Genomic DNA, 57,671 nt, shown 5'->3' with positions numbered 1-57,671 from the left:
CTGAACACACACTGGTGAATCTTAACCAAGTGGTTTCTAAAGGGGAGATAGGGGTTTATCTTCCCTTTTTTCATCTGTTTATAACTGTTTATTTTTTGCAACAGATGGAACTCGCATGGTTATAATCATTCGCTTATATGTGAAGACTTTTTTATGCTCGTTTCATTGGTTATAGCCCATGAAAAAGTTAACCGGAGAAAAGGTTGATGAAAGAAATTAAACACTCAAATGTTGTTGCAGCCGATTCGTTGATAGAATCACCCGGTTTGTTGATTCGGATTGCGCAGCTCTTCAGTTATTGCTTGGTTTGTAGTACACATTCAAATCGTATAAAAACAAAAGGTAAAAATGAGGGATGACCGTACCCTTTTCTAGTTACAACCCAAAAGAGTTCAAAGGAGGACACCCCGTCCTCCTTGCTCTTTTACGATTGATTACTATATTTATTGAATTTGTTAATAGTGGTGTTAAAAATTACAAAATTAAGAAGTGTTGAATTATTGGTTAACATCATCGTTTGGGTGGTTGTTTTTTTGATGCCAATAGTGTTTTCCGGGGGCCAATCAATCCTTTGGCAAAGGGTATGGCTCGAATGGTTTCGTGTAATCCCTTTTCTACTCATTTTTCTGATCCATAATTATCTTCTCTTTCCATATTTTTTCAGAAGAAAAAAACATTGGTACTACTTCGCAATAACGATCGGAACCATTGTATTAGTTGCATACCTGAACTCAACTTTCGGACATATACTTCACGATCTTGTGGTTTCTCCCGAAACAATGAGACCTCGCAGCAATCCGGAAATGCTTCCGGGAATGCCGCCACCTTCCGGAGGACTGTACTCAGCAAGAATGATGCCTCCCAAGGACTTAAGGATTCTTGATGATCTGCTAATTTGCACCTTGGTGGTTGGATTTAATCTGGCAATAAAACTGGCTATTACCAAACAATTTGAGGAACAGAAGTTAAAAGATCTTCAAAAGGAAAAACTGGAAACTGAATTGGCATTCTTAAGAAACCAATTGAGCCCGCATTTTTTTATGAATACGCTGAATAATATTCATGCTTTAATTGATGTCAATTCCGGCGATGCAAAAGACTCTGTAATCCGGCTTTCGAAACTAATGCGCTATTTGCTTTACGAATCCGATGAAGAAAAAACATCGTTAAAAAAGGAAATCGAGTTCATCAAAAGTTATGTCGATTTGATGAAACTACGTTATACCGAAGAGGTAAAAATTGAGTTGTCTTTTCCTGAGAATATCCCCAGCGTAAAAATTCCTCCAATGCTTTTTACCTCGCTTTTGGAGAATGCGTTTAAACATGGAGTGAGTTATCAGAAAGATTCGTTTGTAAAAATTGCAGTTGAAACCGAAGACTTGTTTTTAATATTCAGAATTAGCAACACTAAAAACGGCAATACAAACCTTAAAAAGGAGTATAGCGGAATTGGTCTTGAAAATCTGAAAAAACGATTAGACCTTATTTACGGAACCAACTACAGTTTGATAAAAAACGAAACCGATACATTATTTGAGATCAGCATAAAACTACCCGTAAATGAATAAATTAAAGTGTATAGCAATCGACGATGAACCCCTCGCTTTAAAACAATTAGCGGCCTACATCAATGATGTCCCGTTTCTTGAATTGGCAGGGCAGTTTACAAGTGCTGTTAAAGCTTATGATTTGCTTGATGAGGAAACGATTGACCTGATGTTTGTTGATGTAAATATGCCCGATCTTAACGGTTTGGATTTTGTAAAAACCTTAAGCCAAAAACCACTTTTAATATTCACCACCGCCTACAGCGAATATGCCGTTGAAGGATTTAAGGTTAATGCCATTGATTATTTGTTAAAGCCGTTTTCCTTTGCCGAATTTTCCGGAGCAGCCCAAAAAGCACTAACCCAGTTTGAATTGTTAAATGGCGTAAAAAAGAACGATGAGCAGTTCGACAGTAACGACGATTATTTGTTTATCAAATCGGAATATAAACTGATACGCATCAACCTGGATGATATACAATTTATTGAAGGTATGAGGGAATATGTCCGGATTCATCAGGTTGATCAAAAACCTGTTATGACGCTTATGAGTATGAAAGCGCTCGAAGAAAAGTTGTCGCCAGCAAAATTTATGCGGATTCATCGCTCTTACATTGTAAACCTTGAGCGGGTACGTATCGTTGAGCGTTACCGGATTATTTTTGACGATAAAACAATTATTCCTGTTTCGGATAACTACAAGGAAAAATTCCAGGAGTTTTTAGATCAGAGTTTTATGGGATAATTACCTATTTGTTTAATGGCTTTTGAGTAGCGCAAACCAAACAGTTGAACACTAAAATTACTTCGCTTATATTTGTGCCTCAAAATAGACAAAGCTATGCATGAAATACTTTTCTGGATTATTATCGGAATTCTTGTTGTTGATTTTATTTTCGAAAAATACCTGTCGTACCTGAATACCACGACCATGAGCGACACCATTCCCGAAGAAGTGAAGGGAATTTACGACGAAGAGAAATACAAAAAACAACAGGCTTACCAGCGCGAAAATCATCGCTTCGGAATATTAACCAGCAGTTTTAGCATGGTCATAACTTTAGCCATGTTTCTGTTTTACGGCTTTGCACTAGTCGATGGCTGGGCATGGAGTATTTCCGGAAATGCGATTCTTGCAGCGCTTATATTTTTCGGAATCATCATGTTTGCGTCCGATATCATAAATACACCTTTTGAAATTTACGACACCTTTAAAATAGAGGAGAAATACGGTTTTAATAAAACCACTCCAAAAACATTTGTTTTCGACAAAGTGAAAGGATGGCTGGTAAGTGCACTAATCGGTGGCGGTTTGCTGGCATTGGTTATTTTTATTTACCAACTCACCGGAAGTATGTTTTGGATTTATGCCTGGATCGTTGTTTCAGCTTTTTCCATTTTTATGGCTATGTTTTACTCCAATCTGATTGTGCCGTTGTTTAATAAACAAACGCCGCTGGAAGAGGGCGAATTACGCGATGCCATCAGCGCTTTTGCACAGAAAGTGGGTTTTAAGCTGGATAACATTTTTGTGATCGACGGATCGAAACGCTCGACAAAAGCCAATGCATATTTTACCGGTTTGGGAGCTAAAAAACGAATAGTACTTTACGATACCTTGATAAACGACCTGAATACCGAAGAGCTGGTAGCTGTTTTAGCTCACGAAATTGGCCACAACAAAAAGAAACACGTGGTGCAGGGACTATTGATCGGTTTGGTCCAAACGGCTATCGTTTTGTTTGTTTTTGGATTGCTGATCAACAGTCCGGTTTTAAGTGCGGCATTGGGAGTTGCTGAACCCAACTTTCATATCGGGATGGTTGCTTTTGGTGTGTTATATTCGCCTATTTCATTTTTTACCGGCATTTTTATGAATGTTCTTTCGCGGAAAAACGAATACCAGGCCGACCGTTTTGCTGCCGAAAACTATAAACCGGAAGCGCTTGGATCGGCTTTAAAAAAGCTGTCGATCAATAACCTGAGTAATTTAACTCCCCATAAAACCTTTGTGTTCTTTCATTACTCGCACCCAACCTTATTGCAGCGTTTAGCGTTTTTAAAAACGTTTGAGAAATAGAAAGGGCAGTCGTGACTTTACAGTTTAAAGTTGTTGAACTGTTGAATTGCGAAGTCGTCAACTCCATGCTTTTCCTTTGTGAAAATCATGCTTAGGAAGTGAAGGAATACGATTGCGCTATTGCGGGAAATATCAAGTCTTATTATTGTTAACTTTGCGTACCAGAAAACAGCACGCAATTTTTCGACGGTGCACCTATAAATTGAAAAATGAAAGCAGAAATAATTACCATCGGCGATGAAATACTGATCGGACAAATTGTTGATACTAACTCGGCCTGGATGGGCGAGCAATTCAACCTCAATGGTATTGAAATTTACCAGATTACTTCGGTTCACGATGATCACGATCATATTATGCGTGCCATAAAGAACGCAGAGGAACATACCGATTTGGTGGTAATTACCGGTGGATTAGGACCAACAAAAGACGACATTACCAAACACACACTTTGCGAGTATTTTAACACAAAACTTGTTTTTCACGCGCCCACATTAAAAACTATTTACGAGCGTTTTAAGCACCGTGGAATTGACATGAACAAGATGAATCGCGATCAGGCGATGTTGCCTGAGTCGTGCACCATTTTGTACAATAAAATGGGAACCGCTCCGGGAATGTGGTTCGAAAAAAACGACACTATTTTCGTGTCGATGCCGGGTGTGCCTTTTGAAATGAAATACCTGGTCGAGTTCGAACTTTTACCACGATTACGCGAAACCGGACGAACAAAAGCGATCTTCCATAAAACGGTATTAACACAGGGAGTTCCGGAGTCGATGCTGGCCGAACGAATTGCCGATTGGGAGGAGGCGCTGCCAAAGCATATAAAGCTGGCTTATTTACCCAATCCAATGTCGGTGAGGCTGCGACTTTCTGCAATGGGAAGCGATGTTGAAGTCTTAAAGGTGGACGTTGAAAAGGAAATTGAAAAGCTTCAAAAAATAATACCAGAGGCAATTTTCGGATATGATAATGAAACCCTCGCGGAGGTAATTGGCCGCGAGTTGGTGGATCAAAACAAAAAACTGGCTGTCGCCGAAAGTTGTACCGGCGGTTATATTTCACACCTTATTACTTCTGTTTCCGGAAGTTCGGCCTACTACAATGGCTCGGTTACGTCGTATTCCAACGAAATGAAACAAAAGTTGCTCGGGGTTAGTCGTGAGAACCTGGAAAAATACGGTGCAGTCAGCGAGCAGGTGGCGCGTGAAATGGTTGAGGGAGTAAAACGGGTGATGAATGCCGATTATGCTGTGGTAACAACAGGAATTGCAGGGCCAACAGGCGGAACCGAGGAAAAACCGGTTGGTACGGTGTGGATTGCCGTTTCGGGGCCTGAGAAAACCTTAGTTGAGAAGTACACCTTTGTTGGCGATCAGCGCGATCGAAACATTGTTCGCTCCGGACAGACAGCTTTACAATTGCTAAGAAGAATGGTGCTTGGCGAGCTATGATTTTCAGTTTCATGCTTCCGTCTTCAATCTTCCAACTTTTTAACAACTTCTAACGTTCTTAAACGTTCTAAAGATGTATTTTTGAATAAGTAAACAGAAATCTATGAAGCGAATTATTATAATCATACTCATCGTAATTGTAGTGCTTTTTGGAGCGGTTTTGGCAATTCCGGTGTTCTTCAAACAAAATATTTTAAGCACTGCAAAAACTACCCTCAATAAAAAATTGAATGCCGAGGTAGAGTTTGCCGATCTGAAACTGTCGTTGTTCAAAAATTTTCCAAACGTAACGATTGATCTGCAGGACGTGATGATTAAAGGAAAAGGGGAGTTTGCGCAGGATACGTTGCTGAATGTGCCTCGTATTGCAGCTACAATGAATTTGTCATCACTTTTTAGTTCCGATCGCAGTATCGAAGAGATTCTTCTCGAAAAACCGTCGCTGAATCTGGTTGTTGCAGAGTCAGGGAATGTGAACTGGGATGTGGCGCCGGCTTCCGATTCGGCCAAAAAGGAAAATACAAGTTCTTCTGAAAAAGAGGAGTTTCAACTGGCTCTTGAAAAAATTGAGGTGAACAACGCGCGTCTGATCTACAACGATAAATTGGCTAAAATGCGTGCAGATCTCGAAGACATTAACCTTGTTATTTCGGGCGAAATGTTTGGAAATACTACCCAGCTGAACATTGGAGGAGTGGTTCGCGATCTTTCTTATTCAATGGAAGGAATTACTTATGTTTCGAATACTTCACTGGATTTGAAGACTTTGCTTGACGTTGATTTTGAGTCGATGATTTTTACGATCGTCGAAAGTGAGTTGATGGTAAACCGTTTGCCGCTTGAATTGAGCGGCGATTTCAGCGTACCCAACGATACTACTTTTCTGAATCTGCAACTACAAACAAAAGCATCGGATTTTGAGAACTTTTTGGCGCTGGTGCCCAAAGATTACGAGGAATATTTAAAAGAAATTACAACAACCGGTTCGGCGACTATTTCGGGAGGAGTTTCGGGTTATTATATTGATGAGGATTATCCGAAAATTGATCTGCAGGTTAAAGTTGATAACGGCCATTTTAAATATGCCGAAATGCCCGAGGAAATCAAAAATATCAGTGCCGAAATGCTGATCGGCAAACCACAAGGCGATCTCGATCTGCTAAAAATAAACATCAATAAAGCACATGCTGAAATTCGTAATAATCCGGTTGATTTGACTTTGAAAATATCGAATCCGGTTAGCGATCCCTTATTTGACGGCGCATTCGTTGGCAAAATAAATCTCGATCATTTAAAAGACGCACTGCCAATGGATAGCGTAAATATGTCGGGAATTATCGATGCGAATTTGTTTGCCAAAGGTCGTTATTCGGATGTTGAGGCAGAGGCTTACGATAAAATAAAATCGGATGGTGTTGTGCTGTTGAACAACTTTGTTTACGACACGCCCGATCTTACTCAGCAGATCGTAATTCCATCTGGGCAACTGGACTTTTCGCCGCAAAATATCAACCTTGGAAACTTTACACTGAAGGTAGGTGAAAGCGATTTCCGTTTATCGGGAAAAGTGAGTAACTACCTGAATTATGTGATGAAAGACGGCGTGTTAAAAGGGAATCTGCAGCTGAATTCAAACTACGTAAACCTAAACCAGTTGCTTCTTTTGCAGGTGATGGAAGAAGAGGCTGCACAAAGTTCAGAAACAACGGCGGAGGAGCAGGAACTGGAAACGCTGGCTTTTGATGTGCCGGAAAATATCGATATCACATTTCGTTCAACAATAAACAGGGCCGTTTTTAACCGGATTCCGATTACCGCGGTTAAAGGCGAAGTTAGGGCTGTTAACAAAAAGTTGGTTCTCGACGGACTCGACATGAATATGCTGGGCGGAAAAATGACTTTGAACGGAGCTTACGAAAATACAGAGCAAAACCAGCCGCTGTTCGATCTGGGTTTTGATATTGCGGGTTTCGATATTCCAACCATGTACCACACGGTTGCGGGTTTCAGAAAACTTATTCCTGGCGCGGGCAACAGTACCGGAAAATTAAGCACAAGTCTGGGAATGAAAGGGCAACTAAGTCCGCAAATGGGCCTAATTGCTGCATCAACAAACGGAAAAGGATCATTTACTACCAGTAATGTTGAGATTAAAGATTCGCCACTATTTAACCAGCTGAGTGGAATTCTGAAAAAGGAAAAACTTAAGAATGTAACCATCGGTGATTTTACGGCAAACCTAACGGTTGAAGACGGTAACCTTTTGTTACGTCCGTTTACTACAAAAGTGATCGGGCAGGAAACTACCATTAGCGGAAGTTTAAATGCTGAAAGTTTGCTCGATATGCGATTGGATTTTAATGTTCAGCGCGAAATGTTTGGTCCCGATATTCAGAAAATTCTTGCGGTGTTGCCCGGAAATGAAAAGATTACCATGCTACCGGCCGGAGTTGTTCTGAAAGGTCCGGTTGGAGATGCTAAAGTAAATCTTGATCTTAGCGCTACACAAAAAGCTGTTACCGATGCCACAAAAGATGATTTGAAAAATTCATTGAATAAATTGGGCGAGGGGCTTAAAAAACTATTCAAGTAGATATTTCTGTTGATGGGTTAATGACAGCTTGTGTGACTAATTTCTCAAAATTCATTTTTATTTATTCTGCGGTAATTTGTTGTATAATATTTGGCAATCCACTATTAACAACAGAAAAATGCGTATTTTGCAGCGCAATTAACTGGAATACCGAACAGACTTATCAATTGGTATATTAAATGGCAGACAAAGTAGTTGTAATAACCGGAGCTTCGTCAGGAATAGGAAAAGCATTGGCCGTAAAGTATGCAGCAGAGGGCTATAACCTTGTGTTGGCTGCACGTAGAATTGAGCGTTTGGAAGCGCTAAAAGAACGACTTTCGAATGTTGAAGTACTGCCGGTACAAACGGATGTATCCATTGAAGAGGATTGCAAACATTTGATCGAAAAGGCAGTCGAGAAATTCGGAAAAATCAATATTCTTATTAATAATGCGGGAATTTCGATGCGCGCCGCACTCGAAAATGTGGAAACCGAAGTTTTAAGAAGAGTGATGGACGTGAATTATTGGGGTACAGTTTATTGCACTAAATATGCACTTCCGCATCTGCTTGAACAAAAAGGTTCGGTGGTTGGCGTGATTTCAACCGGTGGTTATATAGGGCTTCCGGGACGTACAGGTTATTCGTCTTCGAAATTTGCAGTACGTGGATTCCTTGATACTTTGCGGGTAGAATACCTGCGTGCCGGCTTACATGTATTGGTTGTGGCACCTGGTTTTACGGCTTCCGAAATCCGGGAAACGGCGCTGGTTGCCGACGGAAGTCAGCAAGGAAAAACACCACGTAACGAAAATAAAATGATGTCGGCCGAGCGTTGCGCGTCAATAATGTATCGAGCCATTAAAAACCGCCGGCGTAAAATGATCGTCTCTTTCTGGGATGGAAAAGTAATTGTTTTGGTGGCAAAACTCTGGGCCTGGGTAGTCGATCAGATTCTTTACACTGTTTTCAAAAACGAACCCGATTCGCCGCTGAAATAGTTTCTAGCTTCGAGTTACGAGCTTCGAGTATTGAGCATCCTTTTTCAATTTAACAGTTTAGCAGTTTCACAATTATCTACAGCAAAAAAAATCCCGACAAAATGCCGGGATAAATCAAAAACGAAAATGTATGTATCACTGTTAATTCTGAACCAGCTTATTTTTAATCTTGTCTTCAAAGGCTGATAGGGCAGCTTTCGATCCTTCGCCCATTGCAATTACAATTTGTTTGTATGGAACCACCGAAACATCACCGGCAGCATAAACTCCTGCTTGTTTTGTCCGGCAATGTGCGTCAATTTCAATTTCACCCATGCGGTTGGTATCAACCACTTCAGCGAAAACTTTACTGTTGGCTTGTAGTCCGATCTGAACAAATACACCATCAGTGGTAATTGTTTCTGTTTCCTCAGTTTCTCTGTTTTTAAATTCCAATGCGGTAACTTTGTTGCCATCGCCATTGATGGCCATAGTTTGCGCACTGGTCAGAATTTTTACATTCGGTAATATTTTTAGTTTGTCTTGCAGTACCTGGTCGCCTTTCAGCTCGTCCATAAACTCAATCACAGTAACTTCCGATGCGATTGACGAAAGGTCGATGGCCGCTTCCAAACCTGAGTTTCCTCCGCCAACTACAACAACTTTTTTGCCTTTGTAGAACGGCCCGTCGCAGTGTGTACAGAATGCGACTCCGGAACCGATGTATTCGTTTTCGCCGGGAACGCCCAAACGTCTCCAGCTGGCACCGGTTGCAATAATCAGGGCAGGGGTTTTAAACGTTTCTTTTAACGAAGTTTGAACTTCTTTAATGCCGTCCTTGACGCTTACATTTTCAACGCGACGGTTTTCAAGCACATCAATCGGGTAGTCTTTTAAGTGGCTCATTAAATCAGCCGAAAGTGCTGCTCCCGTAGTTTTTGGTACCGAAATCATATTCTCAATAGAAACAGTTTCGTTTACCTGACCGCCAACTTTTTCGGCAACCAATGCAACAGAAAATCCTTTTCGTGCCGAGTAAACTGCAGCAGAAACTCCGGCAGGTCCACCACCAACAACTACTACGTCGTACTCTTTTTCAACTGGGGCAGTTTCAATTGGCTCTGAGCCAACTTTTTCTTCCAGTTTTGCCAGCAATTCACCTATTGAAGAGCGACCAACATGCAATTGTTCTCCATTGGCATAAACCGTTGGAACGGCTTGAATTCCGAGCGTTTCAACTTCTTCTTTATTAATTTGACCGTCGATAATTTCGTGACGAATGTTTGGATTAATCAGCGTTAAAACATTCAATGCCTGAACTACTTCAGGGCAATTGGTACAGCTTAATGAAATGTAGCTTTTTACCACAATCTCACCTTTTAATCCTTTAATTTGGTTGGCAACCGCTTCGTCGGGCAGGTTTTTACCAATACCATCGAGGTTTAAAATTGCGGTTAACAACGATGGAAATTCGTGTCCGTTTGGTATTGCACGAAACACAATGTTTGTGGGTGTGTTGTTTTTTAGAATAGTAAATTCCAGCTCTTTTCCAGCTTCAACAGTAACATTAATTTTTTCTGAGGTTGATGCTACATCATCCAACAAGCCAATTAACTGGTCTTTGTCGGGATGAGAATCTGCAACTGCAACCTGAAAGGTATAATCGTTTTTTAACGGGCTGAAAACTTCTTGTAATTTATCTTTTATGGCTTGTTGTAACATGACTTTGGTTTTTTGGAGGAGCAGCTAAAATGCTGCTCCTGATTTTTAAGTTTTTTTGAGCTTTTTTTAGATCACACCCACAAGGTCGATGCTTGGCTCTAATGTTTTTTGTCCTTCTTCCCATTTTGCAGGGCAAACTTCCGATGGATTTTCAGCAACAAACTGAAGTGCTTTCAAACGACGAAGTAATTCGTCTGCGTTTCTTCCAACGTTTCCGGCAACAACTTCGTAAGCTACAATCTCGCCTTGTGGGTTTACAATAAAAGTTCCACGCTCAGCTAAACCTGCTTCTTCAATCATTACCTCAAAACCGCGTGATAATACGCCTGTTGGGTCAGCCAACATTGGGTAGTTGATTTTTTTGATTGTTTCTGAAGTGTCGTGCCATGCTTTGTGAACAAAGTGGGTATCAGTAGAAACTGAGTATATTTCGCAACCGGTAGCTTTAAATTCTTCATACTTGTTTGCCAGGTCTTCCAATTCGGTTGGACACACGAATGTGAAATCGGCAGGGTAGAAGAAAAAGATCGACCATTTACCCAAAACATCTTCTTTTTTTACTGTTTTGAAATCGTTGTTTGCGAAAGCTTGTACTTCAAAATCTACTACTTGTTTTCCAATTTGTGACATAATTTTTTCTTTTAATATTTAACTTAATTGAGTTTCTCTCTTATTTCTGTGGCAAACATAATGCTAGCTTTTATATCAATCAAACAGATAAAATGTATATTTGTATTGATAAAATCAATATCATGACATTGCAACAATTGGAATATATTCTGGCGGTGAATAAATACAGGCATTTTGTTACTGCATCGAAACAATGTGGGGTTACACAGCCTACGTTAAGCACCATGATACAAAAGTTAGAAGCCGAGCTGGAAGTTGATATTTTCGACAGGTCGAAACATCCGATACAGCCTACTGCGCTTGGCGAAAAAATTATTGAACAGGCCGAGCGTTCGTTAAAAGAGATTTGGAAAATTGGAGAACTGGTATGGAATGAAACGGATTCGTTAACCGGTAAATTACACATGGGAGTAATTCCAACACTTGCCAACTACCTGGTACCTCGTTTTATAAAAACGTTTGGAGAAAATTGTGCTTCGGTACAACTTTCTATTTCGGAAATGAATACTGCAACATTAATTCGAATGTTAAAAAAGGATAAGGTAGATATGTTTATTGCCGCAACGCCGCTTGGAGAACCCGATTTTCTGGAAATTCCTTTATTCTACGAACGGTTTTATGCCTATTTCGCTGCAGATCATCCGCTAAAAGATGTTCCGCTTAACCCGTCGAATATGCCACAAGAAAAATTGTGGGTATTGGAAGAAGGACATTGTTTGCGCGACCAGGTTTTTAATTTCTGTACCACTAAAATGCCATACAACCAGGTTTTTGAGGCAGGCAGTATCGATACGTTGGTTAGAATTGTTGATCTGAACGGCGGATATACTTTAATCCCGGAATTACATTTACCCATGTTGAGTGAAGAGCAGCGGAAAAATGTTCGGGAAATTAATGATCCGCCTGCCATCCGCGAAGTGTCGATCGTTATCCACAAAAACTTTGTGAAAGAGCGGATATTAAATGAAGTGGGGGAGGCATTTAAAACCATCATTCCGGACGAAATGATTGATGAGCGCTTGAAGAAGTTTGCAATTCGATTGTAAATATATTCAGAGTCCGGGGCTGTATAAATAACGTAAAAACAGCCCCGGACTTTTTATTTACAATAAGCTAATTAAACTTCAAATTCTTTCAGTGTGGCTTTGATGATATCAATTGCTTCCATCAATTGTTCTTCGGTAATTACCAACGGTGGTGTAAACCGAATAATATGCTCATGCGTTGGTTTGGCAATCAATCCGTTTTCTTTTAAAGCCAGGCAAACGTCCCAGGCAGTATTGCCGTTGGTTGGTTTTATGGCAACGGCATTCAGTAGTCCTTTTCCTCGCACAATTTCAATTAACGGCGAATCTATGGCACGCATTTCTTTGCGGAAAACTTTTCCTAGGCGTTCTGCATTTTCAATCAGTCCTTCTTCCTGAATGACATCGAGGGCCGCCATAGCCACTTTCCCGGCAATTGGATTTCCTCCGTAGGTACTTCCGTGTTCTCCGGGTTTTATGGTCAGCATAATTTCGTCGTCGGCAAGTACACACGAAACCGGGTAAAATCCACCGGAAACGGCTTTCCCAAGCACCAAAATATCAGGGCGAACATCTTCATGATCGCAAGCCAGCATTTTTCCTGTACGCGCTATCCCGGTTTGTATTTCGTCGGCCACAAACAACACATTGTATTTTTTACACAGCTCACTGGCTTTTTTCAGATAGCCATCTTCAGGAACATAAACTCCTGCTTCGGCCTGAATCGGCTCAACAAGAAATCCTGCCACATTCGGATCCAGCAACTCTTGTCCCAATCGATCAACATCGTTGTAAGGAATATTTACAAATCCCGGCGTGTACGGACCATAATGGCTGTATGCATCCGGATCGCTCGACATAGAAATGATGGTAATTGTTCGTCCGTGGAAATTGCCGTCGCAAACCACAATTTTGGCTTCGTTGGTCGGTATTCCTTTTACTTTGTAGGCCCATTTACGAATCAGTTTTAAAGCTGTTTCGTCAGCCTCGGCACCCGAGTTCATCGGCAACATTTTATCGTATCCAAACAGTTTGGTCATGTATTCTTCCCATTCGCCCAAAACGTCGTTGTAAAACGCCCGCGAAGTCAATGCCAGTGTTTGTGCCTGATCTGTCAAGGCTTTTAGAATTTTCGGATGAGAATGTCCCTGGTTTACCGCCGAATAGGCTGCCAGAAAATCGAAATATCTTTTCCCCTCAACATCCCACACAAAAACACCTTCTCCTTTTGAGAGTACAACCGGTAGCGGATGGTAATTGTGAGCGCCAAATTTATCTTCTTTGGCCATGTAGTCTGCAGAACTCAGTTTAGTCATAATCTGTTGTTTAATTTTAATGCAGAAATACGATTTTTGGATTGAAAAAGCAACCGACCGAGTGGTGTTAAAAAGCAGTGAGAATTATCAGCAAATCAGTTTTGTTGCCTTTTATTTGTACTGAACTTGTTATTTCCAGAAGCGTGCGATTAAAACTTCCGCAAGGATAAAAAAGAGCGCCAGTAACAAGCACCATTTCCATAATTGTCGACCGTTTTGAATATCGTTAAAAATTTCGGCGAAATTGCTTTCAACATCTTCAATAACAGTGGCATTTGTTAGTTGGGCATCTTGCAGGCGGCTTTCAATTTCGTTGTTGTTTAAATATCGAAGGTCGGATTCCAAACGATCGAAATTAAAGGCCATCGACGCCACAATTTGATCATCGTTTTTAATGAGGTAATGACCGTCGGAAGTAATCTGCTCGCCAAATTCAAGACGGACACTTCGTCCTGAAATTGTTTTTGCCGGAATAAAACGTTCTCCTGTTTTTGGCTGCTCGATTTCGATTGGCGAGTTAAGATCTAATTTCAGGTTTCGCGGAAGATTTATAAAGTTGTTTTTACCAACTATAAACGAAATTTCCTGTTTAGGTAAACTGTTTAAAACGATGTTGTACAATGTTGGAACAAAAAGCACATCGCGTGCAAACGATTCGTTTTGCTCCGAAAGCGGAAAGGCAAATACCCAAACTTTACCATCCTGGTAATTTAATTGCGAAAGGGCTTTATCTCCGTTTTGGAATGCCAGCAAGGTGTTCTCGTCGGTTTGCGATGAGCCGGCAAAACGATAGTGTCCGTTAATTTGTGGCAACACCGGATTTTTCTCACGTTTTGTAAAAACGTCAGCGTAAAACTTATTCTCGTAATCAATGCTTGAAATCTCTTGTTCTGTTGAGTCAATACGAACAATCCGGTTGGCATTAAAAGTAGCCAGCAGGTTATTATTCGCCGTTAAATCGGTCTTGAATTTAGGGAACAAAACCACTGAGGTTCCGCTGCGAATGATGCTTTCCAACTCGTTTAACAATCCGCTTGAAAAGTTGTCGATGTTCAGCAGAAAGATGGTGTTGTAATCAACCAGACGATTAACCTGCAGATTCTGGCTGTTCATTTCATCCAACTGCACATAGTCGTCGTTGTTAAACAATGCACTTAAATAATTAAGCCCTTCCTTCGAGTCGTTTTCATTGCTGTATAGTGCAAGCGCCTTAAGTTGCGGCTCAACAAAATAGCTGATGTACCAGTTGTTATCGTGCGTAAAAGGGTAGTCAGTAATTTCAATTTTTCCCAGCTGTGGTCCGCTTCCGGTGTTGTTATATTTCAGGTTGGCCACAATTTCGTTTTGGGCTTCAACCGAAAAATTGGTAATCGATTTAATCGAGTCGTTCAGGAACAGTTTCAGCGGCAGGTTTTGGTAATTCTGATTTGAGCTGTTTTTAATGCGAACAAACATATTTTCTTCCTGCCCCAAACGGTGTGCTGGGTACTCAACCCAACACGAATCGATGTAAAGGTTAGCCACTTCGTTGGGAACCAGAGGAATGTAATAACTGAAAATTTCCGGAGTCGCGAAATTGTTAATGTCGCTTATACTCCGCTGAAAATCAGAAATAAAATAGAGATTTTTATCTGCTTCTGCATCGTTGTTTTCGCTCGCATAACGATTATAAATCAACGACATCGGCACAACATTCGGACTTGCCTGAATACCCGAAACCTGCTGAATAAATTGTTCTCTATTAAAAATGTGCTGATGTTTTGGCAGCAGGTCGTTGGTAAACAGTCTGAATTTTGTGCCCGGAGGGTAGGCCATACAAATTTCAAGTGCTTTGTTTCGTGCAACCTCGAGCAACTGGCCTTGTTCCGACAGCGCATTCATCGAAAACGAGTTGTCGACATAAACAGCAACCAATTGCGTGCTTTGTTTTTGCGCATTGTTATTCGTCGGAATAAATGGACGTGCAAAAGCAAACACCAGAAAAATAATGGTGAGAATTCGTGCTGCCAGAATAAGCAATTGTTTTAACCTCGATTTCTTTTTCGACTCCGTTTTAATATCTTTCAAGAAACTGACATTGCTGAAATAAACGGTTTTGTATCGTTTAAAACTAAACAAATGAATAATTACCGGTATGGCAATTACCAGAAGTGCGAATAAGAATGTTGGATAAAGAAATTTCATGCCGGTTGTTGCTGTGCCTGCCTGAGCTTAAACAGCGGATTCAATTACTCGTTTTCAAAAATAGCTATTTCCTTTTCGCCATTTGATTTTATGTATCCACGGAACATTCCGCTGGTATTAAATTCCATGGCAATATTACCTTTGGCGTCAACAGCAATAACACCTCCGGTGCCGTTCAGTTCGCTCAGCTTATCAATTTCTTTTCTACAGGCGTCAGTAACGCTAAGGTTTTGGTATTCCATCATCGCCGAAATGTCGCGTGCAAATCCCAAACGGATGTAATATTCGCCATGACCTGTACACGAAATGGCGCATGTTTTATTGTTTGCATAGGTTCCGGCACCAATAATAGGTGAATCGCCAATACGACCGTATTTTTTGTTGGTCATACCACCTGTTGATGTTCCTGCACACAAATTACCATGTGTGTCGAGTACAGCACAACCAACCGTCCCTGTGTTATCTTTGTTTGTTCGCTCGCGTTCGTGTTTTAACAAGCTTTGCAACGACTGGTAACGGCGTTCAGTGTAAAAATATTTATTAGGTACGATTTCAAGCCCTTGTTGTTTGGCAAATTCCGAAGCTCCTTTTCCGCTCAACATCACGTGTTCCGAGTTGTCCATCACTTCGCGTGCCGCATTAATCGGGTTTTTAATATCCTGAACTCCGGCAACAGCTCCGGCATTCATTGTTTTACCTTCCATAATTGAGGCATCCAGTTCGTTAACGCCATCGTGTGTAAAAACAGCACCTTTTCCGGCATTAAAAAGCGGAGAGTTTTCCATTACGTTAATGACTTTAACAACCACGTCGGTGGCGGTGGCACCGTCTTTTAGTAGTTGTTCGCCGAGTTGAAGCGCTTCATTTAACTTGGCTTTGTATTCAGCTCGCGCTTCTTCATTCATTTTTTCTTTCGACATAACTCCGGCACCGCCATGGATAACAATAGCATAGTTTTGAGCGATTGCCGATAAAATTGTTGAAAGAAAAATTAGTGTAATAAACAGAGTTCTTTTGATCATCGTGTGCAATTTTTATTTACAAAAATGGAATAAAATTTAGAATCCATCGCATTCACAGAACATTCTTTTAAAAGAAATGTCAACAGGCGTAAAATTTGTTTTGTTTATTATTTATATATTTAAGATTAAACAAAAATACACCGGACAACGTTTTAGGATTAGTTTTAATACGCACGACAATATAATTCGCTTTAAAATGAAAACAGAAGGCTATTCAATCAAGGATTTAGAGACCTTATCAGGAATAAAGGCACACACGATACGGATATGGGAGAAAAGGTATGATTTACTAAACCCCGAACGGACCGAAACGAACATCAGGTATTATACCGACGATGATTTGAAACGCATGTTAAACGTATCGCTACTGGTGCGTAATGGGTATAAAATATCGAAAGTTGCTACCTGGAATGAAGAAGCTATTAAACAAACAGTGCTTGATGTAGCCCATTCAAAAAATTCGGAAGAAGGTTATATCGATCAGCTTTTACTTTTTATGGTAAATTTTGATAATGTTGGTTTTACTGCGTTGGTAAACGAAATTATTGAAAAACATGGTATTGAAGTGGCGGTTCAGCGAATATTTTTTGCATTGTTCGAACGTATAGGAACCTTCTGGCAGGTAGGATCTATTTTCCCGGCTCAAGAACATTACATCACTAATTTTATACGCCAGAAATTAATAGCGGCAATTGATGCGCTTGGTATAACAGGCCAAAAAGGAAAGACAATTTTGTTTTATCTGCCAGAAGAAGAATTACACGAATTAAGTTTGTTGTTTTATTCGTATCTGGCGGCGAATTCAGGATACAATGTTATTTATCTGGGGCAGTTGGTACCATTTGCCGATTTGGAAAAACTACGATCGCATGTGGAATTGGATTATATATTTACCGCTTTTATCAGCCCGATTTTGAAAGAGGACCTGGAAGATTATCTTGAAAGATTAAAGGCCTTGTACCGCCAACAGATGGTATTTATTACCGGCCGACAGGTGCATGAGCACTCACCTAAATTGCCGCGAAACTTTAAACTGGTTAAAGATTATCGGGAATTTAAGAAATACCTTGGATAAACAATCTGATTCAATCGGGATAATGATTTTTATGCTTTCCGGTAGCAAAAAAATGTAGATAGACCAGAAAAAACAATAACATAATCAGAATGGCTATTGATGTGTAAATGATAATGCTGTAAATCTTTTGATTATCGAAAGCCACCGGAAATACCAGAACCACTGTTGTCAGAATTATTACTACCCCTACAACTGTCCCCACATTATTTTTAAAACTTTTCATTTTTCCTCCCTAAACACTTATACAATTTACGAAAAAGATCAACTTGAGTCAATCAATTATCGGTTTATAAATCAGTATTTTATCACCAACATATTAACAATGCTGTTTTAATCGTTAGCAGCTATAAAACCTCCGCAAAAATCCTTTTCAGGATGATTTCATAGAATTTAATAATTTATTCTTATGATAAACTTTAATTGATGTGAATCAAAATCGCAAGCAAACCGTAAAAGACTGAACAGGTAATAATACTTAAACTAACTGTATGAATCGGGTTAGTACCATTCAAAAGGAGTTTTTTCAACTCATCAAAGAAAAATTACCCCCGACTATCTCACTTGTTTATGAAGTTTCTAATTCATTGGGTATTAGCCAGGACAGTGCTTACCGAAGAATAAGAGGGGAGAAAGAACTTACTCTTGAAGAGTTATTTGTTTTGAAAGACTTTTTCGATATTTCGTTAGACCAGTTAAATGGAGAAGATTTATCGAGTGTTAATTTTAGTTGTTCGGTTATTCATCCTGATAATTATAGGGTTAGTGACTGGTTGGAAAAATTATATGAGGATACAAAACGTATTCACGATTCAAAACAGAGTGAGATTATTTATGCGGCAAAAGATCCTCCTGTTTTCCATTATTTCCAGATCCCTGAAATAGCTGCTTTTAAAGTCTTTTTCTGGGAAAAAACACTTTTCCAGTTTCCTGAGTACAAAGAGAAAATGTTTAGTTTTGATGACCTTGACAATTCGGCTTATGTGAATGGAAGAAAGGCACTGACACTTGCCACTCAAATCCCAACTATCGAGATTTGGAACAATCACACCTTCACAATCATGCTCAGCCAGATTGAGTTTTACTATGTTTCCGGCTTTTTTAAAAACAGGGATGACCTGCTTAACTTGTTGGACAAAATGGAGAAGTGGATCCATCATATTCAGAAGGAGGCGGAGTTAGGTTTTAAATTTCTTTATGGTAGCGAACCCGACGGGGTGGAGGATAATTTCAGGTTGTATTACAACGAGGTTGTTTTGAATGATAATACCATTTTAGTTCGCACGGATAAAGGATACAGTTCTTATCTTACTTTCAACGTGATTAGTTTACTGAATACAACCAATCAGAGCTTTTGTATTGAGTTAGATAAATATTTTCGCGGACTGCTTACAAAATCAAACTTAATAAGTCATACCGGAGCTAAAGAACGCAATCGCTTTTTTAATAGCCAGTTACATGCATTGGAAGTAATGCGTTCGTCGCTTTCCTAGTTTGTTTCAGATTGAAATGATTGAGTGGATTGATAAGATTGAATCAATCTGTTTTCAATCTTTTCTGCTTAAGAACTTTGCATTTCATAAACTTTCATTCGTGCATGGTGCCGTTGAAAAACCGAAATTTTCATCATCATCGCCGACAGAAATACACCTCTGAACAACTGCTTAAAGATATTGCCTTTAAAATGAGCAGTGGTAATAAATCGCCACCAACGTCGGATAATATTTCTCCACGAATAGAACTTTTTGTTGATGTTCTTGTAGGCGCTGAAAACCTGTTCTTTTGTAACATTTTTTGGTTGAAATACCAGATGGTCGCCTTCGTAATGGGCCACATTTTCATCGATAATCCGGCCTTCTTCTTTCACCAGTTTGTGGAATGGTGTTCCCGGTATTGGTATTGATATAGATAACAAAATAGTGCTCGGATCAATTTCCTCCAATTTGTCCGGAAGATTATCGTAATATTCTTCAGTGTCTTCATCCAGCGCGATCATCATTCCTGTAAATGTTAAAATGCCTCGTTTCTTTAGTTTCAAAAAAAGCTCTTTGTATTCTGCTGTTTTGTTCTGCTTTTTGTGTACGAATGCCAGACTGGGTTCATTTAGCGATTCCAATCCAATAAATGCCAAGCCACAATGGGCCTGTTCAAGCAAGTCGATAAATTCATCGTCGTGCAGGCAATCAAAACTAAATTGCACACCCAGCGACCATAATTTCAGCTTCGCAATTTCGCGCAAAAGATCCTTGGCATAAGTTAAATCACCACCCAAATTATTGTCTTGCAACATGGCGATCTTTCTTTTCATAAGTGGGAGTTTTTGGGTGGAGCGTAAGTCGTTCACCACGTCGGCTATTGGACGTTTGCGGTGAGGCGCCGGATTAATATTTAACTGGCAATAGCTGCATTTGTAAATACATCCGCGTGTTGCTTCTGTTACTACCGGCACCGTAAAATCCTTTTCAACCAAATCGTAGCGTGGAGGAGGGATATTTTCAAGAGGAGGTGCAAACGGAGCAAAGTAGGTTTTTTTCAATCGATTATTTACCAAATCGTGAACAACTGACGGCCATATCATTTCGGCTTCTCCAACTACGGTGGCATCCATGTAATCTTCAATTTCTTCGTGAAACGTGGAAGCATAACGTCCGCCGGCAATTACTTTTTTCCCTTTTTCTCTGAATTTTTTGGCAACATCGATGGCGTGAGGAGCACAAAAGTCCATAAAGCTTAGTGCTATGTAATTGGCATCAGTTTCGTAGTTGATGGGGCGGATCATTTCGTGCAACAATTCTATCTCTACTATCGATGGTGTTAAAGCTGCAAGCAAAGCCCCCGACACGGGCGGCGCTGGCGATTTTGCATAATATGTTCGCTCATCTCCAAGGTTCTGAAACAAGACGATTATGAGCAGTTTTGGCTTTTTCATGACTTCAGATTTTTAATAATTTACCGGCTCTTCTTCGAAAATATGCTCTGACAACCCCCGGTGAAAGTGCGGCCACTTTCCCAATTAACTTACCACGCAGCGAGAGTGCAACTTCAGTTTTATTTCTTCTCATTTGTTGAACGATCTGGCGGGCAACATCTTCAGCTTTTGCCATTTTGTCGTGCCGCAAGTGGGCTCCCGGCAAGAACTTTTCGTTTCTGAAAAACCGGGTTTGAGTATAATCGGGAGCAACATGTAAGACCGAAATTTTGGACTGGCCCAACTCTGCTCTTAAGGTTTGGCTAAATGACCTTAATGCAGCTTTACTGGCAGAGTAGGCCGAGTAACAGGGCATGCCGTAAAGTGCCGCAATTGATGACACAAATACTATCATTCCCGGACGATTTTCAGGAAAATGGGGTAGTGTATGATAGGTTAAATTCACTGCACCCAAAAAATTGATATCCAAAATTTGTTTGAAGTCCTGCGGTACTGTGTTTTTTATAGGACCGTATATTCCGATTCCTGCATTATTAATTAGAATATCGATAGTAGCTTTTTCGGGTGATAGTTGTTTAATTGCATTTTTGACTGCCGCTTCGCTGGAAATATCACAACTGATGATAATTGGTTCGGAGAGCTGAGGATTTGCTGAAATCAAATCATTTCTGACTTGTTCTAAGGCTTCAATATTGCGGGCCATAAGAATCAGGTTGGGATCGTACTTTGCCAGTTCAAAACAAAGTTGTTCCCCGATTCCGGATGAGGCGCCGGTAATGATTATTCGTTTATTTTTCAGCTCAAACATGATCGGTCAGATTTGTCCTTTTTCAGGTCGGAACAACAAAACCAGTTCAAAAACAATGTAGTAACACAAGGCAAATAGGTACCAGTTGGGTTGAAAAGTGATCATCATTGCCAGATGCCACAGGATGAATGCCCTTACCGTAGAAACGATGGGGTAGGTGGCATTTTCTTCGATTTTAATGGAAGTAAAATGTGCTTTGAGTTGACCAGAGACAGCAACAAAGGTTGCAATAATGAACAGTGCAAAAGCGATTATATTTTCAGGATTGATAAGGAACAGCGAAGCAAGAGCAATTATAATGACAAAAATATCGCCGAGAACAACCGAGTGATCCCAGCCAAATTTTACGGCAAATGTATTGTAGCCGGTTTCACGGTCGGCAGTGATGTCTTTCAAATAGCCAATCAATACAAAATTCGCGTACGAAAAAAGTGTTATTACACACAACCAAATAAGTGTGCTGTTATTGAGTATTGAAAGGTCTTTTCCTGTAACTGCTAAAAATGCGGTAATCGGTAGGATCATAACAATCCAGCCGTTGTAGAATGGTCCGGCAATCCAGAAATTCTTTTTAAAATAGGTGTAAGTGGCCAACCCGATTATTGCCAGCGAACAAAAAATAAGGTTGTTGAGGTTGTATAAAATCAGTGGGATTCCAATAATTACGAGTCCGGCCAGACTAACTCCTCCTAGTGCTTTGGGCGAAACTTCTTTCTTTACCAGTGGCCTGTACGACGCAGAAATGGCATCGGTGTCCGTTTGAAAACAATCGGTTAAAGCCTGTCCAAAACCATAGCCCAAAAAGAAAGGCAAAAACAAAATTACAAACTTGGTAATTGAACTGTTTTCCTGCCAGCCCAACGCCAATCCTGCCAATCCTGCTGCACCGGAAACAAATAGCAAGTAGGGGCGCATATGGACAATAAGTGCTTGCAGAAATCGGAGGGAGAAAACCGGTGCAAAATTATTTTCATTTTTCATCGTAGTAGTTTTAATCGGCAACAAATAAAGCTGTGGGCAATACAGAAAAACGAAATCGACAGGCTTCAATGATTTCGCCATCGGTTTCGAGAAGGACAGGCTTTGCAGATGTGATTTCAACAGACTGCACAAGCGCTGTTTTACAGTTCTTAGCTTTGGAGAATTGTTTTCGATACAACGAGTAAAGTAGTCCGGGAATTTGTTGTCTATTGAAGTTCTCGGCCAGGTAAAATCCTAAGCAGCCACTGTCAGAACCGGGATCAATATCGTAACAGAAACTTCCTGAAACATTGGGATTTTTAGAAATAGATAAATTGGTAACGCAGGTTGAAATTTGCTTTTCATCATAAGTAATTTCCAAATCAATGTTTTTATAGCTTAAAAGGGTTTGTGCGATGGTCCATAAAATACAAAGGTTGGTTGATCGTGGTTTCAGAAAGTGAATGATTTTGTTGCTGTCATCGTTAAAAAGCCGGTTCCCCTGAGCTGTAAAACCAAGACTTGCGTTAACGATAAAAAGCTGCTTTTGGGTAGTGTCTCGATCATGAAATTCAACTATTCCGAGGTCTGATTCTGTATTGTTTTCGAAATCGATTCTCACTGGAATTCCTCTTATTTTTCTTCTCACAGGTTTAAGAAAATCGTTGCTCGATCCCAAACCAATCGCCCCAATACTAAAGGGTTTTAATTGATAGTTGGTAACCTGTGCCAGCGTATTAATTAGATTATTGAGACTGCCATCTCCTCCGGCAGAAACAAAGTTTTTTACCCGGTATTCATTTACCAAAGTTTCCATCAGACTGATATGATTGTCGGTTTCCGAAAAATGAATATACAAAGTGCCAATGGGCAAATTTTTTCTTACCTCATCCTCAATGTGATCCCATTTTTTCTCCGCCGATCCATTGTTGGCAAACCCATTTATCAATACCGCAGTTCTCATTATTTAATCGTTGCAAACTATGTTGTGTTTATACCAAACCAATTCAACCGTGTCAACCAGTTTTTTTAGATCATCGTTAGTGTGATTAGCACTTATTGATATGCGAAATCGTTGTTTGTCAGCAGGCACCGCTGGAAACTCAATCGCATTCAAGAAAATTCCTTCATGATTAAAATCGTTGGCCATTTTTCTGATGTTAGCGCCCTGTGGAACATTTAATGCGATAATTCCTGCCTGTGGGGGTGTTGTTATTCCAAAGCGTTTCAGCTTGCGTGTTAAGAACGATACATTTTTTTTGAGTTGTACTCGTCTCCATGGTTCATTTTCAATAACATCGATACCTGCCAGTACCGCTGCAATAGTTACAGGGGGTAATGAGGCAGAAAACATGTAAGTGCGCGCCATAAAACGGAGGTATTCGATCACTTCCCGCGAGCCGGAGATAAATCCACCGTTTACTGCAAAGGCTTTGCTAAAAGTCCCCATGATTATTTCGTTGGTCCATTTTAACCGGAGCTCTTCCATTACGCCCTCGCCGTTAAAACCTAAAACGCCTGTTCCGTGCGCATCGTCTATAATGGTGTGTGCATTATATTCTTGTGAGAGTGGGATTATTTTATCCAACGGAGCAATGTCGCCATCCATTGAGTATACTCCTTCAACCGCTACAAAAAGGTCACCATCGGTTTTATGTGTTTTTAGTAAATGTTCTAGTTCATCGATGTTGTTGTGCTCGAAAGTGATGCATCTTCCTCGTAGCAGTTTTACGCCGTCGAAAAAGGAAGCGTGGTTGTATTCATCTGCAATTATCAGATCGTGCGGTGTGCACAAGCCGTAAAGCAAACCCAGATTTGCGTTGTAACCGCTTGTAAATATCATAGTGTCTTCGGTTCCTTTTAATTTGCTGAGTCGGTTTTCGAGATCTTTCATCAGCGATGAATAACCGTTAAGCAGCGGCGGTCCGGCAATTCCAACTCCATACTTTTTTATAGCTTTTTTTACTGCTTCTTTAACGTGTGTATGGTTGGCCAGACCCAGGTAATTATTCGAACCGAACATTAACATTTCTCTTTCATTCCCTTCAGCATCAAAGGCTAAAACTGTGCGGTCTGTTGCCGAGTCGATTACCCGCATATACAAATGTTTGTCTTCTTTTTCCTGGTTTTGCAATGAAACATGGAACAGGTTAATCCGTTCATTCAACGGTAATTTTCGGCCATTTTTCCAGGCGCTCGAGAAATCGATACTGTACCCGTTGCCATTCTTTTCTTCCTCGTTATGAGATTTTGTTTTCATGACTTTGTAGGTATTTGGTTAATGCAAAAATGTATTCCTTAGGATCGGCAAAATCCCGGCCTCCAATATTAAAATCACTCAAATCATAGTGCGCCGAGCCTGATAAAAGCACTTTCTTTTCTTCTTGAATCGTTCCGATTTTTGCGAAGTTCAATTCTCTGCTTTCCGCTTCGGACAAAAAGGTTTTCTCATCTTCGGGTTTAATCGTAAATACGAGCTCATATTCTCCACATTCGCCCAAAAACAATAGTTCTTCCGGAAGCTTAAGTTTGGCCATAAAAGCGCTTGCGATCGGATCGGGATTTAAGCGGTCGATCAAAAAACCGATGTTGTTCAGCGAGGAAATTGTGCGCAGTGCATTTACAATTCCATCGCTGGAGTCGATGCAGGTTGTGGCAAATTCCTGTATTAACCGGGCTTCTTTATGCCTGAGTTCAAATTGGGTGGTAATGTCACTGTCGAGATCGAACAGTTGCAAGGCAGCTTCCAGGTTACCTGTTCCACAATTTCCGGTCATATAAATAAGCTCGCCCGGTGCTGTCTTTTTTCGCATAAGCGGTTTATCCGAATGTCCGATTGCAATTCCTGTGTAATGCCATTCGTCCGAAGTCCCAAGGTCTCCTCCAATAAATGCCGCTCCTGTTTCCATGAGAATTTCAGCAACTCCACGCGACAACTCAATCAAATATGAATTGTCCCATTTTGCAGGATTTAATGCAACAGAATGACTGAAATATTGAGGAACACCTCCCGAAGCGAAAATGTCGCTCAAAGTTGCCACCGCCAGATTTTTCCCCAATTGAAAGGGATCGGTGGCGCGAAAGTGATCTTCTTTTGAAAAATCGTCGACCGAAAAAAGCATAAAGCCGTTCTTCTTTTTTAAGATTTCGGCATCGGATTGAAAAAGTTCATTAAGCTGTTTTTTGCTGCGAGGCAGTTGCTCCGAAATGAGTGAAATGATATTTTCTTCCACGTTCATAATGTTGCGTTTTTGGTTTTCGTAAATAAAGTTACGACAACGAAAGCGCTGAAATCAACCGTTAAATGCAAGGGTGAACAAGTGCATTATTAGTTTCTATACAGCGATTCAAAAACGAAGCATTCGATTACTAATTTTTACTGAAAAATGGAGTGAGAATGGAAGGATTTGCGCAAATTGCGAAAATAGCTGTTTCAATTCGGTTAAAAGTCAAGCAATAAGTCAAAAAAAGAATTGGGATATTGGTAGCTTATTTTTCTTGCGTAGAGGTATCAGCTTCAAGTGTCATTCCAGGGGTAAGGGTGAATCGTTTAACATCAGTGGTGTAAATCTGAATCATCTCGTCATCTTCGCTTTCGGGCGTATTACTGAAATATAAATGGTAGGCTGCATGCATGGGTACCATTACTTTGCAATTCAACTTCGGAGGAATACGAATGTCCATAAAATCGCAATAATTTTCGTTGTCCCAAACAAGGTCGGTTAACATGTTTATGTAAAGTGTATCGTTGGTGGGATTGACGAGTTTTAATTTTTTAAATTCCTGATCCGATGGAACATAGTCGACCTCGCAATCGAGCATGGCGGCAACAAATACCGATCCCACTCCACTCATTATATCAACAAAAACATTTCCGCTACGGTTTGCACGTAGCTCTTTCTGCCGTTCGTAACTCGAGGTGTCGTGAATGTATTGCGGAGCGGCACAGCTTGTAAATAACAGTACTGTGCAAAATATAAGTAGGTGAGTTTGATTCTTTTTCATGGTTGAATTGTTTTCAGGGGATCATAAACAATTTTCATGCCTGAATTTTCGACAGAAAGATACCGGTTCATTCATAAAATCTCCGTATACTTGAATTAGAATTTTAACGTTATAACAAAACACAACACAAAAACACAATAGTTATGAAACGACTACTTTTTGCTTCACTGTTTGTTTTATTTACTGCAATTGGATTTGCACAACCCATTATTGATATTGGTCTGAAAGGAGGTGTACATTATTCAAATCTGAACCTGGGAGGGGATTTCGACCTAAGTTCAGATGGTATAACAAAAGTACATTGGGGTGCATTTGGGCGTGTAGGTTTCGATCGCTTTTATGTTCAGCCTGAAGTTTATTTTAGTAAAAAGGGTGGCGATCTGTCGTACGATCTTCTCGATCTGACCGGTGGTTTTGATTATAAAAACGTTGATGTACCTGTTCTTTTGGGATACAAACTGATAAAAAGTTCGATGGTAGATTTTCGGGTTATGGCTGGTCCTGTATTCACTTTTGTTACTGATGCCGATTATCCGAAAGAGTTGGATCCATACCTGAAAGATGAGTTTTTTAATGAAAACTTATTCGGAGTACAATATGGGGTTGGAATTGATGTATTGTTTTTAACACTTGATGCTCGGATGGAACATTCGAGTAAAATATACGACGACCCTGATCTGATAAATGGTAAATCTACTTCGTTTATTATCTCAGTTGGATTTAAAATCTTGTAAGAACAATTATAATTATAGTATAAAAGGCTTCAGGATTATCTGAGGCCTTTTTATTTAAGCCGGAAAGCGGTAGGATGAGAATCAGTTTTCAACCAATTGTGTTTTGCCATGAGTATGTTTTACATGTACAAAGGGTATCTTCTTCTTTTTTGAGATCCGTATGTTGTAATTCATAAACGGATCCATTGTTTTCCAGTCGAGCGAGGAACGAATGGCATCTTTGGGGCAATTCATTTCGCATGTTGCGCATAACTGGCAGTTTGAATCCCATTTTAATGTGCCGTCCTCTTGTTGCGTAATATTATTAACCGGACATTTTTCTACACAAATTCCACAGTTGTTGCAGTCACTGTTTACCGTGAAGGTTTTGTAATAAAAGGATTTAACAGAAGATCGTGCCACCAAAAGTCGCTCGATTCTGTAAACAAACGGGGTAGGTGGATCAAAGGGCGCAATCTTATTCTGTTGTTGCTCTGAAAAAGAATTAATTACAGATTTACCAAATTCTTCGGCAGAATGTAGTTCTTTTTTGGTTGGCGAGTCAGGCGAAAACATCGTCCCGCGTTTAATATATCCCATCCAATAGTCGACTCCATAACTGGTAAAATATCCGTAATCTTTAGCTTCTTTCATTTTTAAAGTTCTTCGAATCCAGTTTCCACAATCACCTACGTAGGTGCCGTGTAATACAAAAACGAAGGTTGGCTTGTTTTTTAATCCCTTTAATTCATTTACAAAATCCTGAACTATAAAGGGAGGATTAAAAAAATAGGTTGGTGATCCGATTCCAACCAGGTCGTACCCGGAAACATCAGTATTGCTGTTTTGACCAATATTTATACGGTCTATGTCCCATTCACCGGATGTGATTCCTTTTTCAATCTGATCGGCAATTTTATTTGTAGAACCCGATTGAGAGAATGTTGCGATCATTGCTTTTTTCATGAATCTTAGCTTAAATTGAAACACTCATGTTCCAGGTTCTCCTCATTCAGAACATCGCTCAAAGTCCAGAAATGCACATTGCCGGCGGTAACTTTAAATATTTCGCTAATAGGCTCCAGATCATAGCCTGAAATATCGTCCAGGTAGAGGCGTTCTTCGTGTAATTTATGTATCATTTTCGGATCATATACAAATTCAACCGTGCCTGTTAAACGCATTTGTTTGGCTTGCGCCAGATCTTTCGGATTGTTGTAAAAACAAACTTCAACTTTTGGATTGAGGTGAAGTTGTTTCGACATGTCTTTTGGAGAGAGTGTTCCGAAATAGAAGCCTGTTTTGTCGGCAAAAAATAAGAGTACGGTTCTTACCCGGGGCTGGTCTCGGTCGCAGGTTGCCAAATAGCAAACCGGGTTTGCTGAGGCAAACGAAATGTAATCATTTATATTCATGGCTATACGATTTTTGGTGTAACAGATAAGTTACAAAAAATCAGCGTGAAAAGCAAGATGGAAACGGGCTCCGGGGGGATGAGAGTTGGGGCTCTTTCTTGAAAAATTAACTTTTATTGATTAGCCATTTTGTTCTTTCTTTTTAAACCAGTTTACAGGATTAAGTTGCTTTTTGTATTTGGTAAACAGTTCCTTTCCAACCAGTAATCCTCCTGCCCAAAAAACGACTTCCATGAGAATAAAACTTGTTGTTGATGCGGCCACTTTTGTTTTGGTTGGCAGATCAAAAAACGGGATAATCAATGTTGCAGCAAAAAATACCCCGGAAAATACCATTAAAAAAATACCGATTTTTATCTGACTGTTTTTTCGACTCATAAAATTCAAAACAGCAAACATCTGGGATTGTTTCGTCTGCTATTTCTTCTGCAAACTTTGTAACAGAATAGTATAAGCATTTGGCCCTTCGTTAAAAAGCAAGTCTAGTATGCTTAAATCGGGTGTAAAACCATATTTTTCGGAAAAAACCTGTGTATAAGCTTGTGGTTGAAATTCGTTATCGGGATTGTGTTTTTGTTTTGGCGAAATGCCGTCGCGCAGATTAAAAGTGTTTTCAGGTACTTGCTCAAAGTCTTCGGTTAAACGGATTTTATTTTCAATCTCGAAGAAGTCGCAAAGTTGCTCGTGTATTTGTTGGTTATAGTCGAGCAGGTATTTTGTTTTACACTCGAAGAATGGGTAAAGTTCATCCTGATAGTATTCGAAATACGGCGATGAGTTGTAAGCCGAAACAATGGTTTGCCAGTGGTTGCGCTGCCAGTTTTCGTCGTACGAAATTTGCAGGTCTTTGATCAAAACTTTTGGACCGCGGCCTTTTACAACGGGAATAACCAAAGCAATCGGGCCATTTCCTCCAAGAATCTGGCAGCGGTTACGATAGGTTTGTTTGGTAAAATTCTCGAATTGCTCGAGGTAAACCTCTTTGTGATGGATATAACGTGTATAAAAATGTACCGGAGCAAAGTAAGCAGTGCTCAGCAAAAGTGCATTATCTTTCATTTTCAGTCCCTAAAAAAAGTATCGTCATCGTCGTCATCATCGTCCAGTTCAATTCCTTCAGGATCGGTAACTTCTTCCGACTTTTTCATTTTGTTTAATTCCTGTAACTCCTTCAACTCGCTGTTGAATTTCATCATTTGTTTGTTCTCGTGTTTTACTTTCCACAAGCGGGGGTAAAAATAGAACGCAGAAATTAAATACCCTAAAAAAATGCAACTGATTAAAACCAAGACCAGCGGCGCATCTTTTATTTCCCAGAAAAAAATATTGAGGGTGATGTCCATGGCATTTTGCAGGGTGAAAATCACTAGCAGAACAGCCAGGATTAGCAGAATTACGACGATTATTTGCATAATTGATGGTTTTCAAGTATCAATTCGAAATTATAAAAAAAGGACAACAGTTGCCTGTTATCCTTTAAACGAATATTATCTGTTTTAATTGTTAATGCACCCTGGTAAATAAACGCTTAAACCTGATGTTTGCAGGGAAGCTTCTGTCTTTGTCAAGCGAAAGCCAGATGAATTTGGCTTTTCCAACCACGTGATCTTCGGGAACAAAACCCCAGTAGCGCGAGTCGGCCGAATTGTGACGGTTGTCGCCCATCATCCAGTAATAGTCCATTTTAAACGTATAGGATGTGGCTACCTCGCCGTTAATTTTAATCTGGTTGCCGTTTACTTCCAAATCGTTTTCCTCATAAATGTCGATTATACGACGGTAAAGCGGCAGGTTATCTGTTGTTAAATTAATTGTCTCTCCTTTCGCCGGAATGGTGAGCGGACCAAAATTATCCACATTCCAGGGGTAACGGCTGTCGTTCGGGAAAATACCTTGTCCTCTTTCGCCGGGTTCTTCCAGCATTTTTACAACCGATTCTACATTCGCGAAACCTTTAATTTGATCAGCCGAGTTTTGGGTTAGAGGCAATAAATATTGCTGACTTGAATAAGTATTTCTGTCGGCTTCAGCAATGTGTAATCTGTCCAGCGCTTTTGGATTTATAGCAGTTCCATTTGTTTTTACGAGGTAATCGTATTGCATTCCGTCAAATTTTTCCTGCGGCTCACCGTTCACGTACAGCTGACTTTTTATAATCTCAATTTTATCGCCGGGAATTCCAACACAGCGTTTAATGTAGTTTTCGCGTTTGTCAACCGGGCGCGAAATAATGTCTCCAAAATTTCTTTTGTCGCTCCAAACCCGGCTTCTGCCATAGGTTCTAACCATATCGTAATAACTTTGGGTTGGCATTCCCAAAGCCACTGTGTCGCCTTCCGGAAAATGGAAAACAACAACATCGTTATTTTTTATAGTAGTGAAACCGGCCAGTCGTTTGTATGGACGCTCGATTGCCTCTGAGTAGGATTTACCACCAATAATTGGCATGGTGTTATGAACAAACGGAAACGACAACGGAGTGTTTGGCGTTTTTGGTCCGTAAGCTGTTTTACTCACAAAAAGATAATCGCCAACCAACATCGATTTTTCCATTGATGAAGTTGGAATTGTGTATGCCTCAATAAAAAACATACGGATAAAAGTGGCCGCAATTACAGCAAAAATTATAGCGTCGACCCATTCAACAACCTTAGTTTGTTTGCCGTTGGGCGGGTTTTTCTTTTTCCAGAATGCCCAGTGTACTTTTTCGGTAATGTAAATGTCGAAAATTATGGCCAGCCCAAGGAACCATAAATAGCTTCCCAGCCAGATGACCCAGAGGGCATAAAGTGTTCCTACAGTGATAAACTTAAACCACTTATTTGTCAGGATCGAACGTATCATTAATTTTTATTTTATAATTTAAGTAAGTCTTTCATTGTTAAAATGCCTTTGTTTTCAAGGCAATATTCAGCAGCCAAAACCGCTCCGAAAGCAAAACCTGTACGACTTTTTGCACTGTGTGTAATTTCAATAAAGTCGATTTCCGATTCGTATTTAACGGTGTGAATACCGGGTACCAACCCAACGCGCTCCGATTTAATATTCATTTCGTTATCGGCAGGAGTTTCATCGTTCACCCAACCATCTTTTGTTGGCAGATTTTCGATAATATCTTCGGCCAGACTAATTGCAGTTCCACTCGGTGCATCCAGTTTCTTTGTGTGGTGAACTTCGGTCATTTCAACACCATATTCTGAACGTGGCGCCATCAATTCAGCCAGTTTTTTATTCAACTCGAAAAACAGGTTTACACCCACCGAAAAGTTACTTCCGTAAAAGAAAGTTCCGTTTTTTTCCTCGCAGGCCTTGTAAACTTCTTCTTTATTATCGAGCCAACCGGTTGTTCCGCTAGCAACAGGAATACCGGCATCAAAACACAATTTATAATTATTTACTGCCGAAGCAGGAATAGTAAATTCGATGGCAACGTCGCACTTTTTTAGATTTTCAATGGTGAGGTCGTGCTGGTTGTCGAGGTCAATTTTTAATCCAATTTCATGACCACGCGACAGTGCAATCTTCTCAATTTCCTTTCCCATTCGTCCGTAGCCAATTAGTGCAATTCTCATTATTTTGCTGATTATCTGTTTTAGAATAAGCCACAAATATAAAACAATACTCAAATGTATCCATAAGAGTTCCAAACATTAAATAAATTCGACGAACATGTGGCTTTGGAAGATAAACACGATTAATACCGATTAGTTTCAAAATGGCGTCCGGAAGCGTCTGGACATCTTTTTCAATCTATCGGTATTCACCATTGTAAAATGTAAAATTTGCTGTGCTTCATATTACATTACAATTGGTATAACAGAAATTTAAAACCCGGAATATTCGGATAAACGGATTTTGGCTAATTTTAGCGGTGAAAAAGCAGACAGATGAAGAACATTAAACTTGTTGCAACCGATTTGGATGGTACGTTTCTGAAAAACGACCGGACGATTAGTGAAGCAAATATTGAAGCGCTACACAAACTGGGCGAGAAAAAGATTATTCGGGTAGCAGCAACGGGCCGGAATTTACAGAAAGTAAAAGCTGTTCTGCAGCCCGATCTGCCTTTTGATTACGTAGTTTTTTCATCGGGAGCCGGCGTTTACAACTGGCAGACCAGGCAACTTGTTGCCAATCAGAATTTAAAAGCAACTTCGGCCACAAAGCTGCTGAATCATTTTATTAGTCGCGATGTGAATTTCCACGCTTTTTTTCCGGTACCGGATAATCACAAGCATTATTATTATCGTGGAAAAGAAGATTGCGAAGAGTTTGAGCGCTATTTTAAATTCAATGTTGCTCATGCAGAGCCTTTAAAAACAGATAGCTTACCAAAAGGAGAATTGTGCCAGTTTCTGATAATTATCAAACAAAACGAAGAACGGTTTAATCGTTTGAAGTCGGAGATTGAAGCTTTGTGTCCTGAGATTAGGGTTATTCGGGCATCGTCTCCAATCACTCCTAGGTATATTTGGATCGAGGTGTTTCACCATTCAGTATCAAAAGGAAATGGCGTAAACGAAATCTGCAAACGACTGGGAATTTCGAAAGACGAAACGATGGGGCTGGGAAATGATTACAACGATTTTGATTTGTTGGAATTTACCATGCACTCATTTTTAACCGAGAATTCGCCGCACGAAATAAAACACAAATACCCGGTGGTGCCAAGCAACGAAAACGATGCCTTTGCGTTTTCTGTGCAGTCGTTATTGGCGTAAAATCAATAAAATATCAATTCGTTTACCCGATCCGCCAAATGGCGGAAGCGAATTGATTGTCTCTACTCCCTTTAGGGATGGGGTGTTCAGAGATAATCAATTTGTGAAATAATACCGGAGTTCATTTTAATTTATAATTTAGCCAAAGTAAACGAGAGTATTGTTTTGACTTAAATCTATCTTATCCAATCAGAAAATTCTATCCAGTGAAAGTTTGTGGTTTTACATTTATCCGAAACGCCGAAAAATTTGATTTCCCAATTATTGAAGCGATAACTTCAGTTTTGCCCATTTGCGATCATTTTGTGGTTGCCGTTGGGAAATCGGAGGACAATACACGAAAAATTATTGAAGACATCGATCCGGAAAAGATCAATATAGTAGATACGGTTTGGGATGATAATCTGCGTGAAGGAGGCTTTGTTTATGCCGACGAAACCAATAAAGCAATTGATACGATTCCTGAAGAATACGACTGGTGTTTTTACATTCAGGGCGATGAGGTGGTGCACGAAAAATATCTTCCAGTGATAAAAAAGGCAATGGAAACCAACCTTGAACGAAAGGAGGTTGAAGGCTTGTTATTTCGCTACCGCCATTTTTATGGAACATACGATTATGTGGGCGATTGCAGACACTGGTACCGCAACGAAATTCGGGTGATTAGGAATGATAAAACCGTTCGTTCGTATAAAGATGCGCAGGGATTTCGGAAAAATGGGAAGAAGTTAAAAGTTGTACCTGTTGATGCCGAAATTTATCATTACGGTTGGGTACGCCATCCTAAATTTATGCAGGAAAAAGTTGACTCGGTAAAAGCTTTTTACCACGGAATTTCTGAGGAAGAAGCGCAAAAAAAAGCATCGGAGCAGGAATTTAATTACGGTGCAGAATACGATGCATTAACACGTTTTGAGGGCACTCAACCTGAAGTAATGCAAAACAGGATAAAACGATTGAACTGGGAAGTTGAAGTAGACACCGATAAAATTCAGATGAAATTTAAGTACCGATTATTGTATCGTGTCGAAAAGTTGTTTGGGGTACGTTTGTTTGAGTACCGGAATTATAAGTTGCTAAAATAATTTTGTCGTTAATAATAGCTGCATTTATGCGCTTAGCGGTTTGGAACCGCTTAGCGCGTTTCAAAAATCAGACGAATTATTCGAATAGCCTTCGAGCTTCCTCCAGTTGAGTAGGTTTTCCAACATCCATCCATAAATCAGAGTTGTCGAAGTAGCCTTTTATATTTTTTGTTTTTGCCAGTTCGAGGTAAAACTGAACGATAGAAAAACGATCTTCCTCAGGCATAAAATCAAAGATCTCCGGCTCTACAATATGAATACCGCTAAAAGCCATTTCTGTAGCTTCCTGAAAATTTTCAGGCCTTGATATTTTCGTCTCGCCCGTTTTTTTATTGATCCATCCTACCAGATTGAGTTCAGAATCGAACTTAAAGTAACGCTGTGTTTCACGCTGTCGAACAACTAAAGTTGCAATCGCTTTTGATTGGGTATGCTCCGCAAAAACATCCTGTAGATTGAGATTACTCAGAATGTCTACATTATAAATTAGTATCGGTTCGTTTGGCGAAAAAAGGTGTTGTGCAAATTTTAATCCGCCGCCTGTTTCTAGCAATTTTTCACTTTCGTCAGAAATAAGAACAGGAACATCCCATTTCTTGCTGTTTATAAAATCAATTACCTGCGGCGCAAAATGATGAACGTTAACCACAATTCTGGTGGCACCTTCTGTTGTCAGTTTTTCAATGGCATGCTGTAACAATGGTTTCCCGCCAACTTCAACCAAAGCTTTTGGTTTATCGGCCGTTTCGTCTTTTAAACGGGTGCCCAAACCGGCGGCGAAAATCATTGCTTGCATAATACCAAACTTTATTATTTTGAATGTCGAATGATGATTAACGAATAATGATTTTAGAAATCTCAAAGGTGATTGTCGCTTTTGTATCGCAACTTCGCCAATCAAAAATCGTTAATCGACATTCTTCATTCGGTTTTATCTTATTCTATCCAGGCTTCTTACCAAGGCTTCGTCTTTTCCAATAGCACGAATAGCCAGCCAATCTAAAATGATACATACAATTGGCAGCGCAATCGCAACTTTAAAAGCTACCTTAACTTCTTCGAAACTCGCGTAAGTGAAATAAAAGAATAGTCCGAAAAGCCCCAGCATTAGAAGCATCGAAAATCCAAGAATCCGGATTTGAAGAATGCGTTTTTTGTATAAAAAGATGGCCACCAGATGAAGCACAGCAATAATGCCGATCAGAATCATTAATGGTAAACCGCTAAAAAGTAGTTGTTCATCCTTAAAAATTCCAAATGCATTAAAAACATGCAGTTGGTCGTTAACGATGATGTCTGCAAATTTCTGCACATATAACGAGCCCATTAACATTCCGGCTACAAGGATAAACAAGGTCTGAATTCTTTGAATCATTGTCGTAAATTTTCAGCAAAAATAGCCAATCAAAGTATTTCTCAAAACCAAAATTGTTGAGCATGCTTAAAAATCATCAGGAAAGCTTAATTTTGATAGGAAAAAACTATGATCGCAGATAAACAATAAAAAAACTGCATTGTTTCTTCAATATCATATAAAAGTTAATTAAAAATCAACTATGGATAAATTTTCGTCTGTGGGAAACCAGGAACTCGAGGCGATTGAGAACCTATACCAATCTTATCTGGAAGATCCGGAATCGGTTGATAAGAGTTGGCAACAGTTCTTTTCGGGTTTTGAACTGGCCCGTAAACAATACCCTGAGAAACCGTCGGGAGTAAAACTCGACAATATCGATAAAGAATTTGCCATATTAAACTTAATTCATGGCTATCGTCAGCGTGGACACCTGTTCACCAAAACAAATCCCGTTCGTGCCCGTCGTACGTACTCGCCAACACTCGATATCGAAAATTTCGGTTTAGAAAAGGCTGATCTGGAAAAAACATTTCAGGCCGGTAACGAAATTGGCATTGGTGCGGCAAAACTAAAAGACATTATTGCGCATCTTGAGGCTACTTACTGTCGTTCGGTTGGTGTTGAATATGTTTATATGCGGCACCCGGAGGTTGTGCAATGGTTGCGCGAGCGAATGGAAAGTACTCAAAACTCGGAAGAGTACACCGAAGAAAAGCGGAAACATTTTTTCTATCACCTGAAGCTGGCGGTTGGATTCGAAAATTTTATCCACAAAAAGTTTGTTGGGCAAAAGCGTTTTTCGCTTGAAGGAGCGGAAGCAATAATTCCGGCACTCGATGCCGTTATTGAGCGGGGCGCAGAACTGGGCATGGAAGAATTTATTATGGGAATGGCACACCGCGGACGTTTGAACATTTTGGCAAACATCCTGGAAAAGCCCTATCAAAATATTTTTAAAGAGTTTTACGGAACCGAATACGAAGATGACATTGCGCAGGGCGATGTAAAATATCACCTGGGTTACGAAAACGAAGTGGTCACCGACTTTGGCAAAAAAGTAAAATTGAAACTGGTTCCCAACCCATCGCATCTGGAGACAGTTGCTCCGATAGTGGAGGGAATGGTTCGTTCTCAGATTGAATACGAATATAAACGCGATTACAGCAAGGCTGCCGCTATTGTCATTCACGGCGATGCTGCAATTGCAACGCAGGGTGTTGTGTACGAAACCATCCAAATGTCGCAGTTGCCCGGGTATAAAACCGGTGGAACAATCCACTTGGTCATTAATAACCAGGTAGGTTTTACCACTCCATATCTCGAGGCACGATCGAGTACCTATTGTACCGACGTTGCAAAAGTTACCCGTTCCCCCGTCTTCCACGTAAATGGCGACGATGTAGAAGCCTTGGTATGGACAATTAAGCTGGCAATGGAATTCCGTCAGAAGTTTCATTCTGATGTGTTTATCGATATTCTGTGTTACCGTAAATACGGACACAACGAAGGTGATGAACCGCGTTTTACACAGCCGATGTTGTACAAAGCCATTTCAAAACATAAAAATCCGCGCGATATTTATGCCGATCGGTTAAACGAACTGGGAATAATGACCCACGAAGAATCGCGCGAAAAAGTTCGTGAGTTCGACCAGTTTTTGGAAGGCAAATACAAGGAATCGGAGAAAATTGAAAAGTTACAGATTCGTAAATTCCTTGTGAAGGAGTACGAACAATACGAAATGCCTTCGAAAGCCAATTTTAATGAGCTGGTTGAAACAGGCGTTGGAGAAGATACAATCAGAAATGTAGCTGAAAAGATTTATACCCTGCCTACCGATCGTCCATTTTTCAAAAAAGTAAATCGGATTATTTCAGACCGGAAAATGATGATTCACGATAACCGTCTGGATTGGGCGATGGGAGAGTTGCTGGCTTACGGAACACTGGTAGCTGAAGGTCACCCGGTTCGTTTAAGCGGACAGGACAGCGAGCGTGGAACTTTTGCGCACCGTCATGCAGCTTTTGTAATTGAAGGAACTGAGGATAAATATTTCCCGCTGAAGCATGTTTCGGAAGATCAGGCGCGTTTTAAAGTGTATAATTCGCCACTGTCGGAATATGCCGTGATGGGATTTGAATACGGTTATGCCTTAGCCGAACCAAATGGTTTGAATATTTGGGAGGCTCAATTTGGCGATTTCCACAATGTGGCGCAGGTAATAATCGATCAGTACCTGACTTCTGCTTTCGAGAAATGGGGATTGATGAATAACCTGACACTCTTGTTACCTCATGGTTTTGAGGGGCAGGGACCGGAACACTCGTCGGCACGATTGGAGCGTTTTCTTGAGCTATCAGCCAATAATAACATTCAGGTTGTAATGCCAACTACACCGGCCAACATGTTCCACTTGTTACGCCGCCAGGTGAAAATGAAAATGCGTTTGCCATTAGTGGTATTCACACCAAAGAGTTTGTTGCGCCATCCAATGGTACATTCAACGGTTGAAGAACTGGCAGAAGGACATTTCTGTGAGGTGATTGACGATTCTGCTGCAAATCCAAAACAGGTGGAAAAAATTGTGTTTACAACGGGGCGCTTGTATTACGATCTGCTTAAACACAAGAATGAGAATGGTATCAAAAATGTTGCGATAGTGCGTTTGGAGCAGATTTATCCGATACCAACTAATCAGATTGCTGAAATCCGGAATAAATACTCAAATGCTACCCAATTAATATGGGCACAAGATGAACCAAAGAATATGGGAGCATGGCCGTTTATTAACCGCAAGCTCGATCACCTTGGATTTAAAGTGGTTGCCCGTCCTGAAAGTGCCAGTCCTGCCGTGGGATTGATGGAAAAACACAAAAAGGGCCTCAACCATATTCTGGAGTCTGTTTTTGAACAAAAAGAAGTTGTAGCGTCATAAAAAACCAAAATATGATTATTGAAATCAAAGTTCCCAGTCCGGGAGAATCCATAACCGAAGTAGAAATTGGCAGTTGGCTTGTTGAAGACGGAGCTGTTGTTGCCAAAGACCAGGAAATAGCCGAAGTTGAATCGGATAAGGCCACGCTGACGATTGTAGCCAGCGAGGGTGGTAAAATTGAGATTAAAGCAGAAGAAGGCGAAGCTGTTGAAGTTGGGGCTGTTGTTTGTACCATCGATACAAGCGTTGAAGCACCGGCGGCTTCCGAAAAACCTAAAGCGGAAGAAAAAGCTCCGGAGGCAGAAGCGCCAAAGGCCAAAGCTGCTGAAGAAAAGCCTGCAGTGTCGGATTCGACAGAGCACGATAAAGTAAAAGTTACGTCGGTTGCCAAAGAGATAATGAAAGAGCATGGCCTGTCGGTTGACGATGTGATTAACGGCCTGAAACGATTAGGCAAAAAAGAAGTGGAAGCAGTGGTTAATGCACCACAAGCTGCTGCCGCCGCCATTCCGCAAAAAGAAGCTACACGCGACGAAGAACGTCAGCGTATGTCGAGCCTGCGCAGAAAGTTAAGTGCGCGCCTTGTTTCAGTGAAAAACGAAACGGCAATGCTCACTACTTTTAACGAGGTCGACATGAGCTACGTAATGGACATGCGCAAAAAGTATCAGCAAAAATTTGTGGATACACACGGATTTAAAGTGGGATTTATGTCGTTTTTTACCAAAGCCGTAGCAACGGCTATGGATTTCCATCCGATGGTAAATGCGCAGATCGATGGCGACGAAATTGTAATGCCACAGTTTGTTGACGTTGGTATTGCGGTATCAACACCAAAAGGTTTGATGGTGCCAATTGTACGCAATGCCGAAAGTAAAACGATACCGGCAATTGAGCTGGAAATTAAAGAGCTGGCAGCAAAAGCACGCAACAAAAAAATTACAGTTGAAGAATTAACCGGCGGAACATTTACCATTACCAATGGTGGTGTTTTCGGATCGTTGTTATCAACACCGATTATTAACCCGCCGCAATCGGGTATTCTGGGAATGCACAATATTGTTGAGCGTCCGGTAGCTGTTAACGGCCAGGTGGTTATTCGCCCAATGATGTATGTGGCTTTGTCATACGATCACCGTATTATCGATGGTAAAGATTCTGTAGGTTTCCTTGTAAAACTGAAAAAATTACTGGAGAATCCTGAACTCTTATTCACCGGAGGAAAAGATGCCGGAGAATTAATGCTGGGGATTTAGTCTCTGTTTGCAATCTCAGTTTTCAGAGGGATGCCATACGTATGAGTTATTTCAAACACGGATGGCATCCTTTGTTTTTATGCATAAAAAGATCCGATCTGTGTTAATAACGTATAGATCGGATCTTTTTTTCAGCCTGTCAACTGCGACTGAATACTGCAAACTAGTTTTGAGGAGGCATTCCCTGTCCGCCAGGACCACCCTGACCTCTTCTTGCTCTTCTTTCTTCCTGCATTACCTGGTATTCATTCCACTGCTCTTCCGAAAGAACTTCTTTCATTTTATTGTCTTGTTCTTCGCGTACTTTTTGCATTTGCTCACGCATTCCTTCAAATCCGCCGCCGCTGTTTTGCATTTCTTCGCGCATAGCAGCCATGTTCTCGAAATTTTCTTCCATAATTTTGCGGATCTGATCTTCCTGATCGTCGCTTAAATCAAGGGTTTCGTCCATTTCTTCAATTTGACGGTCAACCATGGCTTGCGGATCAAAATTTCCCGGACCCATTCCGTTTCCACGGCCAAATGGCATTTGTTGCGAATTATTACCACCGTTGTTACACGAAATTACGAGTGCGCTTATCAGCACCATCACTAAAAATACTGTTCGTTTCATCTTGGTTTTTTAATTGATATGTTTAAATCTTTTGAAAGTCAGTTTTGATACACCAATTCTGTTAGATGCTTATTGAGAGAGAAAGTTTAAAATCTTTGAAATATATTTTTCTGAGCCGGTTTCGGGACACCCTAAATAACTTATCTTAAATGTTCAAAAAATCTCCAAAATCTATCCAATATCATCAAAAGGCTGAATTAAAATGTATTAACTTTGCGATTCATTAAATTAATTCAGTTACAAGATGAAGAGAGATACTTTGGTTTTTGACATTATCAAGAAGGAACACGAACGTCAGTTGGGCGGAATTGAACTAATTGCTTCAGAGAACTTTGTAAGTGAGCAGGTTATGGAAGCTATGGGTTCGGTAATGACCAACAAGTACGCTGAAGGTTATCCGGGAAAAAGATATTATGGTGGTTGTCAGTTTGTTGACATGACCGAACAATTGGCCATCGATCGTATTAAAGAATTGTACGGTGCCGCCTGGGCCAATGTTCAGCCGCACTCAGGCGCACAGGCTAATGCTGCTGTGTTGAGTGTAATTCTTAAACCGGGCGATACATTCCTCGGACTTGACTTGTCGCATGGTGGTCACCTTTCGCATGGTTCGCATGTAAACTCATCGGGTATTCTATACAATCCGGTTGCCTACAAAGTGAAAGAAGATACCGGAATGGTTGATTACGATGAGATGGAAGCATTAGCCATCGAGCATAAACCAAAGTTGATCATCGGTGGTGCATCGGCATACAGCCGCGAGTGGGATTACAAACGCATGCGCGAAATTGCTGATAAAGTTGGCGCATTGTTTATGGTTGATATGGCTCACCCTGCCGGTTTAATCGCTGCAGGTTTGCTTGATAATCCTGTTAAATATGCTCACGTTGTAACTTCAACAACGCATAAAACACTTCGCGGACCTCGCGGTGGTATCATCTTGTTAGGTGAAGATTTTGAAAATCCATGGGGTATTACTACTCCAAAAGGTGTGGTTCGTACCATGTCTTCATTGTTGGATTCTGCTGTATTCCCTGGTCAGCAAGGTGGACCGCTTGAGCACGTAATTGCTGCAAAAGCTGTTGCATTTGGCGAGGCACTGGAGCCGGAATACAAAGAATACCAGGCGCAGGTGAAAAAGAATGCTGCTGTTATGGCGCAGGCTTTTGTTGATCTGGGTTACAAAGTAATTTCGGGTGGTACTGATAACCACTCGATGCTGATCGACTTGCGTACAAAATACCCTGAAATCACTGGTAAACTGGTTGAAAACACTATCGTAAACGCCGAAATTACCATTAACAAAAACATGGTGCCTTTCGATAGCCGTTCACCTTTCCAAACTTCAGGTTTGCGTGTTGGTACACCTGCTATTACAACCCGTGGTGTAAAAGAAGATTTGATGCCTGAAATCGTTCAGTTGATCGACGACTCGATTGCAAACATTCACGATGAGGCATACATTAAAGCAGTTGGCGAAAAAGTTCACAAATTAATGAAGGACTTCCCACTGTTTGCTTACTAGAATTGAACTATAAGTTAAAGAATACAAAGCCCGGAATTATTTTCGGGCTTTTTTTATGAAATTTATTGAAGCTGTGATTCGCTTTACCCATCCTCTTATCCTTCCCTGCAAGCAAGGAAGGACGATTGGGCAGTAGATCATTGCTACGTCAGATCGATAATTGAATTTAAAGTTGTTTGGTTTGGAGCCTGATCGTCTCTCCATTCGTAAGGGAGAGACAGGAGAGAGGGTAAATTAACAATAAATAAAACTAACTTTGGTTTTGTGAATCATGAATGCGTTTTAAGGTCATAATTTTATTTGAATAAATTTAGACGTTTTGGATATGGAATGGTACATGATATTGGCACTCATCGGAACCGGAATTGCCGCCGGTTTTATTAATACAACCGCAGGGGGTGGCTCCATGTTAACGATTCCACTGTTGATGTTTATAGGTTTACCTGCCAACATTGCCAACGGCACCAATCGTATCGCCATTTTACTTCAAAATGTAATAGCAGTAAAAACTTTTAAGCAGAAACACGTTCTTGATTTTACAAAGGATTACCGGCTCGCTGTTCCCGCTATTGTAGGGTCGATTATCGGAGCCTTATTTGCGGTTGAAATTGATCCCAATCTCTTAAAAAAAATCATTGCCGGACTGATGGTGGTTTTGCTGCTGTTGGTAGTCTTAAAACCTGAAGTCTGGATTACCGATCAGATCGGGAAAGTTAATCCTAGACCATCGCCGCTGCAATACATTATTTTCTTCGGAATAGGCTTGTTCGGTGGATTTATCCAGATGGGAGTCGGCTTTTTTTTGCTGGCCGGTTTGGTTTTGGGCTGTGGTCATAACCTGGTGCGTGCCAATGCGATAAAGGTTTTTATTGTGCTTATCTATACAGTGTTTTCTCTTGGGATTTTTATTTACAATAAACAAGTTGATATTGTTGCGGGTTTAATACTGGCTGCCGGAAATATGTTCGGAGCGTGGCTGGGCGCCAACTTTACGGTACGGGGAGGTGCAAAGTATGTTCGTTACGTTTTGATTCTGGCCATGCTGATTGTGATTTTGAATTTGTTTGGAGTGATTTAGCTTGTTGCAAGCTACAAGTTTCAAGTCGCAAGAAGAGATAGGTTTTGGAAAAAGAATTGTCTCCCTTCGTTGAGGGGAGTGCCCGTCAATCGACGGGCGAGGGGTGAATTTTACAAACCCCTAAATCCCCTGAAGGGGACTTGTTTAAAAGAAAGTGAGTAGACGAAATAAAATACCAGTAACAATCATAACCGGCTTTCTGGGAGCAGGGAAAACTACTTTTATCAACTTCCTGCTGAAATCAAATCCCGATACTCAGTTTGCTTTGGTTGAAAATGAGTTTGGTGCCGTTCCAATCGACACAAAACTGATTAAAGGTATTGATGCCAGTCAGATGTTTGAATTAAAACAGGGGTGTATTTGCTGTACCATTTCTGATGAGTATGAGCTGGTGCTAAAAGAACTGGCCGAACGTTTCCCAAATGTTGATCACCTGTTAATAGAAACAACAGGAATTGCCGATCCTGCGCCTGTAATTCAACCTTTTTTTGCTGATGAGGAACTGAAAGAACTTTACGAATATAACGGTGCAATTTGTTTGGTTGATGCTCTAAACTTTGATGATTTGCCAGAAGAGGAAATGGCTTATAAGCAGTTAACTATTGCCGACCTTATTTTGCTAAATAAAACGGAAAATCTGGATGAAAAGCAGCAAGAAGCACTTGCTGCAAAAATGAATCAACTGGCACCGCTGGCAAAAATCCAGTCGACAAGTTATGGAGAAGCAAAAGAGCTTGATTTGAGTGAACTGAAACAACATTCGTTTAATGCCTACTCTTTTCTTTCGTACAAAAGCAATCATGCTTTGGTGCAAACCAAAACACTTTCTTTTTCTGCACCGTTAAAAAGGGACGATTTCCTTAATTGGCTGGAATATACACTCGATATTTATAAGAGCAAAATCTATCGTTGCAAGGGAGTGGTGTGTTTTCAGAACGAGCCTTTTGAATATATTTTGCAGGGAGTTGGCGGACGCTTTGAATTGGGGGAAGGAGATTTAATAATGGAGACACGTGAAAGTCATATTGTTTTTATTGGAAAATTGGATGGTCTGGAATTGGACTTTAATCATTAAATAAGTTTCACGCAGATTTCGCGGATTTACGCAGATAAGAATTGTTGACTCTGGATAAAATTAAGCGCCATCAGCGGAATCTGCGAGAACCAATTTGTCAGTTAAGAATGGCTATCCACAGCGGAATAATAATCACTGAAAGCAGTGTGCCAAGTACCACAATTCGTGCGACCAGTTTTGTTTCCAGTTTATACTGAACGGCCAGCGCGTAAGGTGTTAGTCCGAGTGGCATTGCCGAATCAAGAATTGTAGCTTTTAATTGTAGGTCGTCTAAGCCTGCTGTTCGGATACCAAATTGAAGCAACATTGGGAAAAAAATCATGGTTGCTGCTACAAAAACAAATACCCTGATCCATTCGCGGGGAGCCCCAATTTTGTTTTGCCCCAGAAATATTCCGAGCGAGAAAAGGACTACCGCAGTTACCGATTCAGCAAAAAGACTGATAGTTTTATCAATAAATGAAGGGACTTTTATTTGAAATAGTACGATGGCCACACCCACAAAAACGGAGATCAATAGTGGATTTTTAACCAGGCTCAACATTAACTTTTTGGGCTGGATAGTTTCTTCTCCCGTAGCTTCGATAAGGATGACACCAAGCGTTAGCAACCAAAAAACATAAACAGCGGACAGAACGGCTGCCACCGGCAAAATGCCGTCGCCAAAGCTGTTACGAAGAACTGGAATGCCCAGGTAAGCAACGTTCCCGAACGAGAGGATAAGAAACATTGAACTGCGTAACCGTTTCGAAAGTTTAAAAATCCGCGCAATGGGGAAGGCCAGCAACATGCACACCGCAATGTAGGCCGAATTGATTAGAATGAGTTTTGTATAGGAATCGCCTTGCGGATCGAGGTGCATCAGCGATGCGATAACCAATGCAGGGAATCCGATCCACAGTGCGTATTTGTTTAGCACATCAACCCACGGCCCGTGAGCAGCTTTTGTACGCGAAAAAAGTGTTCCGGTAAAAATGACGAGAAACAGCGGCGCAACAGTTTTCAGGGCGAGTAGAAAATGTGCCATAAATTCCGTTTACTTGTTTTCTGTCATTGCCCAATCGCCGTAAACAATGTGTTCACGCACATCGGTAACAAACATATCAACTTCTTTTGCTGCCGAAATTCCAAGATCTCCATCTTCGAAAACCTGGCAAAGTTGTGGTTCAACACCCATTAATTCGGCACATTTTACAAAAGTTTCCGGATGTGGTTTGTGCTTTTGTACATCGTCAGCTGAAACTACAAAATCGAAATAGTCACGAATACCCAGTTCTTTCAACTGCACTTCTGCACTCTTTCCACTTGCACCGGTTCCCACAGACATGGGCAGTTTTCCGTGGTAATTTTTTACAATCGAGATTACCTCGTCGATCGGTTGAAGCAAATGTGCCGCATCCCAAAATGCCTGTTGTTTCATTCGAACAAGAATTTCAGGTTGTTCATCAACATTGTATTGCTCAATAATTCGTTTGGCAAACTCAATGGTCGGGCGGCCTGTCATTTCATGAATAATGTTCGGATCAAAATCAAAATTATACTTTTTTCCCACGACCTTCCAGGTTTCAACATGCACCGGAAGCGAGTTCGACAGGGTTCCGTCTAAATCAAAAATTAAGGCTTTTGCCTCGGGATGAACTGTAATTGCCATTGTTTTCAAATTTGCGGTAAAAGTAACAGAACCCCAACACCGCGTGAAAGTTCAATCGTTTATAATGGAAGATTTAATTATCAGTTAAAAGAATTGCAACGATCATGCTCATTTAGTTGTAAACAAAATAGATTTAATCTATTGATGATTAATAATTAGTATTTATTTAATTGTATATTAATGTTTTAGTCCTTTTTTAAAAGTGATGTTTTTCGTATTTTGAGGGATAGTTATATAAATTCATTTTTAAACTAAATAATATGGAAAACAATCATTCTAAGCAGGGTAAATGTCCTGTAATGCATGGTGGAAATACTTCTGCCGGATCATCAGTAATGGATTGGTGGCCAAATGCTTTAAATCTCGACATTTTACATCAGCATGACACTAAAACAAATCCTTTAGGAGCAGATTTTGATTATCACGAAGAACTAAAAAAACTGGATGTTGCGGCTTTAAAGAACGATCTGAAGGCTTTAATGACCGATAGCCAGGAATGGTGGCCTGCCGACTGGGGTCATTATGGTGGTTTAATGATTCGTATGGCCTGGCATGCTGCCGGTTCGTACAGGATTGCCGATGGCCGTGGTGGTGGTGGAACAGGTAACCAACGTTTTGCACCATTAAACTCGTGGCCTGACAATGTGAGTCTTGATAAGGCGCGTCGTTTGCTTTGGCCGATCAAAAAGAAATATGGCAATAAAGTAAGTTGGGCCGACTTGATCATTTTGGCCGGAAATATGGCTTACGAAAGTATGGGCCTAAAAACCTTTGGTTTTGCGTTTGGCCGTGAAGATATCTGGCATCCGGAAAAGGATACCTATTGGGGCGCTGAAAAAGAATGGTTGGCACCAAGTGACGAACGTTACGATGATGTGACAAAACCTGAAACGATGGAAAATCCATTGGCTGCCGTTCAAATGGGATTGATTTATGTAAATCCGGAAGGTGTAAACGGAAAACCTGATCCGTTGAAAACAGCCATGCAAATGCGCGAAACGTTCCGCCGGATGGCAATGAACGATGAAGAGACAGTAGCATTGACTGCCGGTGGACACACTGTTGGAAAAACACATGGTAACGGAAATGCCGAAATTTTGGGACCTGATCCTGAGTCTGCCGATGTGGAAGAGCAAGGTTTCGGTTGGAAGAACCCGCATAAAACAGGAAAGGGAAGATATACGGTTACCAGTGGTTTGGAAGGTGCCTGGACATCGGAGCCAACTAAATGGGACAATGGTTTCTTTAAAATGTTATTTAACCACGATTGGGAATTGCGTAAAAGTCCGGCCGGTGCCCAACAATGGGAGCCGGTAAGTATTGCAGAAGAAGATAAACCTGCAGACGTGGAGGATTTTTCAATCCGCAACAATCCGATGATGACCGATGCTGATATGGCATTAAAAATGGATCCCGGATACAGAGAAATCTCGGAAAAATTCATGAATGATTTTGATGCTTTTTCTGATGCTTTCGCACGTGCCTGGTTTAAATTAACGCACCGCGACATGGGACCTAAAGCACGTTATTTCGGACCGGATGTTCCTGAAGAAGACTTGATTTGGCAAGACCCTGTTCCGGCAGGTAAAACAGATTATGATGTTGCTGCTGTAAAAGCAAAAATTGCAGCATCAGGACTTAGTGTTGCCGACATGGTTTCTACAGCCTGGGACAGCGCCCGTACTTTCCGCGGATCGGATATGCGCGGTGGTGCAAACGGTGCCCGAATTCGTTTGGCTCCTCAAAAAGATTGGGAAGGAAATGAGCCGGCACGTCTGGCGAAAGTTTTATCGGTACTTGAGCCAATTGCGGCTGAATCAGGAGTTAGCGTAGCCGATGTAATTGTATTGGCCGGAAACGTTGGAGTAGAGCAGGCGATTAAAAAGTCAGGAATGGATGTAGCTGTTCCATTTGCTCCCGGACGTGGAGATGCCACAGATACAATGACCGATGCTGAGTCGTTCGCTCCGCTTGAGCCGTTGGCTGATGGTTTCAGAAACTGGTTGAAAAAAGATTACGTAGTTAGTCCGGAAGAACTGATGCTTGATCGTGCACAGTTAATGGGGTTAACAGCTCACGAAATGACTGTTTTAATCGGTGGAATGCGAATGATGGGAACAAATTACGCAGGAACTCAACACGGTGTGTTTACGGATAATGTTGGTGCGTTGAGCAACGACTTTTTTGTAAATCTTACCGATATGGTTTACGTTTGGGAGCCTACCGGAAATGGACTTTACAATATTCGTAACCGAAAAACAGGCGAAGTGAAATGGACAGCAACACGCATTGATCTGGTGTTTGGATCGAACTCTGTTTTACGTTCGTATGCCGAGGTGTATGCACAAGATGACAACAAAGAAAAATTTGTGAAAGATTTTGTGAAAGCCTGGAATAAAGTGATGAATGCCGATCGCTTTGATGTGTAATAACCAATAACTTTATATAAATAAAAAGGCTGTCCGATAATTACTTTGGACAGCCTTTTTTATGTTTTTGCATCAACTATTATTGCACATTCCACGAAATAACAATGTTCGTTCCCATTTTCACTTCATCTGGTTCAAGTATATCGATAATTTCATTCTGAGAGGCGTAATCACGGATCATAATATCGGCTTTGCGAAGGGCAGGAGGATTGTTGATTCCAACAATATTGGGTTCTCCGTATTGAATATTTGCAATCTTACCCAGCTCAACTCCTGCAGCATCAGAAATTATTTCAGCTTTTTCTTTAGCATCAGCCACGGCCAGTTTTATCAACTTTGTTTTTACTTCCGCAATTTGCTTTTCTGAAAGCGCGAAATTCATATTGAAATTCGATTCAAGGTTATCTTTTATTAGTTCAAAAATCACGTTGTTTTTATCGTAATCCCTGTTTGTGCGGACTGTCAACGGAATGGTGGCCTGGTAACCGTCGGATACCATTTTGCGTAATTCTGGATCGTGGCGCTGGATTTCCCTCACCGAATAACTATTTGTTTTAATCTTGTCTTTTTCAATCCCGTTTTCAGTGAATAGTGATTTTATTTCAGCCAGTTTCTGAACGGCCAGATCAGCACAGGTTTTATAATCCTGATCTTTCACTGTCATCGACACATTGAACCAGATTTCTTCAGGAAGCAGTTTAACTTCCGATTTTCCCTCCACTTTAATTGTGCCGCTTTTGTTGTCTTGTGCAAAAGAACCGAGCATTGCAACAATAAGGGCAAAGGCTAAAATAATTTTCTTCATGACTTACTTTTTAATGATTTTAACTGTATGTCTGTTACTTTGGTTGCTTAAAGTTACAAAGTATATGCCAGAAGAAAGTTCATTCACTGATATCTCGTTGAGCTGATTTGTAAGTTGATTTTGTTTGAAGATTTGACCATAAACATCTGTGATTGTAAGCTGTTGGAAATCATCGGTATTGTCAATGCAAAGCTTTTCTTGTACAGGATTTGGGAAAACACGGCTCTTAACATTTTTTATCAGTTCAACAGCAGTTGGAAATTGTAATTCAACCGACTCCAGCGTAACATATTCGAACGAAATATCGGGTGAAGCTGTTCCCAGGTCAAAAACGATACGGGCGTTATTGTCGGTGGTTGTCATATCGAAAACAAATGAATACACGTTGAATGTATCGGTAAGACTGATACTGTTGTAACCGCTGTACGAACTCCACGGATCAACATTCATTCCAACGTACGACAACGCGATTCTGTCTGCAGTTGATTTTGCTTTAAAAGTAAGTCGGTACTTTTTTCCTGCTTCCAAAACCACATTATTTTTAACCAGCTGGATGTGCCAGCCTTGAGTACTCGCCGTTGTTATATTTACATCCAGATTTCCACCGTTTTGAGCCAGTGTTGCTTCTGCTCCGTTATTTGCTGATAAATTCCATTCGCTTATTGTTTGATCGAACTGCGAGGTGTAAACTGGTGTTCCCACATATTTTGCCGGTTCGGGCATTTCGTTGTGCAGCAAAGCATCAACTAAACGGTCGTTGTAAGTGCCGTCAGACGGATTGTAAATGCCAAAACCGGCGCTAAATTCCCAGTACGCCCAGCTCCATCGCTGCGACTCGATAAAACGTGCAATGTAGGTTGTCCAGCGCTCTCGCGAATCCATGTCTGCTTTATTGTACGAACCAAATTCGCCCACGTGAACCGGAATATTCTTTTCCTGTTCCAGTGCTTTTAAAGGAGCAAATTCATTCTGTACGATTTGGCGTTCTGTCTCCGTGTCTGTCCATTCCGTTCCCAACCAGGCGTCCGAACCATCGCTCCATTCAGCTCCCTGATGTGTGAATGAAAACGGATTGTAATAATGCACCGTAACAATAATGTTATCGTCGTTGGGGAATTCCAGTTTTGATAAACCGCCCAAACCTCCATATTCTGCGGTTCCGATCAATACAACTCTCTCCGGATTATCTTCCCTGATGGTTGTAAGTGCATCAGAAAAGAGGGTATTCCAAGTTGCAGCGTCGAGATTACCGTGAGGCTCATTCAGAATTTCGAATAACAATTGATCAGGATAGTCGGCAAAAAACTCCGATATCTGTTTCCACTGTGCTAAAAACCGTGCTTTTTGTCCGTCAGGATCGTCGTAAAGCGCCTCGTGATGGTGCATGTTAATTATAGCGTACAAGCCGTTGTTCAACGTTGAATCCACTACTTGTTTTATACGGTTCAGAAAAACCGTATTGATGGTGTAAGGATCAGTTGAAGAGCTTCTTTCTGCCGGTTCCCAGCGAATAGGGATGCGGATGTGGTTAAATCCAAGGTCGGCAACTATTCCCGGATACTGCGGTTTCCACGGATTTCCCCACTCCGTTTCAGTAGGAGCTTCAAACATGTTCCCAAAGTTAACTCCGCGCCCCAGCTTTTCGTTTATTTCGAAGGCCTTTTCGCGGTTTTGGGCAGACAATAGTACGCTTGTAACGAGAAATAATAGACAGAATAGGGTTTTCATTTCATTTAGATTTGATCGTTAGAATTATTGGTTTAAAAATAAGTTGTTTTTACTTATTGTTTATTTTACAATAATAAGATATTTTTTCTGATCAATCTAATAAATTGATGATTACCCAAATTTAAATTTAAAGACAATATTTGTATTGGAAATCAATTCGTCTACCCCAGCCCTACAGGGAGCGAATTGATTATCACTTCTCCCTTTAGGGCTGGGGTACTTAGGGATAATCAATTTGCGGTTTTAAGATATATTCAGGTGTGTTGTCAAAGTAGAAAAACAAAAACTATTAATGTTCAGCTTTATTACGCAACTCAAGGATCTTTTTTATAGGTAAGGCCTCAATTGTATGTCCGTCTCTTCCGCTTGTAGTTTTTGCTGCTACCAATGAGTTTAAAATGGCCTCTTCAGTGGCTTCAATAGTAGCCAGAAAAAGTGGTGACAGTTTATCGTTGTGCAGTTCTTTAAGTTCCATTACGGGCGTTTCAACTGAATAAGGAATACGGTTTTCTGTTGCTGTTGAAAAGGCAATTACATAATCGCCACTTCCGTTCGACGCAATTCCTCCGGTTTTTGCCAAACCAAGCATCGCTCTTTTTGCCAGACGTTTCAGGTTGCGCGGTCCAAGAGGAGCATCAGTAGCAACAACCATCATACATGATCCGTCTTCCTGGTTGCGTATCGATTCATTAAAAGGAAATTTTCCCAAAGCTTCACCTGCATTAAAATCATCAATCTTTAAAACGCCTCCAAAATTACTTTGTACCAAAACACCAACCGTGTAACCTCCCAAATCTTTGGGCAAAACTCTCGACGAAGTTCCGATCCCACCTTTAAATCCAAAACAAATGGTTCCTGTTCCGGCACCTACATTACCTTCTTCAACCGGCCCGGTGGTTGCAGATTCAATGGCACTTAAAACGTGCTTTTCTTTTACATGGCGTCCTCGGATATCGTTTAACCAGCCATCGTTGGTTTCGCCAACCACAGCATTTACCGAACGAACATCTTTGTTCTGATTTAGCGTGTAAGTGATTAATGCATTGCAGGCTGCCGGCACACTCAGTGTATTGGTTAAAACGATTGGAGTTTCAATATTTCCCAACTCTTCTACCTGGCTATATCCGGCTAGTTTGCCAAAACCGTTTCCGATATAAATGGCAGCAGGTACTTTTTCCTGGAAAATATCTCCGGAATGAGGGATAATGGCTGTTACACCAGTACGAATATTATCGCCTTCAATGAGTGTTGTTTGGCCAACTTTTACGCCTTCTACATCGGTAATGGCATTTAGTTGTCCGGGAATTATAACTCCGGGTGTGATGTTGTAATCACGCAATCGTTGTGAAAAAGCGGAAGAAACAGTAAGAAACAGCAGGAAAAAAAGAGAGAATCGTAACATTTTTATTTGTTTGTTGAATGTGAGCCTTAAAAATACACTATTTTCAACACCCAATTCTAAAAATCAATTTTATGAGAAGGACTTTTGTAATCAGCTTAATATTTTTGATGTTTTCCATTAGCGCATTTGCTCAGGAAAAAATTTCAAAGAATGAAAAGGAGCATATTTTGTCGCTGCTTGATAAACAAGCCGAAGCATGGAATGAGGGCAACCTTGAAAAGTTTATGGAAACCTACTGGAAATCGGATAAGCTTGTTTTTATGGGCTCACGTGGACCAACATATGGGTGGCAGGCAACACTCGATAGTTACAAAAAAGGTTACCCTGATAAAACTGCCATGGGGCACCTGGAATTCAAAATCCTCGATATCTCAAAAATTGACACCAAAACAGTTTTTCTAATCGGGCGTTTCGAGCTAACCCGCGAAATTGGAGATTTGGCCGGTCATTTTACGTTGGTTATTCAAAAAATAGATGGAAAGTGGGTGATTATCAGTGATCATTCAAGCGGGGAAAACTGATTCAGCTCTCAGTTAAAATACATACGATTGCCTGAAAGCCTGTAATTTCTCATGGCAGGTTAAGCAGAACTTTTGCTACTTTCGGGCTCCAATTTTAAATTTGATACGATGCGTGGAAAACTAATAATTCTATTTCTTTTTATACAAGCTTTTGCTTATGCCCAAACCAAACAAATGAGTCTCGAAGATGCCGTTTACGGGCGATATACTTATTTGTATCCCCAGTCGATGACCGGCTTACAATGGTTGGATGATGAACATTTTTCGTTTGTTGAAGAAAGATCTATCGTTGCTGAATCGGCAAAAACAGGTGAAAAAACTACTGTGGTTTCGCTCGACGAGTTGAACGAAATTACCGGTGCAGGCTTCAAACGTTTTCCGTCATACCGCTGGATCGGCCAAGCAGAACTTCTGGTTTCGGCAGCTAAAAAATATTGGGTGGTTGACATTGATCAAATAGAAGTGAAATTTCAGATTGAACTTTCAGAAGAAGCAGAGAATGTGAATTTCTCTGAAGAAGGGCAATTTGTGGCTTTCACGCAGGGAGATGATTTATTTATGACGCTGGCCAATGGAACAACAAAACAAATAACCAGCGATGGTGAAAACGGAATTGTAAACGGACAAACCGTGCACAGAAATGAATTTGGTATATCAGGAGGTATTTTTAATTCGCCTGAAGGAAATTTTGTGGCTTTTTATCGTAAAGACGAAAGTATGGTAAAGGATTATCCGCTGGTTGATTTTATGGCCCGTGAAGCCGAATACACCCCGGTGAAATATCCGATGGCGGGAATGGCCAGTCATCATGTAACTTTGGGCGTTTACAATATTGAAAGTGGAAAAACAACTTTTCTGAAAACCGGGGAGCCGCTTGATCATTTTCTTACGAATGTGGCCTGGTCGCCCGATGAAAAATACATTTACATGGCGGAATTGAACCGCGAACAAAACCACATGCAGCTTAATTGTTACGACGTGGCAACAGGTGAGAAAGTAAAAACACTTTTTGAAGAAACCGCTGATACTTATGTGGAGCCACTTTATCCCATTCAGTTTTTAAAAGTAAATCCGAACGAATTTTATTACCTGAGCCGTCAGGATGGATGGTTTCATGTGTACAAATACAACACCGACGGCGAGTTGGTTCAGCAGGTCACAGAAGGAGAGTGGGAAGTAACCAATATGCTTGGTTTCGATGCCAAAGAAAAGACCTTGTTTATAGAATCCACGATCGACGATCCGCTACAAAATAACATTTATAAAGTAGACGTAAAGTCAGGAAAAACCGAACGACTATCAACGGAAACAGGTGTCCATCGAGGAACTTTAAGTCCGGGAGCAACTTATCTTTTAGATAGTTGGTCGGCTAAGGAAATGCCCGGCAGGGTTGATGTTCTGGCCTCTAACGGTAAGGATAAAAGGACAATATTCCAGTCGGAAGATCCGCTGGAAGATTATCAATTGGGCGAAAACAAACTGGTAACATTAAAAACCAAAGACGGAAAATACGATTTGCACGGACGTCTGATTCTTCCGGTTGATTTTGATCCGGCAAAAAAATACCCAGTTGTTGTTTACGTTTATGGCGGACCTCATTCGCAGCTGGTTACAAAAGGCTGGCATAACCAGGCACGCTGGTGGCAATATTATATGGCCTCGCAGGGCTACATAGCTTTTACGCTTGATAACCGTGGAACCCAAAATCGTGGCCGCCCTTTTGAAACTGCTATTCACCGTAATTTGGGTGTGCTTGAAACAGAAGATCAGATGCAGGGAATTGAATACCTGCTTTCGTTACCGTATGTTGATGCCAATCGGATTGGTGTTCACGGATGGAGCTACGGCGGTTTTATGACATTAAATTTAAAACTGAAACATCCTGAGATTTTTAAAGTGGCAGTTGCCGGTGGTCCGGTGGTTGACTGGAGTATGTACGAAATAATGTACGGCGAGCGCTACATGGATATGCCGCAGGAAAATCCGGAAGGTTACGAAAATTCGAACATGACCAATTACGTAGAGAACCTGGATGGGAAACTGATGTTGATTCATGGCGTTCAAGATGAGACAGTTGTAATGCAACACAGTATGAAATTTCTGCGCGAGTGTGTGAAACAAAATAAACAGGTCGACTTTTTTGCTTATCCGATTCATCCGCATAACGTTCGCGGAAAGGACCGGGTACACTTGATGGACAAGGTTAGCCAGTATTTCTTCGAGAACCTGTAAGTCGTTTTATCTGCCATCAGATTCTTAATATTAAAATTTACGACTAAAACTGTCTGATATTCGAAAAAATGAATCATCAGACAGAAAAAGGAATAACTTTGTTTTAAGCTAAACTAAAGAAACTAAACATTATGAACGGACAAATTAAAGAAATAGCCATGAGGCTGAGAGGTTTACGCGATGTGCTCAATATTTCTGTTGATGAAATAGCAACCAGTTGTAAAGTGTCCGCAGAAAAATATGAGGGATACGAGACGGGGAAACACGATATTCCGATTGGCGTTCTTGAAAATATATCAAAAAAATATAATATTGGGTTGACCGCCTTGCTGTTTGGCGAAGAGCCCCATATGAAATCCTTTTATCTCACCCGGGCGGGGCAGGGAACTGCCATGGAACGTACCCGGGCGTATAAATACCAGGCACTGGCAGCTGGGTTCACAGGACGGAAAGCCGATCCGTTTATTGTAACCGTGGAGCCGGATGCCGACGAAAAACCAATTCATCTGAATAGTCACAACGGACAGGAAATGAACTATGTTTTGGAAGGCAAAATGCTGCTGAGTGTCGGAGGAAAAGAATTGACACTGAACGAAGGAGACAGCCTGTATTTCGACGCCACTCTTCCACACGGAATGAAGGCATTGGAAGGGAAATCTGTAAAATTTCTGGCCGTAATTCTATAATAAAAACTTGATGCTACATGATTGAAAAATACTTAAAACAAACTGCTTTTACCGACTTTGAAGATTTTAAAGCCAACTACGAGTTACTTATTCCGGAAGATTTCAACTTTGCCTACGACGTGGTAGACGGGTGGGCGGAGAAAGAGCCCAACAAAAGGGCTTTGCTCTGGACAAACGACAAAGGCGAAAGCCGCTCATTTACTTTTGGTGAATTAAAAGAAATTACCGACCGCACAGCAGGTTATTTGTCGTCATTGGGAATTGGAAAAGGTGATATGGTAATGGCCATTTTGAAACGCCGTGCCGAGTTTTGGTTTACCATTATCGCTTTGCATAAAATTGGTGCGGTAATTATTCCGGCCACGCATTTACTCACTAAAAAAGACATTGTTTACCGTAACAATGCAGCCACTATAAAAGCCATAATTTGTGATGGTGATGAACTAATCACCACTCACGTAAATGATGCCTTGCCCGAATCGCCGTCGATTGAAAAACTGGTTTCTATCGGGCCGATTATTCCTGAAGGTTGGGAAGATTTTCATCAAGGAATTGAAAATGCTGAACCGTTTCAGCGACCAACAGAACCGACAGAAAATGATGATCCGATAATCGTAAGCTTTACATCGGGAACTACCGGCGATCCGAAAATGGTGGTACTCGACAGTGCGTATCCGCTGGCGCATATTGTTACGGCTAAATACTGGCAGAATCTTCATCACGACAGTCTTCACCTGACCATTGCCGACACCGGCTGGTTAAAAGCCGTTTGGGGAAAACTGTACGGACAGTGGCTGGTTGGAGCGTCTGTTTTTGTTTATGATCATGAAAAATTTACACCTTCCGATATTCTGGAAGTGCTTTCAAAATACCAAGTAACATCGCTTTGTGCCCCGCCAACTATTTTCCGCTTTTTGATCAGGGAAGATATGAGCAAATACGACTTGTCGGCACTGGAATGGTGTACAATTGCAGGCGAAGCTTTAAATCCTGAAGTTTACAACCGTTTTTACGATTTAACAGGAATTAAACTACGCGAAGGTTACGGTCAAAGCGAAACTACTTTGTCGGTGTTTACTTCGCCATGGGTGGAACCAAAACCGGGTTCGATGGGATTGCCAAGTCCGCATTACGATATTGATCTGCTGACTCCCGAAGGACGATCAGCCGAAGCCGGTGAGCAAGGCCAGATTGTAATTCGTATCGATAAAAATTATCCTGCAGGATTGTTTGACGGATACTATCGCAATCAACAACTTACCGATGAAGCCATGTCGGATGGAATTTATTACACCGGCGATCTGGCTTGGAAAGATGAGGATGGTTATTTGTGGTTTGTGGGCCGTGCCGACGATGTAATAAAAAGTTCGGGTTACCGTATTGGACCTTTCGAAGTGGAAAGTGCACTGATGACGCACCCCGCTGTGGTGGAGTGTGCCATTACAGGCGTGCCGGATGAAATTCGTGGACAGATTGTAAAAGCTACTGTAGTTTTGGCTCCTGATTATAAAGATCGTGCCGGAGACGATTTGGTAAAAGAGTTGCAAAATCACGTAAAAGAGGTGACTGCTCCCTATAAATATCCACGGCAAATTGAGTTTGTTGATGAGTTGCCAAAAACCATCAGCGGAAAAATTCGCAGGGTGGAGATTCGTGAGCGTGACCATGTGACAGAGTAGCGTTTGATTATCCAACCCGTAAAGGGTTGTTGAGTTTATTATTTATTTGGGATAGTTACTAGAAATGAGCACCTGCCGCGTTTTCTTTAAGAAAAAGAATCCGGTACGGATTCGTTTATAATAGAAAAGGTTACCGGTATCTGTTTAACAACCCTGTAAGGGTTGGATAATTTTGTATAATTCCTTTGTAATATTTGTGGGCTGTTTAATCGGAAATCATATTTTTGCGTATCATTTTTTGCAAGAATTGTAGTTGAAACGATTAGTACAAAATAAACCGGGTTCTTTAATTGGAATTTTTGTGGTTCTGCTGTTGTTTGTTCCCCTGGTAAATTGGGGACAAGACAGTATTAACGGCGAAGATTTCCAATATCGGCTGCTGCAATCAATCCAAAATCAGGTTTCAACATATCCATGGAATGATGCTTCTTTTTTTCCCGGCAAAATAGAAAA

At 40.8% G+C, this 57,671-nt stretch carries 50 protein-coding genes (1 of these 50 only partly in view); 23 read left to right on the top strand and 27 right to left on the bottom strand.

Translation table 11 applies throughout. The features are described from left to right. Positions 1-779: 779 nt before the first annotated feature. The 6 genes from SLH46_RS14210 (at position 780) to SLH46_RS14185 (ending at position 8,660) form a co-directional block, all read left to right on the top strand. Positions 780-1,568, top strand: coding sequence for a sensor histidine kinase (locus SLH46_RS14210; RefSeq protein WP_320281870.1), 789 nt, complete (start codon positions 780-782; stop codon positions 1,566-1,568). Further along, complete coding sequence (locus SLH46_RS14205; RefSeq protein ID WP_320281869.1) at positions 1,561-2,292, top strand: LytR/AlgR family response regulator transcription factor; 732 nt, start codon at positions 1,561-1,563, stop codon at positions 2,290-2,292. The genes SLH46_RS14210 and SLH46_RS14205 overlap by 8 nt, the downstream gene beginning before the upstream one ends. A 96-nt stretch (positions 2,293-2,388) precedes the next feature. Next, positions 2,389-3,627: a M48 family metallopeptidase gene (locus SLH46_RS14200; protein WP_320281868.1), complete on the top strand. Its 1,239-nt coding sequence runs from the start codon at positions 2,389-2,391 to the stop codon at positions 3,625-3,627. Between the two features lie 209 nt (positions 3,628-3,836). Continuing rightward, positions 3,837-5,084, top strand: coding sequence for a competence/damage-inducible protein A (locus SLH46_RS14195; protein WP_320281867.1), 1,248 nt, complete (start codon positions 3,837-3,839; stop codon positions 5,082-5,084). 103 nt (positions 5,085-5,187) lie between these two features. Continuing rightward, positions 5,188-7,677, top strand: coding sequence for an AsmA family protein (locus SLH46_RS14190; RefSeq protein ID WP_320281866.1), 2,490 nt, complete (start codon positions 5,188-5,190; stop codon positions 7,675-7,677). Between the two features lie 179 nt (positions 7,678-7,856). Next, entirely contained in the window at positions 7,857-8,660 is an 804-nt protein-coding gene (locus SLH46_RS14185) for an SDR family oxidoreductase (protein WP_320281865.1), read from the top strand. A 141-nt stretch (positions 8,661-8,801) separates the two neighbouring features. Here SLH46_RS14185 and ahpF read toward each other — a convergent pair whose 3' ends face one another. Then, the gene (gene ahpF / locus SLH46_RS14180; RefSeq protein WP_320281864.1) at positions 8,802-10,361 is read right to left on the bottom strand and encodes an alkyl hydroperoxide reductase subunit F; all 1,560 of its coding nucleotides are present in this window, start codon (positions 10,359-10,361) and stop codon (positions 8,802-8,804) included. A 66-nt stretch (positions 10,362-10,427) separates the two neighbouring features. Further along, positions 10,428-10,991, bottom strand: a complete 564-nt coding sequence (ahpC, locus tag SLH46_RS14175; RefSeq protein WP_320281863.1) for an alkyl hydroperoxide reductase subunit C — start codon at positions 10,989-10,991, stop codon at positions 10,428-10,430. Between the two features lie 122 nt (positions 10,992-11,113). On the opposite strand from ahpC, the gene SLH46_RS14170 reads away from it, so the two are divergent. Next, positions 11,114-12,037 (top strand): hydrogen peroxide-inducible genes activator, encoded by a 924-nt coding sequence (locus SLH46_RS14170; protein ID WP_320281862.1) that lies wholly within the window; start codon positions 11,114-11,116, stop codon positions 12,035-12,037. Between the two features lie 71 nt (positions 12,038-12,108). Here SLH46_RS14170 and rocD read toward each other — a convergent pair whose 3' ends face one another. From rocD to SLH46_RS14155, 3 genes are all read right to left on the bottom strand, one after another. Then, complete coding sequence (rocD, locus tag SLH46_RS14165) at positions 12,109-13,332, bottom strand: ornithine--oxo-acid transaminase (RefSeq protein WP_320281861.1); 1,224 nt, start codon at positions 13,330-13,332, stop codon at positions 12,109-12,111. A 129-nt stretch (positions 13,333-13,461) separates the two neighbouring features. After that, a complete protein-coding gene (locus tag SLH46_RS14160; RefSeq protein WP_320281860.1) occupies positions 13,462-15,516 on the bottom strand; it encodes a BatA domain-containing protein in 2,055 nt (684 codons plus the stop codon). Between the two features lie 44 nt (positions 15,517-15,560). Then, positions 15,561-16,538, bottom strand: coding sequence for an isoaspartyl peptidase/L-asparaginase family protein (locus tag SLH46_RS14155; protein WP_320281859.1), 978 nt, complete (start codon positions 16,536-16,538; stop codon positions 15,561-15,563). Between the two features lie 76 nt (positions 16,539-16,614). Between SLH46_RS14155 and SLH46_RS14150 the strand changes: the two genes are divergently transcribed. Together SLH46_RS14150 and SLH46_RS14145 are read left to right on the top strand one after the other, a co-directional pair. Beyond that, the gene (locus tag SLH46_RS14150) at positions 16,615-17,613 is read left to right on the top strand and encodes a MerR family transcriptional regulator (RefSeq protein ID WP_320281858.1); all 999 of its coding nucleotides are present in this window, start codon (positions 16,615-16,617) and stop codon (positions 17,611-17,613) included. A 488-nt stretch (positions 17,614-18,101) separates the two neighbouring features. Further along, the gene (locus SLH46_RS14145) at positions 18,102-19,103 is read left to right on the top strand and encodes a hypothetical protein (protein WP_320281857.1); all 1,002 of its coding nucleotides are present in this window, start codon (positions 18,102-18,104) and stop codon (positions 19,101-19,103) included. A 68-nt stretch (positions 19,104-19,171) separates the two neighbouring features. On the opposite strand, the gene SLH46_RS14140 is transcribed toward SLH46_RS14145, so the two are convergent. The 7 genes from SLH46_RS14140 to SLH46_RS14110 all read right to left on the bottom strand — a co-directional run bounded on the left by SLH46_RS14140 (position 19,172) and on the right by SLH46_RS14110 (position 26,312). Continuing rightward, a complete protein-coding gene (locus tag SLH46_RS14140) occupies positions 19,172-20,539 on the bottom strand; it encodes a B12-binding domain-containing radical SAM protein (protein ID WP_320281856.1) in 1,368 nt (455 codons plus the stop codon). Between the two features lie 4 nt (positions 20,540-20,543). Continuing rightward, complete coding sequence (locus tag SLH46_RS14135; RefSeq protein ID WP_320281855.1) at positions 20,544-21,347, bottom strand: SDR family NAD(P)-dependent oxidoreductase; 804 nt, start codon at positions 21,345-21,347, stop codon at positions 20,544-20,546. A 6-nt stretch (positions 21,348-21,353) separates the two neighbouring features. Continuing rightward, complete coding sequence (locus SLH46_RS14130) at positions 21,354-22,328, bottom strand: UbiA family prenyltransferase (protein ID WP_320281854.1); 975 nt, start codon at positions 22,326-22,328, stop codon at positions 21,354-21,356. A 10-nt stretch (positions 22,329-22,338) separates the two neighbouring features. Then, a complete protein-coding gene (locus SLH46_RS14125; RefSeq protein WP_320281853.1) occupies positions 22,339-23,271 on the bottom strand; it encodes a diacylglycerol/lipid kinase family protein in 933 nt (310 codons plus the stop codon). Positions 23,272-23,274: 3 nt separating this feature from the next. Continuing rightward, positions 23,275-24,567, bottom strand: coding sequence for an aminotransferase class I/II-fold pyridoxal phosphate-dependent enzyme (locus tag SLH46_RS14120; RefSeq protein WP_320281852.1), 1,293 nt, complete (start codon positions 24,565-24,567; stop codon positions 23,275-23,277). Next, positions 24,548-25,546: an AIR synthase related protein gene (locus tag SLH46_RS14115; RefSeq protein ID WP_320281851.1), complete on the bottom strand. Its 999-nt coding sequence runs from the start codon at positions 25,544-25,546 to the stop codon at positions 24,548-24,550. The genes SLH46_RS14120 and SLH46_RS14115 overlap by 20 nt, the downstream gene beginning before the upstream one ends. 250 nt (positions 25,547-25,796) lie before the next feature. After that, positions 25,797-26,312, bottom strand: a complete 516-nt coding sequence (locus SLH46_RS14110) for a hypothetical protein (RefSeq protein WP_320281850.1) — start codon at positions 26,310-26,312, stop codon at positions 25,797-25,799. Between the two features lie 143 nt (positions 26,313-26,455). Here SLH46_RS14110 and SLH46_RS14105 point away from each other — a divergent pair, with 143 nt between their 5' ends. Further along, positions 26,456-27,046 (top strand): porin family protein, encoded by a 591-nt coding sequence (locus SLH46_RS14105; RefSeq protein WP_320281849.1) that lies wholly within the window; start codon positions 26,456-26,458, stop codon positions 27,044-27,046. Positions 27,047-27,127: 81 nt separating this feature from the next. Here SLH46_RS14105 and SLH46_RS14100 read toward each other — a convergent pair whose 3' ends face one another. From SLH46_RS14100 to dapB, 7 genes are all read right to left on the bottom strand, one after another. After that, the gene (locus tag SLH46_RS14100) at positions 27,128-27,991 is read right to left on the bottom strand and encodes an EFR1 family ferrodoxin (RefSeq protein ID WP_320281848.1); all 864 of its coding nucleotides are present in this window, start codon (positions 27,989-27,991) and stop codon (positions 27,128-27,130) included. A gap of 5 nt (positions 27,992-27,996) precedes the next feature. Further along, a complete protein-coding gene (locus SLH46_RS14095; RefSeq protein ID WP_320281847.1) occupies positions 27,997-28,440 on the bottom strand; it encodes a pyridoxamine 5'-phosphate oxidase family protein in 444 nt (147 codons plus the stop codon). 120 nt (positions 28,441-28,560) lie between these two features. Further along, positions 28,561-28,818: a transporter suffix domain-containing protein gene (locus tag SLH46_RS14090; RefSeq protein ID WP_320281846.1), complete on the bottom strand. Its 258-nt coding sequence runs from the start codon at positions 28,816-28,818 to the stop codon at positions 28,561-28,563. 39 nt (positions 28,819-28,857) lie between these two features. Continuing rightward, the gene (locus SLH46_RS14085) at positions 28,858-29,499 is read right to left on the bottom strand and encodes a WbqC family protein (protein ID WP_320281845.1); all 642 of its coding nucleotides are present in this window, start codon (positions 29,497-29,499) and stop codon (positions 28,858-28,860) included. A gap of 2 nt (positions 29,500-29,501) precedes the next feature. Further along, positions 29,502-29,852 (bottom strand): LapA family protein, encoded by a 351-nt coding sequence (locus SLH46_RS14080; RefSeq protein ID WP_320281844.1) that lies wholly within the window; start codon positions 29,850-29,852, stop codon positions 29,502-29,504. Positions 29,853-29,943: 91 nt separating this feature from the next. Beyond that, entirely contained in the window at positions 29,944-31,284 is a 1,341-nt protein-coding gene (gene lepB, locus SLH46_RS14075) for a signal peptidase I (RefSeq protein WP_320281843.1), read from the bottom strand. Positions 31,285-31,295: 11 nt separating this feature from the next. Further along, positions 31,296-32,012: a 4-hydroxy-tetrahydrodipicolinate reductase gene (gene dapB, locus SLH46_RS14070; RefSeq protein ID WP_320281842.1), complete on the bottom strand. Its 717-nt coding sequence runs from the start codon at positions 32,010-32,012 to the stop codon at positions 31,296-31,298. Positions 32,013-32,327: 315 nt separating this feature from the next. Between dapB and SLH46_RS14065 the strand changes: the two genes are divergently transcribed. Together SLH46_RS14065 and SLH46_RS14060 are read left to right on the top strand one after the other, a co-directional pair. Next, entirely contained in the window at positions 32,328-33,161 is an 834-nt protein-coding gene (locus SLH46_RS14065) for an HAD family hydrolase (protein WP_320281841.1), read from the top strand. 206 nt (positions 33,162-33,367) lie between these two features. Further along, complete coding sequence (locus tag SLH46_RS14060) at positions 33,368-34,246, top strand: hypothetical protein (protein WP_320281840.1); 879 nt, start codon at positions 33,368-33,370, stop codon at positions 34,244-34,246. Between the two features lie 76 nt (positions 34,247-34,322). On the opposite strand, the gene SLH46_RS14055 is transcribed toward SLH46_RS14060, so the two are convergent. Both SLH46_RS14055 and SLH46_RS14050 read right to left on the bottom strand, forming a co-directional pair. Continuing rightward, positions 34,323-35,042 carry a nucleotidyltransferase family protein gene (locus tag SLH46_RS14055; RefSeq protein WP_320281839.1) on the bottom strand — a complete coding sequence of 240 codons (720 nt, stop codon included), beginning with the start codon at positions 35,040-35,042 and terminating at the stop codon, positions 34,323-34,325. A 135-nt stretch (positions 35,043-35,177) separates the two neighbouring features. Beyond that, the gene (locus SLH46_RS14050; protein WP_320281838.1) at positions 35,178-35,621 is read right to left on the bottom strand and encodes a DUF4293 domain-containing protein; all 444 of its coding nucleotides are present in this window, start codon (positions 35,619-35,621) and stop codon (positions 35,178-35,180) included. A 181-nt stretch (positions 35,622-35,802) separates the two neighbouring features. Here SLH46_RS14050 and SLH46_RS14045 point away from each other — a divergent pair, with 181 nt between their 5' ends. Then, positions 35,803-38,538, top strand: a complete 2,736-nt coding sequence (locus SLH46_RS14045; RefSeq protein ID WP_320281837.1) for a 2-oxoglutarate dehydrogenase E1 component — start codon at positions 35,803-35,805, stop codon at positions 38,536-38,538. Between the two features lie 11 nt (positions 38,539-38,549). Beyond that, positions 38,550-39,794: a 2-oxoglutarate dehydrogenase complex dihydrolipoyllysine-residue succinyltransferase gene (odhB, locus tag SLH46_RS14040; RefSeq protein WP_320281836.1), complete on the top strand. Its 1,245-nt coding sequence runs from the start codon at positions 38,550-38,552 to the stop codon at positions 39,792-39,794. Positions 39,795-39,957: 163 nt separating this feature from the next. Here the strand turns inward: odhB and SLH46_RS14035 are convergent, their stop codons facing one another. Next, positions 39,958-40,407: a Spy/CpxP family protein refolding chaperone gene (locus SLH46_RS14035; protein WP_320281835.1), complete on the bottom strand. Its 450-nt coding sequence runs from the start codon at positions 40,405-40,407 to the stop codon at positions 39,958-39,960. A gap of 244 nt (positions 40,408-40,651) precedes the next feature. Between SLH46_RS14035 and glyA the strand changes: the two genes are divergently transcribed. The 3 genes from glyA to SLH46_RS14020 all read left to right on the top strand — a co-directional run bounded on the left by glyA (position 40,652) and on the right by SLH46_RS14020 (position 44,085). Beyond that, complete coding sequence (gene glyA / locus SLH46_RS14030; RefSeq protein ID WP_320281834.1) at positions 40,652-41,932, top strand: serine hydroxymethyltransferase; 1,281 nt, start codon at positions 40,652-40,654, stop codon at positions 41,930-41,932. A 325-nt stretch (positions 41,933-42,257) separates the two neighbouring features. Further along, positions 42,258-43,010 carry a sulfite exporter TauE/SafE family protein gene (locus tag SLH46_RS14025; RefSeq protein WP_320281833.1) on the top strand — a complete coding sequence of 251 codons (753 nt, stop codon included), beginning with the start codon at positions 42,258-42,260 and terminating at the stop codon, positions 43,008-43,010. Positions 43,011-43,164: 154 nt separating this feature from the next. Then, positions 43,165-44,085 carry a CobW family GTP-binding protein gene (locus SLH46_RS14020; RefSeq protein ID WP_320281832.1) on the top strand — a complete coding sequence of 307 codons (921 nt, stop codon included), beginning with the start codon at positions 43,165-43,167 and terminating at the stop codon, positions 44,083-44,085. Between the two features lie 97 nt (positions 44,086-44,182). Here the strand turns inward: SLH46_RS14020 and SLH46_RS14015 are convergent, their stop codons facing one another. Beyond that, on the bottom strand, positions 44,183-45,112 hold the full coding sequence (locus tag SLH46_RS14015) for an AEC family transporter (protein WP_320281831.1): 930 nt from the start codon (positions 45,110-45,112) through the stop codon (positions 44,183-44,185). A gap of 9 nt (positions 45,113-45,121) precedes the next feature. Beyond that, on the bottom strand, positions 45,122-45,736 hold the full coding sequence (locus SLH46_RS14010; protein WP_320281830.1) for a beta-phosphoglucomutase family hydrolase: 615 nt from the start codon (positions 45,734-45,736) through the stop codon (positions 45,122-45,124). A gap of 260 nt (positions 45,737-45,996) precedes the next feature. Between SLH46_RS14010 and katG the strand changes: the two genes are divergently transcribed. Continuing rightward, a complete protein-coding gene (gene katG / locus SLH46_RS14005; RefSeq protein ID WP_320281829.1) occupies positions 45,997-48,165 on the top strand; it encodes a catalase/peroxidase HPI in 2,169 nt (722 codons plus the stop codon). Positions 48,166-48,244: 79 nt separating this feature from the next. Here katG and SLH46_RS14000 read toward each other — a convergent pair whose 3' ends face one another. From SLH46_RS14000 to SLH46_RS13990, 3 genes are all read right to left on the bottom strand, one after another. Beyond that, the gene (locus SLH46_RS14000) at positions 48,245-48,970 is read right to left on the bottom strand and encodes an SIMPL domain-containing protein (protein ID WP_320281828.1); all 726 of its coding nucleotides are present in this window, start codon (positions 48,968-48,970) and stop codon (positions 48,245-48,247) included. 3 nt (positions 48,971-48,973) lie between these two features. Beyond that, on the bottom strand, positions 48,974-50,698 hold the full coding sequence (locus SLH46_RS13995) for a cellulase family glycosylhydrolase (protein ID WP_320281827.1): 1,725 nt from the start codon (positions 50,696-50,698) through the stop codon (positions 48,974-48,976). 289 nt (positions 50,699-50,987) lie between these two features. Then, positions 50,988-52,100, bottom strand: coding sequence for a DmpA family aminopeptidase (locus tag SLH46_RS13990; protein WP_320281826.1), 1,113 nt, complete (start codon positions 52,098-52,100; stop codon positions 50,988-50,990). A 71-nt stretch (positions 52,101-52,171) separates the two neighbouring features. Here SLH46_RS13990 and SLH46_RS13985 point away from each other — a divergent pair, with 71 nt between their 5' ends. The 5 genes from SLH46_RS13985 to SLH46_RS13965 all read left to right on the top strand — a co-directional run. Beyond that, positions 52,172-52,621 carry a YybH family protein gene (locus SLH46_RS13985; RefSeq protein WP_320281825.1) on the top strand — a complete coding sequence of 150 codons (450 nt, stop codon included), beginning with the start codon at positions 52,172-52,174 and terminating at the stop codon, positions 52,619-52,621. A gap of 108 nt (positions 52,622-52,729) precedes the next feature. Continuing rightward, positions 52,730-54,853 (top strand): S9 family peptidase, encoded by a 2,124-nt coding sequence (locus SLH46_RS13980; RefSeq protein ID WP_320281824.1) that lies wholly within the window; start codon positions 52,730-52,732, stop codon positions 54,851-54,853. A 131-nt stretch (positions 54,854-54,984) separates the two neighbouring features. Continuing rightward, positions 54,985-55,539 carry a helix-turn-helix domain-containing protein gene (locus SLH46_RS13975; protein ID WP_320281823.1) on the top strand — a complete coding sequence of 185 codons (555 nt, stop codon included), beginning with the start codon at positions 54,985-54,987 and terminating at the stop codon, positions 55,537-55,539. Between the two features lie 17 nt (positions 55,540-55,556). Continuing rightward, on the top strand, positions 55,557-57,218 hold the full coding sequence (locus SLH46_RS13970; protein ID WP_320281822.1) for an AMP-binding protein: 1,662 nt from the start codon (positions 55,557-55,559) through the stop codon (positions 57,216-57,218). A 253-nt stretch (positions 57,219-57,471) separates the two neighbouring features. Continuing rightward, positions 57,472-57,671, top strand: partial view of a LysM peptidoglycan-binding domain-containing protein gene (locus SLH46_RS13965; protein WP_320281821.1) — the start only. The gene runs 1,318 nt beyond the window's last position; only the first 200 of its 1,518 coding nucleotides appear in the window; it begins with the start codon at positions 57,472-57,474; its stop codon lies beyond the right edge, outside the window.

Origin of the sequence: Draconibacterium sp. IB214405, from assembly GCF_033963885.1 — a bacterium.
Taxonomy (GTDB): Bacteria; Bacteroidota; Bacteroidia; order Bacteroidales; family Prolixibacteraceae; genus Draconibacterium.
The sequence above is the reverse complement of the archived record's forward strand: the minus strand, read 5'-3'. Positions and strand labels throughout refer to the sequence as shown.

Excerpts from the sequence above, each read along its gene's own strand:
- SLH46_RS13995 (WP_320281827.1), bottom strand. The coding sequence starts at position 50,698 with ATGAAAACCCTATTCTGTCTATTATTTCTCGTTACAAGCGTACTATTG.
- SLH46_RS14135 (WP_320281855.1), bottom strand. The coding sequence starts at position 21,347 with ATGTTTGAGCTGAAAAATAAACGAATAATCATTACCGGCGCCTCATCC.
- dapB (WP_320281842.1), bottom strand. The coding sequence starts at position 32,012 with ATGAGAATTGCACTAATTGGCTACGGACGAATGGGAAAGGAAATTGAG.
- lepB (WP_320281843.1), bottom strand. The coding sequence starts at position 31,284 with ATGATACGTTCGATCCTGACAAATAAGTGGTTTAAGTTTATCACTGTA.
- SLH46_RS14065 (WP_320281841.1), top strand. The coding sequence starts at position 32,328 with ATGAAGAACATTAAACTTGTTGCAACCGATTTGGATGGTACGTTTCTG.
- SLH46_RS14210 (WP_320281870.1), top strand. The coding sequence starts at position 780 with ATGAGACCTCGCAGCAATCCGGAAATGCTTCCGGGAATGCCGCCACCT.
- SLH46_RS14000 (WP_320281828.1), bottom strand. The coding sequence starts at position 48,970 with ATGAAGAAAATTATTTTAGCCTTTGCCCTTATTGTTGCAATGCTCGGT.
- SLH46_RS14095 (WP_320281847.1), bottom strand. The coding sequence starts at position 28,440 with ATGAATATAAATGATTACATTTCGTTTGCCTCAGCAAACCCGGTTTGC.
- SLH46_RS13970 (WP_320281822.1), top strand. The coding sequence starts at position 55,557 with ATGATTGAAAAATACTTAAAACAAACTGCTTTTACCGACTTTGAAGAT.
- SLH46_RS14140 (WP_320281856.1), bottom strand. The coding sequence starts at position 20,539 with ATGAAAAAGCCAAAACTGCTCATAATCGTCTTGTTTCAGAACCTTGGA.
- SLH46_RS14050 (WP_320281838.1), bottom strand. The coding sequence starts at position 35,621 with ATGATTCAAAGAATTCAGACCTTGTTTATCCTTGTAGCCGGAATGTTA.
- SLH46_RS14195 (WP_320281867.1), top strand. The coding sequence starts at position 3,837 with ATGAAAGCAGAAATAATTACCATCGGCGATGAAATACTGATCGGACAA.
- SLH46_RS13975 (WP_320281823.1), top strand. The coding sequence starts at position 54,985 with ATGAACGGACAAATTAAAGAAATAGCCATGAGGCTGAGAGGTTTACGC.
- SLH46_RS13980 (WP_320281824.1), top strand. The coding sequence starts at position 52,730 with ATGCGTGGAAAACTAATAATTCTATTTCTTTTTATACAAGCTTTTGCT.
- SLH46_RS14035 (WP_320281835.1), bottom strand. The coding sequence starts at position 40,407 with ATGAAACGAACAGTATTTTTAGTGATGGTGCTGATAAGCGCACTCGTA.
- SLH46_RS14015 (WP_320281831.1), bottom strand. The coding sequence starts at position 45,112 with ATGGCACATTTTCTACTCGCCCTGAAAACTGTTGCGCCGCTGTTTCTC.
- ahpC (WP_320281863.1), bottom strand. The coding sequence starts at position 10,991 with ATGTCACAAATTGGAAAACAAGTAGTAGATTTTGAAGTACAAGCTTTC.
- rocD (WP_320281861.1), bottom strand. The coding sequence starts at position 13,332 with ATGACTAAACTGAGTTCTGCAGACTACATGGCCAAAGAAGATAAATTT.
- SLH46_RS14025 (WP_320281833.1), top strand. The coding sequence starts at position 42,258 with ATGGAATGGTACATGATATTGGCACTCATCGGAACCGGAATTGCCGCC.
- SLH46_RS14170 (WP_320281862.1), top strand. The coding sequence starts at position 11,114 with ATGACATTGCAACAATTGGAATATATTCTGGCGGTGAATAAATACAGG.
- SLH46_RS14115 (WP_320281851.1), bottom strand. The coding sequence starts at position 25,546 with ATGAACGTGGAAGAAAATATCATTTCACTCATTTCGGAGCAACTGCCT.
- SLH46_RS14080 (WP_320281844.1), bottom strand. The coding sequence starts at position 29,852 with ATGCAAATAATCGTCGTAATTCTGCTAATCCTGGCTGTTCTGCTAGTG.
- SLH46_RS14120 (WP_320281852.1), bottom strand. The coding sequence starts at position 24,567 with ATGAAAACAAAATCTCATAACGAGGAAGAAAAGAATGGCAACGGGTAC.
- SLH46_RS13985 (WP_320281825.1), top strand. The coding sequence starts at position 52,172 with ATGAGAAGGACTTTTGTAATCAGCTTAATATTTTTGATGTTTTCCATT.
- SLH46_RS14110 (WP_320281850.1), bottom strand. The coding sequence starts at position 26,312 with ATGAAAAAGAATCAAACTCACCTACTTATATTTTGCACAGTACTGTTA.
- SLH46_RS14160 (WP_320281860.1), bottom strand. The coding sequence starts at position 15,516 with ATGAAATTTCTTTATCCAACATTCTTATTCGCACTTCTGGTAATTGCC.
- odhB (WP_320281836.1), top strand. The coding sequence starts at position 38,550 with ATGATTATTGAAATCAAAGTTCCCAGTCCGGGAGAATCCATAACCGAA.
- SLH46_RS14155 (WP_320281859.1), bottom strand. The coding sequence starts at position 16,538 with ATGATCAAAAGAACTCTGTTTATTACACTAATTTTTCTTTCAACAATT.
- SLH46_RS14185 (WP_320281865.1), top strand. The coding sequence starts at position 7,857 with ATGGCAGACAAAGTAGTTGTAATAACCGGAGCTTCGTCAGGAATAGGA.
- SLH46_RS14200 (WP_320281868.1), top strand. The coding sequence starts at position 2,389 with ATGCATGAAATACTTTTCTGGATTATTATCGGAATTCTTGTTGTTGAT.
- SLH46_RS14085 (WP_320281845.1), bottom strand. The coding sequence starts at position 29,499 with ATGAAAGATAATGCACTTTTGCTGAGCACTGCTTACTTTGCTCCGGTA.
- katG (WP_320281829.1), top strand. The coding sequence starts at position 45,997 with ATGGAAAACAATCATTCTAAGCAGGGTAAATGTCCTGTAATGCATGGT.
- glyA (WP_320281834.1), top strand. The coding sequence starts at position 40,652 with ATGAAGAGAGATACTTTGGTTTTTGACATTATCAAGAAGGAACACGAA.
- SLH46_RS13990 (WP_320281826.1), bottom strand. The coding sequence starts at position 52,100 with ATGTTACGATTCTCTCTTTTTTTCCTGCTGTTTCTTACTGTTTCTTCC.
- ahpF (WP_320281864.1), bottom strand. The coding sequence starts at position 10,361 with ATGTTACAACAAGCCATAAAAGATAAATTACAAGAAGTTTTCAGCCCG.
- SLH46_RS14145 (WP_320281857.1), top strand. The coding sequence starts at position 18,102 with ATGAATCGGGTTAGTACCATTCAAAAGGAGTTTTTTCAACTCATCAAA.
- SLH46_RS14150 (WP_320281858.1), top strand. The coding sequence starts at position 16,615 with ATGTCAACAGGCGTAAAATTTGTTTTGTTTATTATTTATATATTTAAG.
- SLH46_RS14010 (WP_320281830.1), bottom strand. The coding sequence starts at position 45,736 with ATGGCAATTACAGTTCATCCCGAGGCAAAAGCCTTAATTTTTGATTTA.
- SLH46_RS14100 (WP_320281848.1), bottom strand. The coding sequence starts at position 27,991 with ATGAAAAAAGCAATGATCGCAACATTCTCTCAATCGGGTTCTACAAAT.
- SLH46_RS14130 (WP_320281854.1), bottom strand. The coding sequence starts at position 22,328 with ATGAAAAATGAAAATAATTTTGCACCGGTTTTCTCCCTCCGATTTCTG.
- SLH46_RS14125 (WP_320281853.1), bottom strand. The coding sequence starts at position 23,271 with ATGAGAACTGCGGTATTGATAAATGGGTTTGCCAACAATGGATCGGCG.
- SLH46_RS14055 (WP_320281839.1), bottom strand. The coding sequence starts at position 35,042 with ATGCAAGCAATGATTTTCGCCGCCGGTTTGGGCACCCGTTTAAAAGAC.
- SLH46_RS14105 (WP_320281849.1), top strand. The coding sequence starts at position 26,456 with ATGAAACGACTACTTTTTGCTTCACTGTTTGTTTTATTTACTGCAATT.
- SLH46_RS14190 (WP_320281866.1), top strand. The coding sequence starts at position 5,188 with ATGAAGCGAATTATTATAATCATACTCATCGTAATTGTAGTGCTTTTT.
- SLH46_RS14205 (WP_320281869.1), top strand. The coding sequence starts at position 1,561 with ATGAATAAATTAAAGTGTATAGCAATCGACGATGAACCCCTCGCTTTA.
- SLH46_RS14045 (WP_320281837.1), top strand. The coding sequence starts at position 35,803 with ATGGATAAATTTTCGTCTGTGGGAAACCAGGAACTCGAGGCGATTGAG.
- SLH46_RS14090 (WP_320281846.1), bottom strand. The coding sequence starts at position 28,818 with ATGAGTCGAAAAAACAGTCAGATAAAAATCGGTATTTTTTTAATGGTA.